Genomic DNA, 57671 nt, shown 5'->3' on the forward strand with positions numbered 1-57671 from the left:
TCCGCCGCTAAGCCAGGTTGGAAGCAAGCTTCCAACAAGACTCCGCTCGACTTGCATGTATTAGGCACGCCGCCAGCGTTCGTCCTGAGCCAGGATCAAACTCTCCAATTAGTATTGAAAAGAGCGATTGCTCATTTTGAAACATCTGACGAGAATTTGCATTCTCTAATTTTGGATCTCACTTGTGTGAAATCCCACTCACTCGTTGTTCAGTTTTCAAAGATCAAGCTCGTTGTTGGCTTATATTATCTCGTCACCAGCAACTCTTATAATATATCACGTTCGGCCGATTAATGCAAGCTCTTTTTTTAACTTCTTATCGAGCTCGGCGTTTAACTTTCATGGCCGGAATAAGAATATACCATGTACAGAGATTCATTGCAAGCATTATTTTTAAAATCATAATTCCTGAGGAAACTGCATCTTCCGGGTTCCCTCAGGATCATGAAGAGAGCCTTGGCAGTTACTCCGTACGATTGCGCATATGCGGGAACAGCAGCACATCACGGATCGATGCAGCGTTGGTAAGCAGCATGATCAGCCGGTCCACACCAATTCCGAGTCCACCTGTAGGCGGCATACCGTATTCAAGAGCACGGATGAAATCATCATCCATTTCATGAGCTTCGTCGTTGCCTTTTTCCTTTTCCTGAATCTGTGCCTCAAAGCGCTGACGCTGGTCGATTGGATCATTCAGCTCGCTAAACGCATTCGCATGCTCACGGGCCACGATAAACAGCTCAAAACGGTCTGTAAAGCGCGGGTCTTGATCATTCTTTTTGGCGAGTGGAGAGATTTCAACCGGATGCCCCGTAACAAAAGTCGGCTGAATTAGTGTTTCTTCTACAAATTGCTCAAAGAAGGCATTCAGAATATGTCCAAAGGTCATATGCTTCTCAACCGGCACACGGTGTTCCTTCGCCAGGCGCTGAGCTTCCTCATTCGTCATATGAACGCCAAAATCGACACCTGTCACCTCTTTGACAGCATCCACCATGGTCACACGGCGCCACTGCGGGGTCAGGTCTACTTCCTGGCCTTGATAATTAATCTTCTGTGTACCCAGAACCTCCTGGGCGATATGAGCAATCATGCTCTCGGTCAGGTGCATAATATCCTTGTAGTCAGCATAAGCTTCGTACAGCTCAATCATTGTAAATTCCGGGTTGTGGCGCGTTGAAATACCTTCATTACGGTATACGCGGCCAATTTCATATACTTTTTCCAAACCGCCGACGATCAGACGCTTCAAATGCAGCTCTATAGCAATACGCATATACAGCTGCATATCAAGTGTATTGTGGTGGGTAATGAACGGGCGGGCTGCAGCTCCACCGGCGATGGCATGAAGGGTTGGCGTCTCCACCTCAAGGTAGCCAAGCGAATCCAGATAACGGCGCATCGATTGGATGATCCGTGAACGGGTAATGAAGGTCTGCTGAACCTCCGGGTTGATAATCAGATCCACATAACGCTGGCGGTAGCGCAGTTCCACATCTTTCAGGCCATGATATTTCTCGGGCAGCGGAAGCAGCGATTTGGATAGAACCTCAAGGTTATGCACCTTAATAGAGGTTTCTCCGGTTCTGGTTTTGAACACTGTGCCTCTAACGCCGATAATATCCCCCAGATCAAGAACGTTAAACGCAGCATATTGTGCTTCGGAAATACTGTCCTGACGGACATAGATTTGGATCTTCCCGCTGAGGTCCTGAATGTGCGCAAAGCTGGCTTTACCCATTACACGCTTAGCCATAATACGGCCGGCAATGCTGACTTCGAGATTAAGCTCATCCAATTCCTCTTTGGTTTGCCCGTCATACTTGTCCATAATATCTCCGGCACCTGCCGTACGCTCATACTTCTTGCCAAATGGATCGATTCCCAGCGCACGAAGCTCGTCCAGTTTGCCGCGGCGGATGGTTAGAAGCTCACTAAGCTCTTGTTCCGTGTTCTCCGCAGTGTTCATTTCCTCGGTCATGTCTTTCATCCTCTCTTACTCACTCTGTCAACTACACAAGAAGAAACGGTTCCGTCCCTATGCAAGAGGACAGCCCGTTCCCGTACAAATAGAAGCTGTATGTGTTTGTGAAAAAAGCTTCCCTAAGGAAGCTTTCTTGACTTATTCCTTATTGGTACCTATTACTTCATTCTAATATCAAGAATTTTATATTGAATGACGCCTGCAGGAACACTAACATCAACAATGGTGCCAATCTTCTTACCAATAATGGCTCGGCCTACCGGACTTTCGTTCGAAATCTTATTATTAAGCGGATCGGATTCGGCGGTACCCACAATCGTATATTCCATCACGTCGCCATATTCCAGATCCTCGACGCTTACGGTAACCCCGATGCTCACCACATCAGTAACGATTTCGTCGCTGTTGATGATACGCGCATTACGGAGCATTTTTTCCAATGTAATAATACGGCCTTCAATGAAAGCCTGCTCGTTCTTCGCGTCTTCGTATTCCGAGTTCTCACTAATATCCCCGTAGCCAATAGCTACTTTGATCCGTTCGGCGACCTCACGGCGTTTTACGGATTTGAGGGTCTCCAGTTCTTCTTCCAGACGCTTAAGTCCGTCCGGTGTAAGAATGACTTCTTTATCGCTCATCTCAACCGATTCTCCTGTCGTATACATTTATTGAAAACACCATACTATATGCGAATCTGGAGGGAACAGAACCCTCCTTCTGCATTGCCACTGCTGTAACGGCGATTTTATACTGTGAAATTATATTGGAACCGCTACAAAATGTCAATGATGCCCCATATAATGTTCGTGTGTTATGCAAAAAGACAGGAGTTTCTGTGTTTAAACCGCAGTCAGCGAGGAATTAAGGCCTTCCTGCTCTTCCTCGTCCTTAAGCTGTGTGACAAATTGGTTCAATATCCGCACCATTTCATCACGCTTGGTTTCTTCCATAATGACATCCTTCACACGGGCAGCGGCCTTCATGCCTTTCAAATACCAGGCCAGATGCTTGCGCATTTCCCGGACAGCCACCGCTTCACCCTTCAGGCTGATCAGACGGTCCATATGAAGAATGGCTACTTTGATCTTTTCCTCCGGATCAGGCTCGGGCATAAGCTCACCTGTGTTCAGGTACTGAATGGTACGGTACAGCATCCATGGGTTGCCCAATGCGCCGCGTCCAATCATGACACCGTCGCAGCCGGTCTGATCCAGCATCGCCCGCGCATCCTCCGGCGTATTTACATCCCCATTGCCGATAACCGGAATGGAAACCGCCTCTTTGGCCATACGGATGTACTTCCACTCGGCATGACCGGTGTAGAGCTGCTCACGGGTCCGGCCATGAACACTCACCGCCTGGCCTCCGGCACGTTCAACAGCACGTGCATTGTCCTCAACAAAAATATGCTCACTGTCCCAGCCAATCCGCATTTTTACGGTTACCGGCTTATCTACGGCGTCAACGACTGCAGACACCATCTCGTAGATTTTGTCGGGATTCAGCAGCCAGCGCGCTCCCGCGTCGCATTTGGTCACTTTGGGTACAGGACAGCCCATATTAATGTCGATAATATCGGCATTCGTTTCTTTATCAACGACTTTAGCCGCTTCAACCAGGGACTTCCGGTCACCGCCAAATATTTGCAGGCTCAGCGGCTTCTCCCGCTCATCTACAAACAGCATCTCCCGCGTACGCGGATTGCCGTGCAAAATCGCTTTATCGCTGACCATTTCGGCGCAGACCAGGCCAGTTCCGAATTCTTTGGCAATTAGACGAAATGCCGGATTGCATACGCCGGCCATAGGTGCCAGCACGACCTGGTTCTTCATCTCAATGCCGCCAATCCTCAGCATGTTGTGTTCACTTCCTTGATTGATGTGTTGGATCTATGATAACGTCCCTCAGGTAGAGGGGTTGGCCAATTCGTCGACAGCAATTCCAAGAACGTCCGCAATTTTATTTAAAATTTGATCTTCCAAACGTCTGTTGCCCCTCTCCACTGCGCCGAGCACAGCCAAGGATATTCCGACAGAATCCGCCAGTTCCTGCTGAGTGTATCCCTTCAGCTTTCGGAATGCTCTGACCCGCCGTCCCATACGTTTGTTGTCCACAAGCGAATTCCTTCCCTTCCGTCAATGTCTTGTAGCGCTGCTGTTATAAACTGCCGGAGTCCGGGAGACTCTTCATTCTGTGGTACGACATCATTCAGCGGAATAAGCACAAATGCCCGCTCCAGCATCCGCGGATGCGGCAGTGTCAGATCGGGCGTATCGAAGCGCTGGTTCTCCACCCACAACAAATCTAGATCAACCGTTCTCGGTCCATAGCGGACATCCCGGACACGGCCCAGTTGGCTTTCGATGTCCAGCATCCCGTGAAGCAGCGCTTCCGGCGCAAGGGTTGTGCGGAGGACGGCCGCCATATTCAAAAACTGCGGCTGGTCCAGATAACCGACAGGCTCCGTTTCGTACACACTTGAACAGCGGACCACTTCAATCCCGGCATGCTGATTCAGTCTGTTCAACGCTTCTTTCAGGGTTCCCTCACGGTCGCCCAAATTAGCCCCTAAAGCAATATAAGCCTCTGATGCCTCAGAGGTAGAATGTATAGTCATTACCGAGTTCTCACTTTCTGGTTCTGTACAGTTCTACGGTCACTCCCTGAAAGTGAATGTCGAACGGCGGATGCGGCTTGGTCACCTTCACCGTTACCGCATTGATAACAGTATAAGTGTCCAGTAACGAGGATGCAATATATTCAGCCAAAGCTTCTAAGAGTTTAAATGATTTTGTTTCGACAATTTTTTTAACGAGGAAGTGCACTTCGGCATAATTTACAGTAAGTGTGAGATCATCGCTGCGGCCAGCGGCCTGCAGGTCAAGCTCAAGCTCCAGGTCAATGTAAAAGCGCTGGCCCAGCTTGCGCTCCTCTTCAAACACTCCATGGTAACCATAGTACTCCATACGGTGCAGTGTCATTTTATCCATGCGGGTCCCCTGCTCTCTGATATCTGATTTTTCGCTCCGGTAATTCATCGTTTATTCAAGCGCCAATGGCGCCGCCGCATAAAGCATGGCATCGCACATCTGCACAGTCCGCTTAATCCTGGCTACATCGTGCACCCGCACAATTTGGCACCCTTGGGCAATTCCGAATGCCACGGTGGCGGCCGTGCCTTCCACCACATCATCCGGCGGGAGATCCAGGACGGTACGAATGAATTTTTTGCGGGAGGTAGCCAGCAGGAGGGGGTATCCAAGCTCTGTCAGCCGGTCCAAATTCATCATGGCCTGGAGATTCTCTGCATAATCCTTGGCAAAACCGATTCCGGGATCAAGAATAATATTCTCCGGCTTCACTCCCGCGGCCAATGCCAGATTCACGCTTTCCCCAAGATCGGCACACATATCACTGACCAGCTCCCGGTAATTCCGTTCAAGGCGGTTGTGCATTAGAATAATCGGACAGCCCGCTTCCGCAGCGACTGCAGCCATATCCGGGTCAGCTTTGGCGCCCCACACATCATTAATAATATGAGCACCTGCTTCGATGGCCTGGCGGGCTACTTCCGCCTTATAGGTGTCGATGGACAAAACCAGTTGGGGAGCCGCACGGTGAATACTTTCAATGACCGGCAGCACGCGGGCCAATTCTTCTTCCAGGCCTACCGGCTGATGGCCGGGCCGTGTCGATTCACCGCCAATATCAATAATATCGGCCCCCTCCGCCGCCATTTGCAGCGCATGTTCTACAGCTTTTTCCGGTTCATCCCACAATCCGCCATCGGAAAAAGAGTCCGGGGTGACGTTCAGGATGCCCATAATCAGTGTTCGTGCACCCAGTGTGAGTTCTGCGCCCCCCAGGCGGTAATTCCGTTTATATATCAAGGGTCTCATTCCGGTAATCCCGTCCTTTCCCTATATGCTTCCAGCAGTAAACCCGTAATTCTTCCGCAGCCTCCGCCGCTGACGGTCTGCCGGTCATTTGCGCGCCATAGTGTTGTAACCGGAACAATCTCCTGCACCGAGTTGGTAAGGAAAATCTCATCTGCCTCTGCAAGCTGTTCCCACCGGTACATGCCTTCTTCAATCCGAATCCCGGCTGCCGTTGCCAGCTCCAGAACCATTTCCCGGGTAATTCCCGGCAGAATGCCTGTTGTGATGTCCGGGGTATAGAGCACGTTATCGGCAATGAAAAAAACATTGCTGACAATGCCCTCGGCAACCATGCCTTGCGCGGTCAGCATTAGTCCTTCTGCACCGTATGCTGCTGAGGCATAACCTGCCAGTTCACGCTTTGCGAGTATATTGTTCATGTAGTGCAGCGACTTCAATCGCACTGGCCCCTCCGGTGTATTACGCGGCAAGTTCAACAATTGCAGGCCTTTCCCCTCATGGTAGAGCGTGTCCGGAAGACGCGGCAGCTCTTTGATGTAGAGCAGATGGTTAGGTTGACTGTACTCAGCCGCCGGCAAACCCAGAATATCTTCACCGGCTGTTACGGTATAACGGATATAGGCATCCTGTAATTCATTTTTGCCCATTACATGCTGAATCCAGTCACGCAGCCGAATCGCATCTCCCTCAAAAGGAATCCCGAGCTGCCTGCAGCCCTCCGCCAGTCTGTCCACGTGCCGCTGCAGCAGAAACGGTTCACCCTTATACGTGCGAAAGGTCTCAAAGAGGCCCATACCGTACAAAAAGCCGTGATCCAGAGCGGAAATCACGGCATCCTTGGCATCAACTACCTGGTGGTTGAATCCAATATATTTCATACCGGTTCTCCGGCTCTCCGTTTCAGGAAATTGCGCAGCATGGTATGCCCATGATTCGTAATAATCGATTCGGGATGGAACTGTACGCCTTCAATCGGATACTCCTTATGGCGCAGCGCCATAATTTCGCCTTCAGCCGTTTCCGCTGTGATCTCCAGGCAGTCAGGCAGACTTTCGCGCTCCACGATCAGTGAATGATAGCGGGTCGCGGTGAACGGAGACTCCAGTCCTTCGAATACGGAGGTGCCGTTGTGGTGGATCGGCGAGGTTTTGCCATGCATCAGGCGCTCTGCCCGGATGATATTGCCGCCAAAAGCCTGTCCAATGGCCTGATGGCCCAGACAGACGCCAAAGATCGGGATGATGCCCTTGAAATGCTGAATCAGCGCAAGGCTTATCCCCGCTTCATTCGGTGTGCAGGGCCCTGGAGAAATCAGAATATGATCCGGTGCAAGCGCCTCAATCTCCTCAATGGTAATCTCATCATTGCGGGATACCTGGACTTCCTCCCCCAGCTCCCCCAGATACTGCACCAGGTTGTACGTAAAGGAATCATAATTATCGATAACTAAGATCATAATGTTGCTCCTCCTTCGGCGCCGCCGGCGGCACGCAATTTCTGCTGGTATTCACTGCAGAGAACCGCCTTCACTACGGCTTTGGCTTTATTGTGGCATTCCCGGTATTCCCGGTACGGGTCAGAATCAATCACAATGCCCGCACCTGTCTGGATATAGCCTATTCCGTCCTTCACTGCCAGTGTCCGTATAATAATATTTAATTCCATATTGCCGTTATAGTCAATCCAGCCCATCGATCCAGTATATGGACCGCGCCGTACGGGCTCCAGCTCCTCGATGATCTCCATGGTGCGCACCTTGGGCGCACCGGTGATGGTGCCGCCGGGGAACAAGGCGGCCATGACATCGTATGCGCCCTTGCCGGGCGCGACGGTGCCCTCCACCTGCGAGACGAGATGCATCACATGCGAGTATCGCTCCACGGTCAGCAGCTCCGGCACGCTGACCGTTCCGTATGCAGCGACACGGCCGATGTCGTTGCGCTCCAGATCGACAAGCATAATATGCTCGGCGATCTCCTTCTCGCTCCCGCGCAGCTCCGCCTCCATGGCGGCGTCCTCCGCGGGAGTCAGGCCCCGGCGCCGGGTGCCGGCAATGGGGCGGGCGCTGACCTTGTCCCCGTGCAGCTTGACGAGCAGCTCGGGCGATGCGCTGGCGAGGGCGAAGCCGGGCGAGCGCAGCAGCCCCATGTACGGGGACGGGTTGAGCTTGCGCAGCCATTCATACACATCCTCCGGCGAGGATTTCAGCCGGGCCTCCTGGCGCAGCGACAGGTTCACCTGGAATACATCCCCTTGACGGATGTACTCCTGGACCTCGCGGACCGCCTGCTGAAATTGCTCTGGCGAGAAGGCGGAAGTCATGCCCGGCCATTGGCCGGAATCATCGCTATGGGCTGCCATTGCGGCGGCCTCGGCAATCTCGACGGCCCTGGCAGCCTCGGCTGTGCCGCCTTCAGAAGTCCCAGGTGCGGCAGAGATCAGGCTCCACTGCTCCAGCATCCGCTCAGCCCGCCGGGAAGCCTTCTGGTACAGGTCTTTCAGTTCGGCGCGACCGGATGACTGCGCAGCAGCAGGCACAGGCACATGGACTGTGCAGTACAACATATCCTCCTGGTGGTCAAAGATCCACAGCTCTTCCAGCCTCATGAAGAGGTAATCGGGAAACCCCGGATCATCCTTGGCCCAAACGGGCAGCTTCTCCAGAGAACGGACCACATCATAGCTGAGAAATCCAAGACAGCCGCCAATAAACGGAGGGAGCACAGAGAGTTGAAGCTTCGGTGAGGCGAAGCCCTTCATCCAGGCTTCCAGCACCTTCAAAGGCTCGCCCGTCTGTACGGATTCCAATATTGGCTCCCCCATACCTGTCCCGTCTGATGGAAAGCTGTATATCTCGGCTGCACCTGCCTGGCCTTGCAGTACGGAAACAGGGTGCAAGCCAATGTATGAGTACCGGCCGCCCTTACCACTCTCCAGCACCACAGAATAGGGAGAGGCCAGCTCCCAGGCCTTCATCCAGGAGGCAGGCAATCCCCCCTTGTCCTGCGGCGTTCGTATAATAAGGGGGAGTAGGCTCCATTCTTCCTGCGCCCATTGCTCCCAGTCCTGCCACGCTGTTATAATCTCCAAAGCCATCCCCCTAAAAGTTTTGTATAGCATAAGCTTCTTAGAATTCACTTCGTACAAAACTTGCTTCGTAAGCATTCGCTTTGTTTTGCGCAGCCTTTGCATTCGTAAAAGCCACATACATATCCTTAGGTTTATTGCCTGTCAGTATACTGTACTTTGGACCGCTTTGAAAAGCCTGAATGATTGTTTTTCCGAAAAAAGAGCCTTCACTAATCCCTGTGACAGCGGATAGGAAGGCTCTATGGGTATGCTTATCAGCAATTACACTTCGAAATTGTAAAGTGGAGTGCTCAGGTAACGTTCACCGTTACTCGGGATAATCACTACGACTTTTTTGCCCGCTCCCAGCTCTTTGGCCACTTTGAGGGCTGCAAATACGGCGGCACCGGAAGAAATACCGGACAGAACGCCCTCTTCCTTCGCTACGCGGCGTGCGGTTTCGAACGCTTCGTCGTTCTCCACGTGGATAATTTCATCATAGACATTCTGATTCAGAATATCCGGAATGAAGTTTGCTCCGATCCCTTGAATCTTGTGAGGACCAGGCTTGCCGCCAGCCAGAATTGGCGATGCCGCAGGTTCTACGGCATAGATCTTCACATTAGGATATTTACTCTTCAGAACCTCACCGGCGCCTGTGATGGTTCCGCCAGTCCCTACTCCGGCAATAAAGGCATCCAAGGGTCCGCCAATGGACTCGATGGCTTCAACGATTTCCGGACCGGTGGTTTCACGGTGGATCTTAACGTTGGCCTTATTCTTGAATTGCTCAGCCAGGAAATAATCAGGGTTTTCGCTCAGGATTTGCTCAGCCTTCTTAACCGCACCGTTCATACCTTCCGATCCCGGAGTAAGCACCAGCTCCGCACCGTAAGCACGCAGCAGATTGCGGCGTTCAAGGCTCATCGTTTCAGGCATAACAATAACCGCCTTGTAGCCTTTGGCCGCAGCAACAAGTGCCAGCCCAATACCGGTGTTCCCGCTGGTAGCTTCTACAATCGTACCGCCCGGCTTCAGCAGCCCTTCCTTCTCAGCTTCTTCCACGATGCTGATCGCGATGCGGTCTTTCACGCTGGAGCCCGGGTTTTGATATTCCAGCTTCAGATAGATTTCAGCAGAACCTTCAGGAACCACCCGGTTTAGACGAACGAGCGGCGTGCCTCCGATCAAATCTGTTACACTGTTGACGACTTTAGCCATGAGTGAAAACCTCCTTGGAATGATAAATGAATGGGTGCATAACTTGTGACAATAGTCTCCAGCATAGATCTCCGGGTGTATGAAAAAACGGCTAGGTCTGCACCAGGACATTCAACACCGCAGCACCAAGTTATAGTGCTGGACAGCGGAATTGGACCCTCCGCCGTTACTTATTTCCGACTAATTCAGTAGGTTTTACATTTAAGATCATATTATCAATCTTGCAGGCTGTTGTCAATATATATCGCTGTATCATATTTAGCGCGCAAATCCTTTTCCACCTGCTGAAGTGGCGGGGCCTTCTCCAGTGCAAGCTCTTCCCGCACCTGCTGCCTGATTTCTGCCTGATTCTGCTCCCGGGGCACGATGGCTTTCTCCAGCCGGATCACTGCATAAGCATCCCCGGCCTGCAGCGGACCTGCAATATCACCCGCCTCCAGGCCGGAAGCAGTCTGCAGGAGCTCCTCCGGCCAGAATGGGTCATCCTCCTCCACCATACCAATACTGCCTCCATGCAGGCGGCTCTCCTCGTCGATAGATACCTCTGCGGCAAGCGCTGCAAAATCTTCATCCTGCTCCAGGCGGTCCATCACCTTCTCTGCTTCTTCGTAGGTGTATACCTTAATCATGGAGAGCTCCATTTTCTTCTTGGGAGTGAACCGCTCGGCATTTTGCGCTAAATAATCATCGATTTCGCTCTCACTAATGGTAATCCCTGCTGTAGCTATTTCTTGAAGAGTGAGACGGTAAACTGCCTCCTCACGCACTTCCTCGCGCGAAAGCCCCAGCTCAGACTCCATCTGTTCGTAGTACTGCTGTTCGGAGCCATAGCCGGCTATACTGCGCTGCAGTTCCTTTTCAATCTCTTTTTCGGTCACGGTAATCCCTAGAGCCTTGGCCTCTTTGCTGACCACAATATGGTTAAGCAACGTGAGCAGTACTTCATCGCCATGCTTTTTTTTGAGTTCACCTATCCATTGCTGATCTGTTACCGGCTGATCTCCCGCCCTGGCAATGTCCGAGGACTCCCCCTCTGCGGCTTCTCCCTTGAGAATAGCCATGGCCCGCAGACTCCAGAACAATAGACCCCCGAGCATTAATGTTGCGATCGCCAAAAGAATAACGGCATTGCGCAGCAGGCGCTCCTGTCTTGTCATCATCTCATAGCCCTACGATTTCGCTTGATCCAGGATAACCTGCAATTCATCTTTATTAAATACATAAGCCTCGTTGCAAAAATGGCATACCACTTCAACCTGATCATCTTCTTCAATTAACCGCTCCAGCTCGTGCTGGCCCAGACTCACCAGTGTTTGTTCTACTCTTTCCCGGGAGCACTGACAGACAAAGCTGATATCCAGTCCATCCATGATGACCACATCGGGAAGCAGCCAGCGGAGCATCTCTTCCGGCTCAAGTCCCTGGTCCAGCACAGCAGTAACAGAAGGCATTGCACCTACGGCCCGTTCGATCTCTGTAATTTCATCATCACTAAGACCCGGAAGAAGCTGTACAATGAACCCTCCAGCCACCTTCACAGAGTTATCCGTATCCACCAATACTCCAAGCCCTACAGCGGCCGGAGTCTGCTCGGATACAGCAAAGTAATACGTAAAATCTTCGCCAAGCTCTCCCGAAACAATCGGCACACTGCCGCGGTAAGGCTCCTTCAAGCCCAAATCCTTGCTGATATCGATGAACCCTTCCGTTCCCACAGCTCCGGCAACATCCAGCTTGCCAAGACTATTGCTGGGGAGATGAACATGCGGATTCTGCACATACCCGCGCACTTCTCCGAGGGCATTCGATTCTGCTGTAATTTGTCCGAGCGGCCCGTTTCCTTTGACCATTATGGCCAGCTTTTCCTCGCCCTTGAGCATTGCGCCCATCATAGCCGCAGCGGTAACGGTCCGCCCCAGTGCTGCCGTAGCTGTTGGGTACGTATCATGCCTGCGCCGCAATTCGTCGACCAGCGCTGTGGTGCGGACTGCAAATGCCCTTACTTTACCGTTCATCGCGGTTCCCCGGATCAGCCGGTCCTTCTTGTTATCCATTGGGTGCGTACTCCTCCTGTCGCCTGCCTTTAAGGCTTCTATATTTTTATTTGTTGCGGTCGTAAATAATACGCAGGCCTTCCAGCGTCAACATCGGATTAACCTCGTCAATACATTCTGTTTCACCGGCAATGAGTGTCGCCAGCCCCCCGGTAGCAATCACCTTCAGCACTGGGGCGTTCATCTCTGCCTTAATGCGTCTTACAATCCCTTCAACCTGTCCCGCATAGCCAAAAATAATCCCTGCCTGCATGGCATGGACCGTATTGCGTCCGATCACTTTCTTGGGCTTCTCCAGTTCGATCCGCGGCAGCTTGGAAGCCCGCTGATACAAGGCTTCTGTAGAAATGCCCAGTCCAGGCACAATCGCTCCGCCAAGATAGTTCGCACCGGCATCAATGCAATCAAATGTAGTCGCCGTTCCGAAATCAACGACAACCAGCGGGCATTGATATTGTTCAATCGCAGCAACCGCATTCACAATCCGGTCAGCACCCACCTCGCGAGGATTCTCATACCGCAGATTAAGCCCGGTCTTAATCCCCGGGCCTACAAGCAGCGGCTCCTTGCCGATGTATTTCACGCACATTTCCACAATGACCTGCACAAGCGGCGGAACAACCGAGGAGATAATGACTCCTTCCACATCTTTGAACGAAATGTTGGACATATGGAACAGATTATGAATCAACACCCCATATTCATCTGCAGTGGATTGACGGGCAGTACTGAGGCGGAAATGGTGAAGCAGCTCACGCCCCCGGTATACCCCAAGGACGATATTAGTATTGCCTATATCTACAGCAAGCATCATGAGAAGGGCTCCTCCTTCTTCGCATTCAGATCCAGGCTGATATCCAGACTGGCGAAGGAATACGTCAACCTGCCGACAGAGATCACATCAACCCCGGTTTCTGCAATGCGGCGCACTGTTTCCAGCGATACGTTGCCGGAGGCTTCCGTTTTGACATGGGGCGCTTTGGTTTTGATGCGTCTCACGGCTTCTGTCATCAGTTCAGGAGACATATTGTCCAGCATAATAATATCGGCTCCTGCCGCAAGTGCTTCCTCTACCTGTTCCAGACTCTCTGTCTCGACTTCAATGGTCATCGTGTGCGGAATATTAGCCCGGGCCCGGGCCACAGCCTGCCGGATCCCTCCCGCCCCCTTAATATGATTGTCCTTAATCATTACGGCATCGTAGAGGCCAAACCGGTGGTTAGCGCCGCCGCCGATACGGACTGCATATTTCTCCAGCATCCGGTGACCCGGGGTCGTTTTGCGTGTATCCACCAGCCGGGAAGGCAGGCCTTCAAGCTTCTGCACAAAGGAATGGGTGCGGGAAGCCACTCCCGATAGTCGCTGCATCAAATTAAGAGCCAACCGTTCTCCGGTAAGAATCGCATGTGTACTGCCTTCCACTTCAGCGATAACAGTTCCTTTGGTAACAGCCTGGCCCTCCTGCACCAAGGCAGTGAATACCAGAGAGGGGTCAACCACTTCAAATACCAGCTCTGCCACAGGAATGCCGCAGATGATCCCGTCTTCTTTGGCATGTATAATACCTTTGGACTCGTGCCCTGCAGGAATCGTTGTGCGGGTTGTGATATCACCAGAGCCTACATCCTCATGCAGCCAGCCTTTAATCGTTTGTACCAGTTCTTCATTGTAGCCATTAAACATCATCACTTAATTCCTCCACTATTCCAAGTTCGCGGATCTGGAGCAGATGCTTCTGCCACCCTGCATCATCCCGCTGCGGGTAATCCTCACGGTAATGCGCACCACGGCTCTCCTGTCGGGTTAAAGCCGCTTCGGTAATCAGCAGACAGCAGGTCAGCATATTGGCGAACTCGTATTCCTCGCGTTTGGTCAGAGCCGAATGGAAAATAGGCAGCTGACGCTTCAATTCATCCAGTCCCTTGGACAGCATTTCCTCATTCCGGCGCAGTCCTGCGTAGCGCACCATTACCTTCTGCAGCTTCAGGCGGCGCTCAACAATGGCCTGGGTTGGAGACTCCACCCGTCCTTCGTCGCAGCCTGCCGCTATGGCGCCGCGTTCACGCGGCGGCAACTCGCGGATGCGTTCGATAATCCGCCGCCCGAAAACAACCGCCTCAGACAGCGAATTACTGGCCAACCGATTTGCTCCCTGCACACCGGTAGAAGATACTTCCCCGCAGGCAAACAGCCGGCCGATATTGCTCTCCCCGTTGAGGTCGGTTTTGATGCCCCCCATCATATAATGCGCAGCCGGAGCTACTGGAATCCAATCACTTGTAATGTCCAGTCCATAGCTCATGCAGGTCTGATAGATCGTCGGAAAGCGGTGTCTGACCATGTCTGCCGATTCGTGAGTAATATCCAGATAGACAAAAGTCGATTTGGTCTGTTCCATTTCGCTAACAATGGCACGGGCAACGATATCGCGCGGAGCCAATTCCAGCAGCTCATGATAACGCTCCATGAAACGTTCGCCATTGATGTTGCGCAGGACAGCCCCCTCGCCGCGTACAGCCTCGGAGATAAGAAAGCGCGGCGCTCCCGGATAACTGAGGGCAGTCGGGTGGAATTGAATGAATTCCATGTCCCGGATATGCGCTCCAGCCCGGTAGGCAATCGCCACGCCATCTCCCGTTGCCACTTCGGGATTTGTGGTATAGCGGTACAATTGCCCCGCTCCTCCGGAGCATAGGATGGTTGCATCCGCCTGAAGGAACAAGCGGCCGCCGCCTGGGCGCTGTACCAGGGCACCTACGCATTCACCACCGTCAGTAATGAGGTCAATCACAAAATGCTCATCCCATACCTCTATGTTTTTATGCTGCGCTACCTGCTCCGCCAAAGCGCGTACAATCTCGTATCCGGTAGCATCCCCATTAGCATGCAGGATGCGGCGGTGGCTGTGCGCACCTTCCTGGGTGAGCGCGATCACGCCGTTTTCCTTATCAAAAAGTGTGCCTAAACGAATTAACTCACGCACCCCTTCAGGCCCTTCATTCACAAGCACATCTACAGCCGCCGAAGAGTTGAGGCCCGCTCCGGCCATCAGGGTATCCTGGCGATGATACGCCGGAGAATCATCTTCAGCAAACACTGCGGCAATGCCGCCCTGGGCATAGCGGGTATTGCTCTCCATCAGCGTTTTTTTGGTTATCATAATGACTTTCCGGTCTTCACTGGCTTTGATGGCCGTGAACAAACCGGCGATGCCTGAGCCGATGACGATGCAATCCGTCTGCACCGTTGGAAGCTCGCTAAGGTCGAAATCAACCAAATATTGTGGAATCATGACCGCTTTTCACCTGTTTCAACGAAAGAGTAGCGCATGCTACCGGACTTGTAGCATGCGCTCTAGGGATGTTCTGGCTTTGTCGGCGACTGCAGGCGGTACATAAATCTGCGGCTTCATCGTCTCCAGGCATTTGACCAGTTTTTTTAGATTATTGACTTTCATATTAGGACAAACGAGGAATTTGGTGGCAAAATGAAATTCCTTATCCGGACTGTCTTTGCGGAGCTGATAACCGGTACCGTCCTCTGTTCCGACAATAAACTGCTTGCGGTCAGATTTCTTGCAATAATCAATAATCGATGTGGTGCTGCCTACATAATCGCCCAAGGCCACTACCTCAGGACGGCATTCGGGATGCACGACAAACTCAGCCTCAGGATATTTCGCTCTCATTTCAACCACATCTTTGACCGTAAGCATATCATGAGTATTGCAATAGCCTTCCCAAATGATCAGTTTCTTGCCGGTCTGATCCTGTACGTATTGGCCCAGGTTCTTATCGGGCACCCAGATAATCTCTTCAGCATCCAGCGACTCAATCACCCTCACCGCATTGGCAGATGTACAGCAGATATCCGTTTCCGCTTTGATTTCGGCTGAAGAGTTGATGTAGGTGACCACTTTGGCATTGGGGTGCTGTGCCTTCAGCTTACGCAGTCCATCCACGTTCACCATGTCTGCCATCGGACAGCCGGCACGTTCATCCGGAATAAGCACGGTTTTGTCCGGTGCCAGAATTTTGGCGCTTTCTCCCATGAAGTGGACGCCGCAGAATACGATGACATCGGCATCTGTCTGCGCAGCCTTTTGAGCGAGCAAAAAAGAGTCCCCCCGAAAATCCGCCACTTCCTGGATTTCATCACGCTGATAATAATGAGCCAAAATGATTGCATTCCGTTCTTTTTTTAGCTGTTCGAGGCGCACACGAAGTTCACGATTCTGTTCCTGCTTGCGCTCAAGCGCCAGAGCTTCCACGGTCTGTTCTCCCCCTTATGTCTTTACGGCCTAGGCCGTCTCATTCTAATCATATTCCCCCGGAGTGTGCGGGTACGCAGCAGCCACCCGGCGCTGCGATTGCTTAGCCATTAGATTATTTAATATTTAATCACTAATGTACACAACGTTACTCCCACTGTCAATGTAACCAAGCCTTCGGCAGAGGGACTCCAGACTGTCTGCGGGACAAAAAAATCCGGAGAACCCTAAGGCATCTCCGGATCATATCTAGAAACATTCAGTTCAGGTGACAATTAGACTAGGTTGCCGCCGCCGTCTTTATTGCCGTTATTAGAATCATTTCCATCCGCTGGGTCCGGGTTGTTCGGAATATCCTTGGACAAGTCCCCGATCGTGGATGAAGTGTCATCTGTTTTGCCTTGAATCCGGACACGCACATCACCGATGGAATCGATGACAGGCTCGCCTTCTTCGTGAGTTACACCTGCAGCATCCTCAGGTTTGCCGTCTTCAGTCAGGTAGCCTTGCTCAATCAGTTCTTTGATCTGATCCAGCTCCAGCGTTTCCTTCTCAAGCAGCGTGTTGGCAATCAGATGCATTTCTTTGGAGTACTTGGTCAGCAGCTCTTTGCAGCGTTCATAACTGCTGCGGATAAAGTTCTGCATTTCCTGGTCGATTTCATAAGCGATGGAGTCACTGTAATTCTGCTCATGTCCGATATCCCGGCCCAGGAACACCTGGCCTTGGGAAGTACCGAACTGCATAGGTCCCAGTTTATCACTCATACCGTATTCCATGATCATGCTCCGTACAATCCGTGTAGCCTGCTGGAAGTCACTGTATGCGCCTGTACCGATCTCGCCGATGAATAGTTCTTCAGCGACACGTCCGCCGAGCAGCCCGGTTACTTTATCAAGCAATTCCTGCTTGGTGACAAGCATCCGGTCTTCCTTTGGAAGCATAATTACATATCCGCCTGCGCGGCCGCGCGGGATGATGGTAACCTTGTGTACCATATCTGCATGTTCCAGGAAATAGCCGACAATCGTATGGCCCGCTTCGTGGTAAGCCACGATGCGCTTCTCGCGTTCGCTGATGACACGGCTGCGTTTCTCGGTACCTACAATCACCCGGTCAATGGCCTCATCCACTTCCGTCATGGAAATATCCTTGCGGTTGCGGCGTGCAGCGAGGAGGGCTGCTTCATTCAGCAGGTTCTCCAAATCAGCACCGGTGAAACCGGTAGTACGCTTGGCGATAACGTCAAGTCTGACGTCCTTCGTCAGCGGTTTATTGCGGGAGTGAACCTTCAGTACAGCTTCACGGCCTTTGACATCCGGACGGTCAACCGTAATTTGACGGTCAAAACGTCCCGGACGAAGCAGCGCCGGATCAAGAATGTCTGCGCGGTTGGTAGCCGCAACGATAATAATACCTTCATTGCCGCCAAAGCCGTCCATTTCAACGAGCAATTGGTTAAGGGTCTGCTCACGTTCGTCATGTCCGCCGCCAAGTCCGGCGCCGCGCTGACGTCCGACAGCATCGATCTCATCGATAAAGATGATACAAGGTGCATTCTTCTTTGCATTCTCGAACAAATCACGCACACGGGATGCACCGACACCGACGAACATTTCCACGAAGTCGGAACCGGAGATGCTGAAGAACGGAACACCGGCTTCGCCGGCTACCGCACGGGCCAGCAGGGTTTTACCTGTACCTGGAGGGCCTACGAGAAGCACACCTTTAGGAATACGGGCGCCTACGGCTGCGAACTTACGCGGATCTTTCAGGAATTCAACAACTTCGACAAGCTCCTGCTTCTCTTCGTCGGCCCCTGCCACATCCTCGAAGCTGATTTTCTTCTTCTCTTCATTATATAACCGTGCCTTGCTCTTGCCGAAATTCATGACCTTGCCGCCGCCACCCTGGGCCTGATTGAACAGGAAGAAGAACAGGATGAACATGATAACCAGCGGAATAATGGAGGAGAGGAACGTCAGCCAAATGCTGTCACCCTCCATTTTCTTCTGCGACAACTCTATGCCGTTAGTATCACTGGCATCTATGAGTTCGTTAAGAGCTTCATCTGTAGGAGGAACAAAAGTGGAGAAGTTTTTCGATTTAGCATCTGCAGGCTGCTGCTTGTATTCGCCGGTTACGGCAAAAGCATTGCCTTCGAACTGAATCGTCATGCTCTTCACATTGTTATTCTTGATCTCCTGTCTTAACTCATCGTATCTAGGGAAATCGGCGGATTCATTTCCATTGCTTACAAACTGGACAATGCCCACCACGACTAAAAATAAAATCAAATAAAAACCAGAATTCCGGATGAACCGATTCATCCCCTACCTCCTCTCACAACGCTCAAGTTATTGTACCATAGCCTGCCCGGGCTCCTCAAATTGTCAGAGGCCAGGGGTCGGATCCGTAGATCTAAGGCTGTCGATTAGCTCATTTGGAATAAATTTCAGGCTTCAGTACACCGACGTAAGGGAGGTTCCGATACTGCTCGGCATAATCGAGTCCATAACCTACGACAAATTCATCCGGAATGACAAATCCGGTATAAGCGGCTTCCAGATTAACCGTGCGTCCTGCTGGTTTGTCGAACAGGGTAACCACAGTAACTGAAGCGGCATTGCGGCCCTGCAGCATTTCAATCAAATAGCTGAGCGTAAGCCCGCTGTCAATGATGTCCTCCACAATCAGAACATCGCGTCCTTCAACGGAAGCGTCCAAATCCTTGATGATTTTGACTACGCCTGAAGATTTGGTGGATGCTCCGTAGCTGGATACAGCCATAAAATCCATTTCCACAGGGACTGTAATCACTTTGACCAGATCCGCCATAAAAATAAATGCGCCTTTCAGCACACAAATGACGAGTGGCGTGCGTCCTGCATATTCTGTACTCAGCTGGGCGCCGAGCTCCCTGATTCTTTGTTGAATTTCCTCTTCGCTGATCAAGATTTCCTGAATATCGTTCTGCAACTTGCGAACCTCCTAAGTTATACTATGAAAGACTTACTTCGGCCATAACGCTTCTTCGCTCTTCTCCATATCCTCCAGAGACAACAGAAGAACCGAGGCCGTGTGCCGCCCTACTGCGGCATGCATCGAGCGCCTTACGCCCGGAATCCAGACGATATTGCCCAAATCATCACAAACGAGGGGAATCGCAGCGCGTTCGGAAGAAGGTATTTTCTCATCAATGTAAATATCTTTTACCTTTTTGCTTCCGTTTAATCCCATAACCCTTATGGTATCTCCAGGCAATCGGGAACGGATGGTAAGTGGCAGAACCAGCTCTCCGCTGTCAAACCACGCCAACATTTTCCCAGAGTCCTCCCCCAGTACAGTAAAATTTTCTCTCTCCAGCACCGACATCGTCAAAACTTTTCCTATCTCCTTAATTTCAATCCGGGGATGAGGCAAAGACAGCCGATATGTATAGCTTAATTGCTGCTGCGGAAGCTTGGACGAGAACACAATGGTATCATATTGCCGCATGCAGATCAGACCTCCTCCCATATTCAAACTCCATACAGTAGGATAATCCTGCAGCGTTCCCCGGCGTACCGCTTCAATCTTGGGGAAATCCAAGCTCGATGAATCCGCCGACAGATAATTTAATATTAGTTTAATCAAACGCCGTTGTAAAGCGGAGGGTATGGCCGTAAATAATGCTCTCTGCATGGTGTATTTTCCAGGTTCGACCAAAACGAGTTCATTAAAGTATTTTTCCGCCGCCGCCTCCATATATTCATCTTCCGCCTGGATAATCTCGGACAATTGCAGAAGCGATTGCCTCACTTGCGGATTATACGCTTCAAGCGCCGGAATCAGCTTCAGCCGGACCGCATTGCGTCTATATTCTGTCATTAAATTACTGGCGTCCTCGGCGTATGGCAAGCCCTCCTGCCGGCACAGGCTGACAAGAGCTGTTTTGTTAATACGCAGGAAGGGCCGGATCAGTTCCACCTTTTTTTCGGTGCGTTTCCAGCGCATTCCCGCCAGGCCCGAAGGGCCGCTCCCTCGGAGCAAGCGCATCAGCACAGTCTCCGCCTGATCGTCTGCATGATGCGCAAGGGCCACCGAACGGGCAGCGTAGCGGTGCGCAGTGTCGATGAGAAACTGGTACCGTTTTTCCCGTGCTGCCCCCTCGGGCCCAAGGCCGCTCTCTTTGACGAGTGAGGGAATATCAAACTCCGCCAGCTCAAAGGGAAGTCCAAGCCTCCCGGCCATTGCACGGACCGATTCGGCTTCCTCCACCGACTCGGGTCTAAACCCATGATTCACATGGGCGCATATTAAAGTCAGCGGCATGCGGTTCAGGGAAATTTCATGCAGGATATGCAAAAGAGCCACAGAGTCCGGCCCCCCGGAAACTGCGACTACAATGGTGTCATGGGGCGACCACAGTCCATGCTCGGCTGCAGACTCCAATACGGATTCCACCAGTTCATTCATTTGCTCCATACGGCTCCCTTTCTACCCGGTCAATAGGCCAGCGCCGGACCAACCGTCCAGTTTCACCTATAGTATGTATGATTTCAAAAACGGAATACGTAATAAATCGTAAAGACCAGCACAAATAAGGATAGCGCAAACGCACTTTTTAGCCAACCCGGTGTCGCCATTGTTTCCTTTCCCGGTTTTCTTGTGCTGTATATATGAGTCTTCCAGGCTTCCGTTGCCGCTGCACTTCCCGGAAATCCGCCTTTCAGGGCCAAACACAGCCAGGAGGAGAGCTTCTTGTCAGGCAGGCTTCTGGCCAACTTCACCAGTTCGTCTGCGCTGCGGGTCTGCGGAAGCTGCGCTGCGGCGGCCTTTAAGCCCTCTTCATTAAGCAGCCGCAGACACAGGACAGCAAAAGCAAAAAGATCGTAATTCTCATCCCCCGTGCGGCTTCCGGCATTCCAGTAACCGCGGTCGTGCCATTCGGTGAATTGCTTCACACTGCGGCCCAGCGGGCTGGCACCGCCGTAATCGATCAGCTCAGCCTCTCCATAATTGGAGACCAGTACATTCTCCGGCTTCAAATCTCCGAACACAAAACCGCACTCATGCAGGTTCCGGAGTTTCTCCAGCAGCTTGAGGCCCACCAGCCCAAGCCAGGAAGCGCCGTTTTTGGCCAAAAAATGATGCAGCGGCCGGCCTTCTACGTAACGCATCACATAAAACGGCACGCTGTCGTCTTCCTTAAAATCATCGGATTCGAGTAAATAGGAGGACAATGCGGATTCACGGTGTGCCCGGTGCTCTCTCCGCTTCCTGCTGGATTGCAGGCTGGTCAGCACATTGATTTCCGATTGCAGCTCAAGGGTATCGTTGCCGATCTTGAGTGCATAGCGCTCCCGTCTGCCTTGACGCTGCACGAGATATACGGTTCCATTCGCTCCTCTTCCCAGCATACGCTCCACGACATAACGGTTCCCCCGCCATTTGCCGCTGATTACCGTGCCGGCAGGATAGGGCGGATTAGACAACATACCCACCAATCATCCCTTCTTTTTCATCGTAACCGTCATCTGTCGGACGTTCACGCTGTTCATCCAGTGTATCATAACGGTAATGCTCAAGCACCTTGAAAATGGCTGGTCCAGTAGGCGTAGCTCCGCGCATCTTCAGCTTGGAGAACAACGAACGGACCTGCGACACATTGTGTGTCCAGTCCAGATCGAGCATGGCCTCCTCACTGCTGGAGCGTCCTGGAAAATGGAAAACAGCAATTTCGCTTTTGCCCTCCCGCGCCTCCAGGCTAAGCGCCAGATCACGGATCGCATCTTCTACAGCGCCCAGCTTCGGCTTCATGCTCGCACTGGCGTCAATGAGCAGTGCGATGCGCAGCGGAGTGGTCTCGGTCAGCTCATCGACAACTGTAACCACCTGCGAACGCTGCAGTGGAGGCAGCTCTTCCAGCGAGCCTTCACCAAGAATTTTTTTTACCTCTTTATTAACCGCCTGCTGAATCGTCTGAACCACCGTCTTGCGGGTCATCATCTGAATCGTCTGTGCCAGCTGCGGCGTTCCGACGATCCGGCTGATTCCTCCGCCGGCTTTGGCAATATCCGCAATCTCCCGGCTGCCCAGCTCTCCGATGGTTCCATAATCGACAACACCGACCACATTGACGGTGATTCCCTCCTGGCGGGCATGCGCCGCGGCCATCACCGGACTCTCCCCTACGTTCGAACACCCATCAGTAATAAGCAGGATTTGCTTCATAACCGACCACTCCCCTTCCTTGTATATGTTTCTAGCATATCCAAGGTAGAGAGATTTCAAACGCCGCTTTGCGGGAATTTCAGAATAAAATAAGCCGTGAATAAGGGGAACTACGAGGATTGTTTGGACTTCCGATCGCTGTTGTCCCCGGATTTATTGAATAGTTTATACGGTGCAAATCCGGGGACAAAGGCGAACGCTGACGCTTCTACAGTTCCAAACCTCCTCTCCGTTCCTTTAATTCACATTATGTTGTCAATCTGAAAGAAGCACCGCTGAATCAGCGGCCTATGAAACAGAAGAGAGACAAAAAAACGCTTAGGGGTTGGTATCGCCTCCTAAATATTGCAGATGCAGAGATTCGTTATTATTGCCTGGGGGAGGCAGAGAAACCCCCGGAGGCTATAGCCGCAGGCAGCAGCGTCAGTTAAATGATAGATTAGCTCACGGTGCGCGGGCGCTCCATCCGGCCAATGCCGGGCAGATGCAGGCTGGACCATTCGGGATGGAAGTGATCCAGACGGCTGACCACGATCGTCATGTCATCATGTATCTCATTGCCCTGATACCGGATAACCTTCTCCAGCAGGTTATCCGCCAGTTCCTGGGGATCATCACCTTCAAGCTCCTGGATTAAACGTTTCATCCATATCTCTTTATTAACGGCATATCCGGGCGCATCGTAAATACCATCTGTCATCATGATTAGAATATCTCCTGGACGCAGCTGCATGCTGACGAGATCAACCTCTATCTCCTTGATGATTCCAATCGGCAGATTGCTGGCCGTGACCGGAATAACCTCACTGCCGCGCCGGATGAAGCTGGGAGCCGAGGCAATTTTCATAAATGTAGTCTGTGCCGAATACTGGTCGATCAGCGCCATGTCCACGGTCGCATAGAATTCGTCCGGAGAACGCAGAAGCAGTATAGAATTGACGGATTTAACAGCCAGTTTCTCGTCCATTCCGGACTGCAGCAGCTTTTCCAGCATTCCCAGCGCCGCGCTGCTCTCCATACGGGCCCGCTCCCCATTGCCCATTCCGTCACTAATGGAAACCGCAAAGGTTCCGTTGCCAAGTTCAACGGTACTGAAGCTGTCTCCCGACAGCATATCCCCGCCTTTGGCTGCCCCGGCGACTCCGGTATTGACCTCATAGGCTTTGGCTGAGCCGAAGGTCACCATCGACAGTCCCTCCCGGGGATGAACTGCCGTTTCGGTCACTACGGCAATATTCTCTTCCAGAATGTCAGAGAGCAGCGGAGCAATCATCTTGCGGCATTCGTCGAAGCCGCGGGTATAGGCATGAACCACTTCAATCTCTACCCGACCAGGGTCCAGACTCAGGATTTCAATACTGTGGATGGACAAGCCCAGCTGCTCCAGCGCCTCACGGATCTGGCCCTCCTGGCGGTACATCGCCTGGCCTTCACGCTTGATTTCATTGGCCAGGTCCTCCATTACCTGGGAAACCCCTGACAGCTGTTCGGCAACAAATTGGCGGCTGTCGTATATTTGTCTCTTCCAGCGCATATCATGCTGGTATAGCTCATATTGGCCTTTCATCACTTCCAGCACTTCCCCGGTTTTGCCGCAGATCCGGCTCCATTCCGGCGGAAGCTGGGCAGCGGTGATATCCGGGCATTCCTCCACGGTTGTCATCATATCGGTCATATAGCGGTAAGTCTGATAGAACTTGGCGTCCCAGCAATGTGTGCGCCGGATGCAGCCCGAGCAGGCTCCTTCCGTCACGGTATTCATAAAATCCTCCATTTCACGGTCCGACTTGCCCGCTTCTCCGGCACGGGGAATCTGGCCGAAGCTGCTCGACAGCTGCCGGAACACCTGGGAAAACTGGGTTACCCGGTCAGCTGTAATATCTCTGACTCTTCTGGCATATTCATGCTGAGAGCGGCTATGGTCAGGCGTGCCCGGCACATATTTGGCAATGGCAGAAATCATCCCTTTAGGTGTAAGAAGAAACAACACTACGGCTGCACAGGTTTCCCAAGTGGAGGCCATCACATCACCCGGACCAAGAAAATAGACGGACAGAATCGTTGACCCCAGCAGCATTCCGATGGATACCGCGCCTTTGCGTCCAGATTGCATCATGCCTGCCAGCATTCCGGAGAACGCAAGGAGGCTCATCTGATAGATGGCCCCGATATCCGCGAGGCTGAGGATCAGTCCGGTCACCACACCGACGGCGGCACCGAGCGGAGCGCCTCCGGCCAGGGCAAAAATCAAAATCAGAAAACGGGATAGGATATGCTCAAGGGACAGCCCATTGACACTCCAGCCGACAAGGCCAGTCATTACTGAAGCCAGCAAAATAATCAGACAAAGCACTTCATCATTGCGCAGCGCCCTGCTTTTCTGCTTATAGGTAAAGATCGGAAGCGCCTGCAAAAATACAAGAGTGAGCACAAATCCGAGCAGAGCATCAAGCGTGACCATCATCAGCGAATACCATGTAATCGAAGGTCCCATCACAGTCTTGAATAAACCTGCCATAAAGGATGAGACAAACACCATCAGCGGTGCGTAGGAAAGCTCTACTTTTTGAAAGCTCTCCAGCCCTTTATAAATCAGGAAAAAGATAATGAGTTCGGCGGCAACCATTGCAGCACCGGGGAATGGAGTGAAAAGGCTTCCGAGAATAATTGCGGCGGCTACAGGCAATATGGAATCTCTGCGCATAAATACAATAACGGCAAAATAAGCTGCTGCAAAGGGGGACAGCTCGTCCAGTATCATCGCACGGCCCAGCAGAAAGCCCATAAGACTTAGCAGCAGCGTCCATTTTTTCACTATGAAAAACTGGATCACCGGCTGCTTCAGACTCCACGCTTTAGCGCGTTCACCCCAGCTATCCTTCTGACCCTTGTCATTGCTTCCAGCTCTTGTCCACTCCGGCAAATTCACCACATTGCTTTTACTCATTTCTCTACACCACCCGTTTTAGAATTTATGGTTCCCATTATATAGCGGGGGTCTTAAGAAAGTTTGTCAGAAACAGAGAGCAGTCTGCAAGAAATTTCCGACAAAAAAGCCTGTCCCGACATTCCGTGGAAAAGCTTGCGCAGCCCTTGCGGGACAGCCGGTTGGCGGCCCGTTGTGGAAACAATTACCACTTCTACAGGTCTTGCGGCTGCAGCTATTCGTCAGCGATTGCTCTGGAGTTATGTGAAAATGGCTAGGATGCTGTCGGCAATTTGTTTTCAGCCGACAAAAAAATCCGCCACAAAGTGAAGGCTGACCGATAAGCACAAGTAGAAACGGTTACGCTGCCCTCCACTGAATAACATCGCTGTATTCGATTTGAATGTAGCGTTGCCTGGAGGACACTTCATGCATCCTGCGGTAATTCCAAGTGGAAAAAAGATCACTAATTTGCTCGGGCACACTGCCCTCCGGGCCTATGTTGGAAAAAGTGAGATCAATGAACCCATCTCTACACATAATTTCCTGTAGTACAAAAAAACCGCAAAGGGCATTCTGCCCCCGGCGGTTATTAATGATGTGCAGGTATTCAAATTATACGCGCTTGGCTCCACGGCCTCCGCGCTTTCCTTCTGTGTTCTTCTTGATCGAAGATATCCGTTCTTCGCTGTCTTTCAGGAAGCGTGACATTTTATCCTCGAATGAAGGTTTACCGGCTGCAGGCTTGAATGGACGCCCTCCCCGTTCACGATTGTAACCACCGCCGCCTCCACCACTGCCGCCACCGCCGCCGAAACGGTCTCCACCGCTTGGACGTTCAGGTCTTGGAGCTCTGGGGGGACGTACTTCCGATGCCGGCTTATCTACGGCCTGCTTGATGGAAAGTCCGATCTTGCCGTCCTTGTCAACATTAATCACTTTGACGGTTACCACATCAGCAATCTTCAAATGATCGTTAACATCCTTGACGTAGTTATCGGCGATTTCCGAGATGTGAACGAGACCTGTGACACCTCCTGACAGATCCACAAATGCTCCGAAATGCGTGATGCCTGTCACCTTGCCCTCTAACTTGGTGCCCACTTCAATTGCCATAGAATAAAATGATCCTCCCTTAAAAATATACAGACGAATATAAAGTCCATCCAGTCTGCGGTGATTTGATTATACAGTAAAGAACAAATCAAGGCAACACAGCGAAAGCCCCTTTTAGCCTGCTTTATTCCCCTGATTGCTCTGTACGAATAGGTGTTTCGCCTGGCGGATACATATTGTACCATTTACGGGCTAATTGTCCGATATACTCATCATCTTTCAGGCGGGAGACTTCATATTTCAGTTGATTCAGGGAAGTCGTAACCGTCTTATGGCTTTCCTGTTTCTGGGCGAGCCGTTCACTCTTATCCGCAATCACCGCACTCTGGGCAAAGAAAATATAACCCGCCCAGCCGAAAAACACCGCGACGACGAGTGTCCATATGACTCTTCTTCTCTTCGCACCTGCGGCCGAAGCTTTGTGGTTATTCTCCTTCTCTTCCGCAGAGAATCTGTTCATGCAGCGTTCCTCCAGTACAAGATCAGTGTTTCCGTTTGGTGTGTATCCATGCCATGAATCTCGTGATCCAGGCGCTATGATAGAGCCGGGAAGCATAAGGTGAGATCCATCTTACAGGAAATACCCAAATCGGCTTCGTTAGACGCAGCAGCAGCTTCAGAATAAATAAAAGGATGCGGCCCAGCAGCCGGAATATGCCTCTCAAGAGGCGCCATAACCAGCGCAGTGGAACACCAATAAGCACTTCTATAACTCTCCATAGCAGTCTGCACGCATACTGAACCGACTGAATTAACATTACCACAAATCGCCGCACCGTAACACTGAAGATTAAAAAATAGATCCATACACCCAGAAACAGCCCTACAAAGACATAAAACCTCAATTGTCCCTGATTTCCGGCATAAAGCATGCGAAAGACCAGCAGCGCTGCCCAGAGCCAGTACAGCAAATCCAGCAGCGCATTCAACCACTTGGGAAAGCTCAATTTCAGCGACAGCACCCGGTAGCTGTCATAGGCCAGTCCCATGGCTGTACCGGCCAGCATCATATAGAACAGGGTCACCCACTGAACTGCTGGATTCATTTGAACAGCTTGCCGAGTATTCCTTTATTTTTGCCTTGCGCTCCGGGATCCAGATAAATCAGGGAATGCACATTGCCTTCCAGGGACAATAAGCCATTCTCCAGACTTAAATTCTTGATATGTAAATGATTCCCGCGAATGGTGAGATGGCCAAGTTCCGTACGGAGCAGAAACTCTTCGCTGTCGAAGCTTTCCACATTCTGCACACCGGTAAGTTCAAGCTGCTTGCGGCTGTGCATGTGCAAATCGTGCTGTTTATTGACCTTTGCTGGCTCGATCATAGCATGTACCCCTCCTTCTTGTTTCTAATCTATGGGGAAGGGAGCGTTTATAGAACAGCCGCAGCAGCAAAAAAAGCGCAGGCTCTACGTGAATGCAGAGCTGCGCTTTTCTCAGTAATCTTACAAATCCGTTTACCAGTCTAGACCGCTGCTTTTGGCAACAGGCTCTTCACGGAGCAGGGTATACATGCCGGCAGCCTCGTCCTTGCGGGTCGTCTCGACCAGCTTTTCCACTTTGACCGTTACAAGCTTCTGACCGAATTGTACGGTAATCTCGTCACCGATCTTTACCGTGCTGCTTGGTTTCGATTCCCGCCCGTTGATCAGTACCCGGCCTTGTTCGGACACATCCTTGGCCACTGTACGGCGCTTGATCAAACGGGAAACTTTCAGGAATTTATCAAGACGCATTAATTAACGGCTTCTTTAAGCTTGTTGCCAGCCTTGAAGGCCGGTACAGTGGATTCAGGAATTTCAATCGGTGTGCCCGTTTGCGGGTTGCGGCCCGAGCGGCCGGAACGTTTGCGGGTTTCAAAAGTGCCGAATCCGATCAGCTGCACTTTGTCGCCTTGTGCCAGTGCATCGGTAATTTCACCCAGCACTCCGTTCAATACGGTTTCCACATCTTTTTTTGCCAATCCGCTTTTTTCGGAAATGTTGTTAACCAAATCTGTCTTGTTCATAATTTGAAGTTCCTCCTAGGATACAAAAAAATAAATGAAACGCGATAGTGCCGCAGGGTTCTGCCGCAATCGTCATTTCGTCTTTATGATATTCTTGATGCCAACCCGAATTCCTGCCATGAATCGCCGATTTTTTCAAAAAAACAGCTCTCACCGGAAAAAAACGGACTTAACAGCACTATAAAACTATAAACTTCTCTTTGCCGTTTAAATCAGAGATTCGCGCGCATTCACAGCATTGCCGCTTTGCAGGCCCGCTATACCAGATGAACAGGAGCTCTATTAAATTTTCTTCCTGCTAGCTTGAACCAGCCACCGGAGGTGCAGCGGACTGCTGCTGCTTCTACAGCTTCCGTTCCTCCAATTTGGCTTCCTGCCAGAGAGCTTCCATCTGTTCCAGACTGCTGTCCTGAATTTTTGTCCCCTGGCTCAGCAGCCTCTGCTCGATATATTGAAACCGGGAAACAAACTTGCGGTTGGTGCGGGCAAGCGCTTCTTCGGGATCTGCGTCGATAAAACGGGCGGCATTGGCTGCTGCAAACAACAGATCTCCCAGCTCCAGCATCTGCTCCTCCGCTGAAGCACCGTTCTCGATCGCTTCCTGCAGCTCGTCTGCCTCCTCACGGATTTTGGCCAGAACGTCGCGCACATTATCCCAATCGAAACCTACCTTGGAGGCCTTCTTCTGGAGCTTGTAAGCTTTCATCAGCGCCGGAAGGTCACGGGGCACGCCGCTGAGCGCAGACTCCGCTTCGGGTTTCAACCCCTTGCGCCGCTTCTCTTCAGCCTTCATTCCCTCCCAGTTCTTCAGCGCCTCCTCGGCATTGCCGGCTTCGGTGTCCCCGAACACATGCGGATGGCGGAAGATCAGCTTGTCATTCAGACCTTCAATGACGTCGTAGACATTAAAGGTCCCAAGCTCCTCTTCCATCTGGGCATGGAGCATAATCTGAAGCAGCAGGTCGCCAAGCTCCTCCTTCATATGATCCGGATCATCCTCATCAATCGTTTCAAGCACTTCATAGGTTTCCTCTATGAGATTCTTGCGGAGGGATTCATGGGTCTGCTCGCGGTCCCAGGGGCAGCCCTCCGGACTGCGCAGAATATCAACAATTTCATGCAGACGGGCAAAGCTGCGCCGTCTTGCCGTCTCCGCTCGGTTCGCCGGAACGTATACCAGTGACAGATTACCATAGCCCGTCAGCCGGTCCAGCTCGAAGAGCGGTACACGGTCAATCTGCTCTTCGCCCTCCACCCCAAGCGCATGGCCTACAATGACTTCATACTCCGGCGGATACAGCTCCATCAGGCAGAGCTTGGTCTCCGATGCAGTAAAGCTGTCATACACCTGGCCGATCAGCGTATGCAGCTCGGGCTGAAGCTGGGAGCTGCGGATGCCGGAAGCATCCAGAAGCTGAAAACCCTCGATCGGATCAAAGCCAAGACGCACAAACGCCTCATCCAGGAAACTCTCACCGCCGAGAATCTCCAGCTTGATTCCCGTTTCGGGGCAGCGCCCCCGCAGCAGGGAAACGGCTGATTCGGCAACCATGGGGTGCCCCGGAACGGCATAAACAATTTCCGTGCCATCCGGCAAACAGGCCGCTTCTTCGATTAATTTCGCTGTGATCGCCTCATATACTTCAGGAAAGGAAGACAGCGATTCATACAGGTAGTCAAAGGACTGTGAAGCAATCTCAAGCTCTTCCAGCGCCTTCATCACCGGATGCTCAGCGGTCCGCACGTAAACGGCAGATGCTGCTTTCAGCTTTTTGATAATCCCCAGCGTCAGCCGGTCGGGATTTCCCGAGCCAAGCCCGACTACGGTTAGTGTTGCACTCATGCGTTTTCTACTCCTTCCAGGCGGCCGCTGCCCTCTTAGCGGGTGACCGCTCTATGTATTGCTTAATAACGGGAATATCCGGAGGCGCTAACCGGAAGCCATGCCTAGGCTGGCGGCTGGTTCTCAGGGTAGCAGCCGCAGCTTTTTGAGTTTGTCCGCCAGCTTAGGGCCAAAGCCCGGCAGCTGGCGCAGTTCGCTCTCGCTGAGCAGGCGCAAGGCTACCGCGCCAATAGCGAAGACGGCGCAGCCTGCGAGCACGCCGAGCAGGCTCTGCGCCAGGGCCGCGGTGCGGCTGCCGCCAAGGCCCGCGGCATCTGCCGCAGCGCCGGTGCCGCAGCTCACGGCGGCGGCGGCCAGGGCCAGGCCCGCCAGCAGCAGCGCGGGCCGCAGCAGGGCATCTGCGAGGCGCAGCCGCAGATGGCCCTGGCGGTGCAGCAGCAGCACGTTCAGCGCTGCTGCGAACCCGTGCGCGGCCACGCTGGCGATGGCCGCGCCGGTAATGCCCTGCTGCGGCACCAGCAGCAGGTTGAGGGCCGCCTTAAGCAGCGCGGCGGCCAGGAGGTGCAGCGCCGGCGCGCGCACGGCGCCGAGGCCCTGCAGCAGCGCAGCCGAGATGATGCTGACCGTGCCGCCGGCGGCGGTGAAGGCCAGCCAGACCATCGTGCTGCTGCCGGAGGCGTCGCCGTAGAGCGCGATGTTGACCGGCTCCGCAAGCACAGCCAGGCCTGCGGAGGCGGCCAGGCCCAGCAGCCAGAACCAGCGCAGCGACAGGCTGCAGCGGGTCTGGATCAGCCCAAGGTCGCCCCGGTACTTGGCTTCGGCGAGTGCCGGGATGAAGACAACAGACAGCGAAGTTGCCAGCATCGTGACGATCTGCACCAGCGGCAGGCCGCGGTTGTAGATCCCGAACTGCGCCATCGCTGCCGCCTCACTCCCGCCGGTGGACAGCAGGCGGGGCACCGTGAACACATCCACCAGTCCGATGAGCGGCACAGCCAAAGCCCCCAGCATGACGGGAAGCCCGTAAGCCAGCAGCTGCCGGATTCGTATACGTTCCCTCCGGTTCTCTGAGTCAAGCCGTCTTTGCTCTGCCGTCCATGACGGTACCCCTGCTGTCTCTGAGGCAGCGGCAAGCTCAAGCTCCGCCTGGCGGCGGTGCCGCTGCAGATACAGCAGCATAATCAGCAGACCTGCCACACCTCCGCCGGCTGACCCCAGCAGTGCGCCGGCGGCAATGCCTGCCGCATCTGCATGGATAGAGGTCAGATAGAGCAGCAGAGCAATCATAACCGCCACACGCACCGTCTGCTCGGCAACCTGGGAAACGGCAGTAGGCACCATGTTATGCAAGCCTTGAAAGTAACCGCGCAGCGCAGCCATAAGCGGAACAACCGCCAGCCCCCACGCACTGCTGCGCAGCGCAGGGGTAACATGCGAATTGCCAACCCATACCGATATCAGGGGTGCGCCCGCATAAACAAGAATTCCGATCAGCACGCCGCTGGAAGCGGTCAGAATAGCGGACAGCTTCAGAACCCGCCGCCCTTCCTGCTCCACTCTTCCCGCAGAGGCCTCCGCCACGAACTTCGATACAGCTGACGGAAGCCCCAGCATCGCCACGGTTACCAGCATCGTATACAGCGGATATACAGTGTTATAGATGCCGAACACGGCATCTCCGCCCAGATTCTGCAGCGGGATTTTTTGCAGGGTGCCAATCAGCTTGGAAAGAATGGCTGCAGCACTAAGAATAAATGCTCCTTGCAGCAGCTTGGAGCCTTGCGACTTAAGTTTCATACACATACCTGCTTCTACAGCTACAACTGCTATGATGGGATGAATTTCTATATTATAACGCATATGGACACCGGACGACAAAAACCCCGCCGTTCCTTTTGTCTGTCTTGCTCAAAAGGTAGGCGGGGCCTTAGTGTCCCGGCGTTACTGCTCCATTTGTTTGCCAAGGAATGCTGCGGCCGTCTCGGCCATTTTCACTTCCATCTGCGCCATTTTTACCGAGTCATCCTTATTCAGCAAGACCACACAGCCGATGGGGTCCCCACCCGAAATAATGGGAGCAGCCACATAGGAGGACACGGTTTCAGGATGGTCTTTACCAATGTCATAGCTGCCTGCATTTGTCTCAAGCACCGTCTTGCGGTTTTCCATGACTTTCTCAAGAAGTGAACCCACCTGCTTCTCCAGATAATCCTTTTTGGAGCCCCCGGCCAGAGCAATGAAGCTGTCTCTGTCGGTGATCATGGTAATATGGCCTGTTCCTTCAAAAAGAGATTCTGCATACTCCTTCGCAAAATCGCCCAGCTCGCCAATCGGAGAGTACTTTTTCAGGATGACTTCACCGTCACGGTCCACGAAGATCTCCAGTGGATCACCTTCACGGATACGCAAAGTGCGCCGGATTTCTTTGGGGATAACCACTCGTCCGAGGTCATCAATACGTCGTACAATTCCAGTAGCTTTCATTTCACATGTTGCCCCGCTTTCATAAGAAGTTTGGTCCAACTACTGTCCATTATGGGAAAGGATAATCCCAGTGATTTATCGTAATATCTGACCATAGTATTCATCTCTTCCCAGTTCCTTATACATCCTCCGGCATGTCTATAAAAGTTTCGGTTCATGCGCAGACACCGCCCCGTAGATATCCAAAAACTCTAAATTTAAGAACGTCAAACAGCCCCGCGCTTATAGCGGGGGGCTGTCCCGGTCTAGAATAAATGCTGTTATTTGGGTGCTGCCGTAGCATCCGGAGCTTCAGCGCTTGGTGCGGTTGTAGGCTCAGTTCCGCCAGTGGATGTTCCTGATTCACCAGCAGCCGCAGAGCTCTTCGGCAGATTGATTTTAACATCAAGCGACCCTAGATCCTTTTCGAGGAACGATTCCAATCCCTGGGACGCGAGTGATCCCTTGATGGTTTCCTTCTGCTCAGCGGTCAGCTTGTCGAAGGTTGTCTCTGTGCGGGATTCCACTTTTATAATGTGATAACCAAAGGTTGTTTTGACCGGATCGCTGACCGTGTTCAGCGGCAGGGTCTGGGCTGCCTGCTTAAATTCCTCCACATAGGTACCCAGCGGCGTATCCTTAATTTCGCCGCCGTTCTCCTTGGAGCCGGTATCATCGGAGTATTTTTTAGCCGTTGCCGCAAAATCCGCCCCGCCATCCAGCTTCGCCTTGACTTCCTTTGCCAGCTTCAAGGCGTCTGCATCGGTGCGTTCCTTGCCTGCAGCATCCTTCAGACCGATCAGCACATGACGAAGCGTAGCTACGGTGAAGTCGCCTTTAGTCTTTTCAAATTCAGTCTTTACCTGGTCGTCTTTTACCTTAAGCAGCATGTCCTGATACACGGTAAGCACACGCAGCATATAGGAACGGATGTCGCCTTCAGTCAAATTGGCTTGCTTAAGGGTACTTTCGTAAGTGTCACCAAGGCCAGTCTTGATGGAGTTCACTTGTTGATCTGCCTGCTTCTCGGCTTCCTTCTTCGCGGCATCTGTCGCTTTGCCGGCAAGATATTCGAAAGCGACCTCCTGCTTCAGAATGGACTCCTTGAAGGCGTCAATTTCCAGGTACGCAGCCTGCTGCGGTGACAGGAGCTTCATCACCCGTGTATCCATATCAAATTCTTTTTCGGTTATGGTGCCGCCCTTGTAGGTGGCTACAGCTTTGCTGTTATCCCCAGCGCCATTGCTGCTGTTGTTGTTGCTGCAGGCTGCCAGCATGGAGAAGGAAACTGCCGCCGCCAGTGAAACGAGCAGCACTTTCCAGGATTTTGTTTTATTTGATGACATTGTGAAGTTCTCCCTTCGATTTTAAAGACTGTTTGGCCGCCGCCAGGAACTGTTCCAGCAAGTCAAGCAGCTCCTTATCCCCCAGGTCCTTCGATTTCACACGGATGGTTGCTTTGGCGTCCCTATCAAATTGTACACGTCTTTCAAAGCTATTTCCAACTTTAGCAAGCTTCGCCGTATCAAAAGCACCGGTGCTGCCTTCATGGAAGTTGAGCGAAACTTCATCGCCCCGCCGGACCATCGATTCCATGCCGTAAAGCTTGCCGTACACCTTCAAGCGGGCAACGGACAGTAGATTGACTACGGCTTCAGGCAGCTCCCCGAAGCGGTCCAGCAGCTCATCTTCCAGCTCAGCTGCATCCTCAAGCGTAGCCACAGCGGCAACCTTCTTATATATCTCAATTTTTTGAATGCTGTCGTAAATATATTCAGATGGCAGATAAGCGTCAATCGACAAATCAATGACCGTATTGCCTTGTTTAAGGGAAGTGTCTTCCTCGCCGAGCACACTGACTTTGCGTTTGCGGATTTCTTCCGCAAGCATCTGCGAATAAAGATCAAAGCCGACAGAGGCAATGAACCCATGCTGTTCGGCGCCAAGCAAATTGCCCGCTCCGCGAATGGACAGGTCGCGCATGGCGATTTTGAAGCCTGAACCCAGCTCCGTGAATTCCTTAATCGACTGCAGGCGCTTCTCGGCTACCTCAGTAAGCACCTTGTCGCGCTGGTACGTAAAGTAGGCATAGGCAATCCGGTTGGAGCGGCCTACCCGCCCGCGCAGCTGGTACAGCTGGGACAACCCCATTTTGTCGGCATCATGGACAATCAGGGTATTGACGTTGGGAATATCCACCCCGGTCTCGATGATGCTCGTGCTGACCAGCACGTCGTACTCCCCGTCCAGAAAGTCAAGAATGGTCTTCTCCAGCTCTGACTCCGACATTTGGCCATGGCCGATGCCGACCCGGGCTTCGGGAACGAGCATGGAGATCTGCGCGGCCATTTCCTGGATTCCTTGGACACGGTTATAGAGATAATAGACCTGTCCACCCCGGGCCAGTTCGCGTTCCACCGCCTCGCGGATAAGCGTCTGGCTGTGTTCCACCACATACGTCTGTACCGGGAAACGGTTCTCCGGCGGCGTCTCAATAACGGACAAGTCCCGCACACCGAGCATTGACATATGCAGGGTACGGGGAATAGGCGTGGCCGTAAGCGTCAGCACATCGACATTTGTCTTCAGTTTCTTAAGCTTCTCCTTATGGGTGACACCAAAACGCTGCTCCTCATCCACGATCAGAAGTCCCAGATCCTTAAAGACCATATCCTGCGACAGCAGCCGGTGTGTGCCGATAACCACATCTACCGTGCCTTGGCGAACCCCTTTAATCGTTTCGTTCTGCTCCTTGCGGCTGCGGAATCTGCTGAGTACCTGGATGTTAAGCGGATAGTTGGCAAAACGCTCGCGGAAGGTCTCATAATGCTGCTGGGCCAGAATTGTCGTTGGTACCAGCACCGCCACCTGTTTGCCTTCAATCGCCGATTTAAAAGCGGCACGGATCGCCACCTCAGTCTTGCCGTAGCCAACGTCACCGCACAGCAGCCGGTCCATTGGCCGGTTCTGCTCCATATCCTTTTTGATTTCCTCAATCGCCCGCAGCTGATCACGTGTCTCTTCATAAGGGAACATCTCTTCGAATTCCCGCTGCTCCTGGGTATCCTTCTCAAAACCATAGCCTAGTGCGCTCTGGCGCTCGGCATAGAGCTTGATCAGATCGTCGGCGATATCCTGCACGGATGAACGCACCTTGCTAGTGACCCTTGTCCATTCATTGCCGCCAAGCTTATAAACCTTCGGCTCCTTGTCTTCTGAGCCTACATATTTTTGAATCAGATCAATTTGATCGATGGGCACGGAGAGCTTATCGCCTCCGGCATACAAAATATGCATATAATCACGGTGAATTCCGCTGACCTCCAGCGTCCCGATCCCCATATATTTGCCGATCCCGTGATTCTGGTGAACGACATAATCACCGATCTTCAGCTCAGTGTAGCTTTTGATCCGTTCAGCATTATCGATGCCTTTGGATACCTTGCGTGCCTTGCGCTGCTTCTGGGAGAACATTTCTCCTTCAGTAATGACTGCAAGATGTATGGAGGGCAGTTCAAATCCGGAGCCCAGATTCCCCTGCAGAATCGTAGGTTCCTCAATCCCGTAATCATACAGAACCCTGCGGACCCGCTCCATCCGTTCTTCGCCATTGGCCAGCATAATGACCTTTACGCCTGATTTGTGCCAGCGCTCCATCTCCGATTTCAGTACATTCATCTGGCCATGGAAGTCCTGCATGCCCCGGCTGATGAATCCCAGAATGTTCTGCGGCTGGATATGCGGAACCTGGCGCAGGAAAATCGACATGAACAGGCTCTGGAACGGCCGCTGATACATAATGGCCTCACTCTCGACAGAAAGCTGCAGGTCTGGCAGTGTTTTTCCGTTTTGCAGCAGATGCAGGTTCCATTCTGACTCATCCCGCTCAAGCTGCTTCGCGGTTTCCAGCAACCGGGCCGGTTCATCCAACACCAGAAGCGTATCCTGGGCCATGTAATCGTACAGATGGGTACGTTCAGGATATAGAAGGCTGATATATTTATAGATTTCCGGAAAATAAGTGCCCTCGCGGAGCATTTCCAGCTCCCGCCCCATTTCCTCGCGCAGGCGCAGCTTCGCCTGGCGGTCGGTCATCTTCTCCAGCTGCCGTTCCAGCATTGCCGCCGCTTCTGTAGAGGCTGAATCCAGGCGCATTTGATCGGCAATAATTTCTTTGGCAGGTGTGATCTTTACACTGCGCACCTTGTCGATGGAGCGCTGGTCCTGCGGGTCAAAGGTACGGATCGAGTCTACCTCATCATCAAACAGCTCCACCCGGTAGGCCAGGGGGGAAGTCATGGGAAAAAAATCAATAATGCCGCCCCGTACGCTGAGTTCGCCGCGGTTCTCTACCCGTTCAACCCGTTCGTAGCCCATTTCAATCATGGACATCAGGAAATCATCTAGCACGAGCGTTCCATCCTGCGAAATGGTCAGCTCAGCGCCAGCCATTACATGAGGGGAAGGAAGCAGGCGGCGTACGCCGGAGTAGGGAACTACGACTACGCCACGGAAGCCTTGGGCGCACTTGGTCAGCACATCAATCCGCTGCGCCAGTGTCTCAGGGCTGGAGACTGCTGCCTCAGCGGCAACCAGCTCGTTGGCGGGATAGAGCAGCACGCGGTCGGGAGAAAGCGCTTCCTGTAAATCCTCAGCCATCTTCTGGGCTGAGAACATATTATGAGTAACTACAAGCAGCGGACGCCCCGTCTCTTCATGAAGCGCCGCCAGCATAATTTGTCTGGCCGAACCGGATAAGCCCGAGATGAGCTGCTCCTTCATGCCTGCAGCAACACCGCGGGTAACGGATTGAAAATCGGGATCTTTGGAAAAAGCTTCTATAATACCTTGTAACAACAGGCGCACCTCTCTTACTAAACAGGCTGGCACTGCTCCAAAGAGCAGCTGCCACCTATTATAATTAGAATCGAAAACAAGCCTTAGCGATAAGGCCAAGGCTTGCGGAAGACAATAGAGACTGCCGCTTCCCACTCTTACTGAAGCGGACTGGCCAGCAGACTGAGCTCAGGGTTATTATCCAAGGCTTCCTTGCAGTAACCGCAAGTCACCTTCACCGTAATCTCGCCGTCTGAATCATACGCTATGATATCTCTGCGCTCCGCAGGGGTCAAGGAATGAAGGCCCAACTGCATTTCTGTGACATCACTTTTCTGAATGCTTCCCAGAAAAGTCCGGCAGTGCCTGCATACGTAGTTTATTGCCATCTATATGCCTCCTGAAGATAGTATATACCTTCAGTATGCCCCGCGTGACTTAGCTTTAGCCTTAAGGGGAGGTTGCGGCATCTTGCAATTATCCGTTGAATTTGGCCATAGTCTGCTCAAACGTATGCTTCAGACTGAACTCTAACGCTGAACCGGTATCCTGAATCATCTTTTCCAGTTTATCTCCATCCTTCTTGGGAAAGGTGGAGAGCACGTAGTCAACGATGGCAAAACCGGGTTCGGGGCGGGATATTCCCATCCGCACACGGTTGAAAGTTTGGGTACCGGTATGCTGTATGATCGATTTGATTCCGTTATGGCCGCCGGCGCTTCCTTGGTAGCGCAGCCGGACTTTACCCAATTCCGTATCCAAATCATCATATACGACAATCATATCTTCAAGCTGTACTTTGTAATAATCCATATAGGCGCGGACAGCTTCCCCGGAAAGATTCATAAATGTCATCGGTTTGATGAGGACGGTCTTAACCCCGTCAATCACACCTTCACCGATAACAGACTTGCATTTGTTCTGATTAAACACTATGCCGTGTCTGGCCGCCAGTTCGTCCAGAGCCATAAAGCCGACATTGTGCTTCGTTTTGGCATACTGCGGTCCGGGATTTCCGAGTCCAACAATCCATTTCATGAGGGGGCTATCCTTTCCACGCTTGTCTCCTCGGCAGAGACGTTCCGTTTTTGGTACAATAACTGTATATTCCGAAGACAGGTGATGAACCATGCTACAACAAGGCGAAATCTTAACACTTCTGCGCCACTTTCAGTACCATATCCAGAATGCTGTGCCTGTTGAGGTATATAGAGGCAGCGTGCATGTTGACATCGGTATGGTGACAGCCGTGGATGAAGGCTTTGTCGAGCTGCAGGGAACCCTGTATAACCGCAGCCTGTTCACCTTCATCTCGCGCCCAGGGTACTAAAAGCGGCGCCGTATTACGCCGACAAGGGTTACATCTTCCTCGCGAAAGGTGTAACCCTTTTTTTCTAAATATAAGGATCTATAGGTTTCAGTCCATCAATCATCCTTATATTTCCCGCCGAACCGGAAGCCGCTTCTTGTAGAGAGCGGCGAAGCCTTTTCCACTTGATAATCCCGCACCCTATTCGATTTCGAATAATTTGCTGATCGACAGCTCTTCATGAACCCGGATAATGGCCTCGCCCATGAGTGGAGCTACGGATAGAACCTTCAACTTGGAAGTCGGATTGTTGCTGCGGATTGGAATGGTATCCGTCACGATAATTTCTTTGATTGGAGAGTTTTCCAGACGTTCATGCGCAGGGCCGGACAATACAGGATGCGTACAGCAGGCGTACACTTCCTTCACGCCGCCTTCCATCAGGGCATTGGCACCAAGCACGATGGTCCCGGCTGTATCGATGATATCATCGATCAGAATCGCTGTTTTGCCCTCAATGTTCCCGATGATGTTCATGACTTCACTGACATTCGGCTCCGGACGGCGTTTGTCGATAATCGCCAACGGTGCATTCAAGAAATCAGCCAGCTTTCTTGCCCGCACAACGCCGCCATGGTCAGGAGACACGACCACCGGGTTCTGAATCTGCTTGGAGCGGAAATATTGGGCCAGAATCGGAACACCCAGCAGATGATCCACCGGAATATCGAAGAAGCCTTGAATCTGCATCGCGTGAAGGTCCATAGTAATGACGCGGTGTGCCCCTGCCTTTTCAATCAGGTTCGCTACCAGCTTGGCCGTAATTGGATCACGGGAACGGGCCTTTCGGTCTTGGCGCGCATACCCGTAATAGGGAATGACCACATTGATGCTCTTTGCGGAGGCGCGCTTGAGCGCGTCGACCATAACCAGAAGCTCCATAAGATTATCATTAACCGGACCACAGGTGGACTGTACAATGTATACATGACAGCCACGGACGCTCTCTGACAGCTTAACCTGAATTTCTCCGTCGCTGAAGCTGGTGGTATGGGATTCCCCCATGGGAATGCCGATATAATCAGCGATTTGACTAGCCAGCTTGGGATTGGAGTTACAGGTAAAAATCTTGAGTTTGGAATCACAATAAGTCATAAAATATAAACCCTCCGTGACGGAATTTAACTTCCAAGATGCGCCGGCGCGGATTTGCGGGTCCGTCCGGCGCTTTGGCTTCTGGCGCTCTACGATGGACTCGACTGGTCTTTCTTTGCTTTGGCCCGGGCACGGATTTTCTCAGCATACCCTGGCTTGTTTTCCTGCCTTACTCTGGCAATGGCCAGATCATTCTCCGAAACCGAACGTGTGATAGTCGAACCTGCAACGACAAAGGCGCCTTTGCCCACGGTAACCGGAGCTACAAGGTTCACATTGCTGCCGATAAAAGCATCATCGCCAATCTCGGTTCTGGATTTATTATAGCCGTCATAATTGACGGTAATTGCACCGCAGCCCACATTAACATTCTTGCCAACTGTTGCATCGCCCACATAACTTAAGTGCGATACTTTGGAGCCATCGCCAATGCTGGCATTTTTGATCTCGACAAAATCGCCGACCTTCACCTCTTCGCCAAGCACAGCGCCTGGACGCAAATAAGCAAAAGGCCCAACTGAGGTGCGGGCACCAACCTGCGCCTGATTCAGCACGGAGTGCTTAACTTCAGCACCGTTCATGATCACACTATCCTCAATCTCGCTGGAAGGCCCGATGAGGCAATCTTCTCCGATTACGGTCTTCCCTTTCAGGACAGTTCCCGGATAGAGTGTAGTGTCTGCTCCAATCACCACATCAGCTGCGATATAGGTGGAAGCAGGGTCGATAATGGTTACACCATTCAGCATATGTCCCCGGTTGATGCGCTGGCGCATCAGGTTCTCCGCTTCCGACAAGGCCAAACGGTCATTAACGCCAATAGACTCCGCAGCATCATGAGCCTGATATCCCAGAACGATATCCCCCTGTGCCCGGAGTATGCCGATAACATCGGTCAAATAATATTCCTGCTGGTTGTTGCTGTTCGTGACCTTGTCCAGAGCTGCGAACAGCTTGGCATTATCAAAACAATAAGTCCCTGTATTGATCTCGTTCACAGCAGCTTCCTCAGGAGTGCAATCCTTCTGTTCCACAATCTTCTGTACGCCGCCGTCTTCGCCGCGGATAATTCTTCCATAGCCTGCAGGCTGCTCCATGACCGCCGTAAGTACGGTTGCAGCCGCGTTCTGGCCCTCATGCAATGCCATAAGCCCTTCCAGCGTTTCTGCGGTTACAAGTGGTGTATCTCCGCAAATCACAACTGTTGTGCCTGACTCACCGCCGAGAAGATCTTTAGCCTGCTTTACGGCGTGGCCTGTACCCAGCTGTGTTTCCTGAAGCACATATTCCGCGTCCTGGCCTACATAAGCCTTCACTTTCTCTGCGCCATGACCGACAACTACAACAGTGCGCTGGCATCCGGTCGCTTTTACGGTATCAAGTACATGCCCAACCATCGGTTTGCCGCAGACGGGGTGCAGCACTTTGTATAATTTAGATTTCATGCGCTTGCCTTGACCTGCAGCAAGTACAACAGCCATTCTTTTCAAGAATGCCAACCTCCTACTTCTTTAGCTCACTACTGAATATATCTCATTCCGGGCAAAAAGAAAAGAGAACCATGAAGGCATGGTTCCCTTTTCTTCGAACCCCAATAAAAAACGGCATGGCCTTAAGCCGCCCGAACGAGGGCAGCCGTCCTTCAGAGTCGGCCCTTAGGCTCCCTCTTCAATGACCTCTTCTTCTTCAGTAGCGGCGCGATCATACTCGGCCAGAACCGCAGATTGAATCTTCTCGCGTGTTCCCGAAGAAATCGGGTGTGCGATATCGCGGAATTCCCCATCCGGTGTACGCTTGCTGGGCATTGCAACGAACATCCCGTTATTACCATCGATCACGCGAATGTCATGAACAACAAACTCGTTATCGATTGTAATGGATGCGATTGCTTTCATTCTCCCCTCAGAGTTGACGCGGCGGAGTCTGACATCCGTAATTTGCATGTGTGTGTTCACCACCTTTTTCCATCAGAGACTTGGTGTATAATTCCACACAGCAAAGCGAATTCCTTCTTTTGGATTCCAAAAAATGGCTGATTAAGAAGATTATTTTTGCGATACCATCGTTTTCGACACATTTCGTGAAGTTCTCTGTGTTTTCCTCACAGATTCGACATTTTAGCCTATCCCGTAAATCGGGGTTGTCTGCGGGCTAAAAAACGAAATAATTCCCCGGATGTGCTGTTATCCGCCGTCCTTTGGAATCGACTTCACTTAGCTTTACGAGTGAGACATAGTCATGCAGCAGACGTTCCTCATTTTCAACTGCGCCAGATTCTACCAGCACCCCGACACCGGCGACCTCGGCATTGAATTCGCCCAGCAGATCCACCATGCCGCGTACAGTGCCGCCAGCTTTCATGAAATCATCGACAATCAACACCCTGGACTTCTCCCGGAGGGCCCGTCTGGACAATGACATGGTATGAATGCTCTTATGCGATCCCGAGACATAGTTGATGCTTACCGCCGAGCCTTCCGTAACCTGATGGTCGCGGCGCACCAGCACTACCGGTAGACCGAGCTGCGCAGCTGTGGCATAAGCCAGAGGAATCCCCTTGGTCTCCACTGTCATTACCACATCAATCTCTACACCATAGAAGGCTGTTGCAATAATCTTGCCAGCCTGCTCCATTAAGGATGGAAGACCGAGCAAATCAGACATATACAAATAACCGCCAGGCAGGATCCGGTCACTTTGTTCAAGCTGCCCGCACAGGCCGTCCACGAAGGCAAGCGCCATGTCAGTAGGCATCCGCGGGATATAGCGCACACCCCCGGCCGCACCGGCCAGTGTCTGCAGTTCTCCCATGCCTTCGCCTTCAAATACCTCTTTTATAATAGCCAAATCTTCACTGATGGATGACTTTGCTGCTCCGTACCGGTCTGCAAATGTAGACAGCGGCAAAAGATCATGCGGTTTCTCAAGTAAAAATTGGGTCATATCTACCAAACGTTGGCTTCTTTTAAGTTTTTTCACGGAATGCTCCTCGCCAAAAACCGAATATTATTAAAAATAATATCACTTTTGTACGGATTTATACAAGCACGGTAATCTTTCCAAGCACTTTCAGGACAGCGCCCGCTTAGCTCAGTGAACGTACAGCGTATACTTCTTTGCAAAAACCGCGCAGTCCGTTATAGATTCTGGCTACCTTGGATTGCTTCGACACCAGGCCGAACACCGTTGGCCCGCTGCCGGACATCAGCACCCCGTCGGCGCCCAGCTTCACCATGGCTTCCTTGAGCTGCTGCACCTCCGGGTGCAGCTTCAGGGTCACATCCTCCAGCACGTTGCCCAGACCTGCGCAGACGGCCGCGAAGTCGCCTGCTTCGATGGCAGCCTGCATCCGGGACGCAGACGGATGCACCGCTATGCTGTTCGCGCGTACGCGTCCGTACACCTCAGCCGTCGATACATTGATCGGCGGCTTGGCCAGGACGACCCAGCACTGCGGCGGACTCTGGATCGGAGTCAGCCGTTCGCCTCTGCCCGTGGCCAGGGCAGTGCCGCCCGTGACGCAGAACGGGACGTCCGAGCCCAGCTCGGCGCCCAGTTCCTGCAGCTCCTGCGCCGGGATGTCCAGGCGCCAGAGCCGGTTCAGGCCGCGCAGCGTAGCCGCGGCATCACTGCTGCCGCCGGCGAGGCCGGCAGCGACCGGGATTCTTTTGTCCAGATGGATATGTACACCACTCTTCACATTGTAACGGTCTTTAATAAGCCTGGCCGCCTGGAAAGCCAGGTTCTTCTCGTCCAGTGGAATATAACCGGCCTGGCTTGAGATAATAATGGAATCCCGCTTCAGCTCGGACAGCTCCAAACGGTCCGCCAGATCGACCATCGTCATGATCATTTCCACCTCATGAAAACCATCTGCGCGCTTGCTGAGCACATCCAGCATCAGATTAATTTTGGCTGGCGCTTTTTCATACATTTTCAAGGCGTTCACCCACCTTCACTTTTCCCGTAAAAACAACTTAACATATTATATGAGAAACTCGTAACGAAGTCCATTAAGATATATAAATCCTCATATTTTAACAAAAGTTCGGAGAATGCCGAAAAGGGTGCTGCCGTCCTGGCAACACCCCTCGACCAACTGTTTACTGCAAAAGCTATTACGACCTCCGCGCCTCTTCGGCGAGCTGGATCGCCCTTTTTACCATATTGCCGGCATCCTTCGCCCGGATTCCGCCCCAGCCGTCGCGTTCTACGGTCTCATAAAAACCCAGTTCCTTGGCCAGCTCCGTCTTCAGCTCTTCCGACATCATGCCCCGTTTCCTGCGGCTCATTTAACGGATTCCTCCTTAAAAAGATGGATGACGAGATTGTTGCTGCTTTAGTATGCTGCCAAGACGCGGCGGTCATTCAGGCAAGATCAAACAAAAAACAGCCTCCCTTACGGGAGACTGCCCAAAAACCATTAAGCTTTAATATACATAATCCGCATCTGCCCATCATCTTCACACACTGTGATTTCCACAGATTCAGTAAGGATGTCAGCGTAGCTGTAGGAGACTCGCTTGAAGGTTTGCTGCTCCTGATCCAGTTTGACAATAAATACAGAAGGGTACGTTTCTTCCAGGACACCGGTGCGTTCAACGGTCTTCCGACGGCCACCATTTGCACGCAACGTGATCTTATGACCGACGTGAGCTTCGAGACTGCGTTTAATTTCCAACAGCGCGTTATTAGCCATTGCCTGACGACCACCTCTTTCCTTGTCCATTATACAACTTTCTATAACCATTGTCAAATTAAATAAATAATTATAGATGATGACAAAAACGTTGTCAACGGAATTTTTTTAGCGGGGCCCAATGCTGGCTTTAATCCCTTGTTAGCGGTAACAGCCAAGCACAGTAGAGTGACCCCATAGACCGTCAACGAACTGCCCTTAAACAAAAAAGCCCCACTAAAGTGGGACTTTCCTGGATGTTTATATTACGTTGACCGGCCGCTACAGCATTACCGAAGGGGCTACCTTCAGGGTAGACAGGTTCTGCAGGCGGGGCATCCCAATGCGGAAGCTGCCGCGGGTCTCGATTCCGCCCATGCCCTGGCTGCCGCTGATGGTATTGTTCAACACATCCCCCAGGCTGACAGATTCCCGTATAGAGGTAAAAGATGCTTTGGCCGCTATATATACCGGGTCCAAGGCGTGGATTAATATTCTTCCGGGGGAGCTGGCAAAGTTAGCCCCTGCACCCAGCAGTGCTTCGAAATGCGACTGGCAGGCTCCCGCCACAATCGTCAGCGTATCAAAATTGCGCTCATACTCCCTTGCAACCTGAATCGCGGTGACGAAGTTCTGTGAATTTTTATAGCTGTTCAGGCTGTAGAGATCGTAAGTATGCTGCTGCTTAAGCACCCCGTCATGTCCGGTAATGACGACAATATCCGGACGCACACGCGGCAGCAGCCGGTATAGCGTTTCGGCCATCTTCGACTCATGGACATGATGACCCTCTGCGGGGATCCGCAGCTGCTCGTATAGACTAAGGCTCTTCTTCAAGTAAAGAGCATCCCCATCGAGGTGCAGCACTTTTCCCGGCACCTCAAAGTATGCCGCTTCCCTGGGGGACTGAGGCCATACCCCGGTGAGGCTCTCTCCGCTGCGCTGGCTCTGCTCCTGCCGGTCTTTACGCAGTTTGGTCAATGATTCCGTTGCTTTAATCTGCGCCTGTTGTCCCCGCTCCGTAATACGGGAGGGAGGCACCTGAACCAAGTCGTCCAGGGGGGCATCCGCTAACAGGCGGAATTCAGTGCCTTTGATGACGGCCCCGTTCTGCACAATATTCTCCACCCGGAACGTTACATCGCCACCGTAAGATTTACGAACGACCAAATCTCCTAAATTCATTTCTAACACCACCTCTATCCCATCGTATGGGCAAAGGCCCCGGTTGGTTCTTAATCGGCGGTGATTTGGTTACACGATCCCGGCAGCAAGAAGCACAGCGCTTAACCGGGCGTACTCTTCAAGGCTTAGTGTTTCCCCGCGGCGGCTTGGCTCAATTTCAGCTTCAGCAAGCAGGGACTCCAGCCGCTCCCGTCCTTCTTCCGGAAAGAACCGGGCCTTGAGGTTATTCGCAATCGTCTTGCGCCGCTGGGTGAAGGAAGCCTGCACGACCTCAAAGAAATGCTTTTCATCCGCAACCTCTACCGGCGGACGCTCCCTGACCTTAAGGCGGATAACGGCCGACTCCACGTTAGGCTGTGGAATGAATACCGTACGCGGTACGATACAGACCAGTTCAGGCTCACTGTAGTACTGCACGGCGATGCTCAGACTGCCATATTCCTTGCCGCCCGGGGAAGCTGCCATTCGTTCAGCAACCTCCTTCTGGATCATTACAACGATGTTATCCAGGGGCAGCTTCTCTTCCAGCAGCTTCATGAGTATGGGTGTGGTCACATAATAAGGCAAATTGGCCACTACACTGACTCTCTCCACTTCGGCAAAATCCTCAGCAAACAGTTCCCGCAAGTTCACCTTCAGCACATCATCGTTACGGATGTTCACATGAGGATAAGAGGCCAGAACATCCCGCAGAATCGGAATCAGCCTCCGGTCGATCTCCACTGCCGTTACCGCTCCGGCTGCGCTAGCCAGCCTTTCGGTCAAGGCGCCAATGCCGGGTCCAATCTCCAATGCACCGGCAGCTTGATCCAAGCCCGCAGCGTCCACAATCTTGTCCAGAATATTCTGGTCAATCAGAAAATTCTGACCCAGGCTTTTCTTGAATGAGAACCCGTACCGCTGTATGATTTCCTTGGTGCGTGCCGGGGATGAGATATTGTTGTTGCCGCTCATGAGGTAATGCCTCCCTGATCAATTTGCGCGAGAGCAATCGTAAATTCCTCCCGTGTAATGCCGAACATCGCCAGCCGCTTGTATAATTGCTTGCCGTTGCAGTAGCCGATCCCGAGCAGATTGCCAAGCGCCATTCTCCGCTCCGCTGCCCGGGGATGCACCATCATCCCCGCAGCCATCAGGTCTTCCAGCCCGATCAGAGCCGGAGCACCCTCAAAGGAGGTATGCACATGCTCAAGCGCGTGGCGGATTGCCTCCGGGGAGGCATTTTCCACTCCAATGTCCCCTTTCCGGGTAGCATCTTTCTCGGGAATGAACGCATGCTTACAGCCCGGCACCTTGGAAGAGACAATCTTCCGGATCCGTTCACCGGCATGATCAGGATCAGTAAGTATAATGACCCCTCTGCGCTCCATAGCGAGCGCAATCTTGGCGATGACTTTGCGGTCGACTGCCGATCCGCCGGTCTCGATAGTATCGGCCTCTACAGCCCGCTTTATGGCAACGGTGTCGCTTTTGCCTTCCACAACGATTAATTCCTTGATCATTTTTTGTACTCCTTACTCTGCAACGCAAAAAGAAGAGGATTCGCTCCCCTTCTTTTTGGCTAAAGAATGTATAAGTGATGAGCGGCAGCTCTATAATTCCACGATCAGATTTCTGAGAATTCCTTAAGTGCTACCCTCACTATATCTTATAAACCGCTAATTTGCAAAGCATCTGCCACTTAGTTCAGTTCTGGCTTCACAGGCCCGATCACATAGATCGTGCGTGATTTCCGGCCAAAGTTACGGGCATGGCTCAATGAATCATAATACACATCCACCTTGTTGCCTTTAATGGCACCGCCGGTATCCTCTGCACGGCGAAACCCAAGTCCCTCAATGTACACCCACCAGCCGATAGGAATGACGCTCGGATCTACAGCAATGGTACGGCCTTCTGTTACGCGTGTGCCGGAAGCCGTTCGGGTACCAATACCCGGCTCTTCTGATGAATAGGCCGTCATGGATACATTTCTGATAATTTTTTTGTACTCGAAGTCTACGCCTGCTTTACTGGCAACATTGTTGCTTTTTGCGCTCACTTTGGATGATTTAGGAGTAGTTGTTGATTTAGAAGTTACGGTAGTGGCTACAGCAGCTTTTGGAAGCGGTTTGGTACCAATGGCAATGATTTTGTCTTTGGTGACTGTCTGCACTTCCTTGCCAACCATACGCATGGATGCCAGCTCGCCATCTTGGTAGATTTTTTCGATATGCTGGATCATTACGCCCGGTTTGCCCGCTTGTGCAACTCTTACGGTTCCCTTGGTCAGGGAGGGGTCTGCGGTTTTAATGACTCGGAAAGGCAAATCTGTTGTCCGCTGTACCACTTGCTTGTTGATCCGGACAATTTTGACTTCCATGTCTGCAGAAACTGCGGTGCCTAGCGAAGGGTAAATCTTGTCATAGCTTTCCAGGCCAATGCCCAGTTTGTCAATCGCCTGACCGATTGTATCTTCGGTCGTGTACAACGTTTTGGTGGTCCCATCCGTAGTGATCTTAATCGCCTGCGCACGGTTAATGACGACACGGTCTCCGTCCTTTATTTCATCACTAAGGCCAATAGATAAAGCATCATGCGGCTGCAGCGAAATTTGTTCCTTTGCCAGCACATCGCTGAGCAGCGCGTCCCGCGTCTCCAGCGTTTGTGCCTTCCCGTCTATTACTAAAGTTATTTCTTTAATGCTTTGACCGTGTACGTACAGCAGAATTACCAGCGCGATAACAATTGAGGCTGCGCCTGCAAGCGAAAGTACGCGCGGATTCACTTGCTTCCACCGAAATGCGAAAGACCTGCTGGATGATTGCGAATCATGGGATACTTCTGGTTGGAATACGCCCACTCTCTCCATCCTCCTTACATAGCCCCGTCGTCCAAGTTGTATAACAAAGGTGACTTCATCACTTCTGACGAAACTAGGTTTGAGATTGCACAGGATACGCCCGCATTGCTTTAGCGTTTCCTGCTCATGGATCGCCTGCTCGGCATAGTTACTCCCGATACCTGTTATATAACAGTATGCCGGGAACATTCGCATTATTCAAAAACAAAAAAAGCCCGAAAAGAGTTCACAGAGGACTCTTTCGTGGCTCTCCGGTGTCAGAATACGCGGGAATGTTTATGCACGAGGTTTCCTCTCTTACTTGCGCTTACGGGGTTAGCTGTCGGGTTCGGGCATAAGAGAGACGCCCTATCTCAGGTCACCCGCTCACGGCGGTTGCCCTCAAATTCACCCCAAAGACCACGTAAAGAAATCAAATAACGTCTGCGGCATTTCTATGTTGTATTTTATATACGGACATGCGGCAGGGCATTATTGGTTCCCCCGTTCTCCATACGGAGACTCAGCGAGACGATCCATGAATTTGGTGACTGTCACAATAACAACAGCTCACTTCACTGAAAAGATGATATCCTGTTTTGATGCATGTTGTAAAGGAGCATTCAACCACGTTTACGCAAAAAAATGATTAAAATATTGTAATAATCAGCTGTTTTTATGTTAAAAAAGTTTAATATATCGGCTATACTTCTTTTTTCACCGCTTTTACTCCCGTTTTCAGACAATCCCAAATCGTTCCAGGGCGTTCGCATACGTAATTTCAGCCAATTCCTGTAAATCAATCCCTTTTATTTCCGCGGCAGCCTCAGCTACCAGCTTCACATAAGCACTCTCGTTTCGCTTCCCCCGGAAGGGGTGCGGCGTCAGATAAGGTGAGTCCGTTTCGATCAAAAGCCGGTCCATTGGAGTCTGGGCCAGCACCTCTTTTGGCACCCTCGCATTCTTAAAGGTTACAGGTCCCCCGAAGGACAAATGAAAGCCCAAATCAAGGCACATTTTGGCCGTTTCCCAGCTCCCGGAGAAGGAATGCATAACCCCGCCGATCTCATTCGCCTTCTCCTCACGCAAAATCCTCACCACATCCTCGTGGGCATCCCGGTTATGAATACAGATAGGCATTTTTAGTTCCCGGGCCAAGCCGATCTGTTTGCGGAATACCTCGTGCTGTACCTCTTTTGGGGAAGTATCCCAATAATAATCCAGTCCGATTTCTCCGATGGCCACCACCTTGTTATGGCTGCACAGGGAAGCGATCCAGTCCATGTCCCCCTCCTTCATGTCAATAGCGTCTACGGGATGCCAGCCAACAGCTGCATAAATATAATCATAAGTTTCTGCCAATTTCATTGTCGTTGGAATCGTTTCCCGGTTAAACCCTATGTTAATCATCTTGCTGACTCCAGCCTCTAACGCGCGGGCAATGGCCTCCTCACGATCCTCGTCGAACTGTGGTGCATCCAGATGAGTATGTGTGTCGAATAAGCGCATGCAACAACATCCTTTCAAACTTGATTTCTATGATGAATTCCAGAATTTTTTGTATTATTTTGCAAAGATCCTGCCAATGGAAACAGGCAGCTGGGTAAGTGCCTCCTGCAGCTTATCCTGTGGAAAATACAGGTGGTACCTGCCGCGGTGGATACCGCTGATCGAACGTACAATATCAGATACCTCAGAGATTTCGCGCAGCTTGTCATGGCGGTCAAGCAGCAAAATCTGCTTACTGTCAAAGCCCTCTCCCGGGCGGAAAACATCGTAAGGCAGATCTGTCGGATAATCGATTTCCAGGTCGTAATCCGGATGCAGTCCGGCACCGGCAAAACTGCGGCGGATTTCGTCAATGGTCTCTGAATCGAGATGGTCCATCTCCACATATTTATACAGTTTACGATGAATAAAACGGCTGCACAAGTTAGCCAGTATTTCATCGTCTTCCAGTGTCCACTGCATAAAGGCAGTTTGGACCAGGGCCTCGTCCAGGAGTAAATATTGTTCTACATTGATCTCTCCACCAAACAAATCGCTAAGCGGATTGATCATAAAACGGAAAGAGTAGCCTTCCTGGAAAAGCTCTTTCGCCCTCCGGAAAATCTGCCTTAAAATAATTTCTGAGCTGCGTGTAACCGGATGGAAATAAACCTGCCAATACATCTGGTAACGTGACATCAGGTAATCCTCAATGGCATGCATACCTGATTCTTTAACGACAACACGGCCATTATAAGGCCGCAGCATTCTCAGAATACGGTCAATATCGATCGTCCCATAGTTCACCCCGGTATAATACGCATCCCGCAGCAAATAATCCATACGATCCGCATCCAGAGGGCCTGACACCAGATTGACAACAATCTCATGTTCATACGTTTTAGCAATCACAGATGCAACCTTTTGCGGGAAATCCTCGCCTACTTCGCGCAAGATCGCAGTAATTTCCGTGTTCTCCTGTATAATTCTGCAGGTCCAGTCTTCATGATTCATTTCAAAAGCTTCTTCTATAGAATGGGAGAAGGGGCCATGTCCCAAATCATGCAGCAGCGCTGCACATAAAGTCAGCAGACTTTCCTCCGGCATCCAATCCTTATAACCGCTTCGCTCAAATTGGGAGATAATCCTCCGCGTAATTTCGTAGACACCTAATGAATGGGAAAAACGGCTGTGCTCCGCTCCATGAAAAGTCAGATAAGAGGTGCCGAGCTGGCGGATCCGCCGCAGACGCTGAAATTCCCTGGTATTGATTAACCGCCAGATTATCGTGTCCTGGACATGAATATAATTGTGAACCGGGTCTTTAAAGACCTTTTCTTCCGTCAGCAGCTGCTTCATAAGATCAACTCCTTCAAATAATAGGATTAGGAATCGGTTGAAAAAACGGTTATAATAGTATATGTTGTCGTACTTTGTCGAATAATGGCGTTTTAACGATTTACAAATCGACAAATTCCTTTTGAGGTATTTATCTTGTCATTTGAGTTGATTATAAGCGCTACAAAAGTTTTTTTTCAAAATCCCCTTAAAATTAACCATAAAAAAGGTTGACTGTTTTGGGAATGGTTGGTATTATAAGTATCATAAAACGGTGAACAATGTCGAATAATGACGCTTTTGAACTTTGAGAGGAGCAACGATTGAAATGATGAAATCAACAGGAATTGTAAGAAAAGTCGACGAGCTAGGACGGGTTGTTATTCCAATCGAATTGCGCCGCACACTGGGCATTGGAGAAAAAGATGCGCTCGAAATTTACGTGGACGGTGAGCGGATCATGCTGAAAAAATACGAGCCTGCTTGCATCTTCTGCGGCAATGCTGAGAATGTAACCTACTTCAAAGGAAAAATTGTTTGTCACGATTGTATTTCTGCCATCCCTACCCCTGTGACAAATTAAAGCAAATCGGTTATAATAAGAACTAATCCAATTGTTAATTCTAACCTTTTTATATCTCCTTGGCCTCCCGTGTTTGCGGGGGGTATTTTTTACTGTATTTTACCCTCCCAAGGTTTTACCCTCCCAAACCCTCCCTACAGGGAGGGCCCCAAGGGCTCCCGCCCTCTGGACACCCGGAAGCTTGTCTAACTGTGGGGGTGAGCGTAAGGAAGCAGCGGTTGGCGGCGGACCAGCCCTCTTTCGGGCAAGCCCTCGGGGCCTTGTCATGCGAAGGGTTCCGCCATAGGCTTCGCTTCTATGGCGGCTGCGCAAGGCGCTCCCGGGCAAGGGACGGTGCAGCAAGCCGCTCTCCCTGCGGGAATCGCTCTACGGCGGCACTTTTCTGTGACGACAGTGCTCGATGGTTACTGGCGGGCGAGCGACTTTGCGTGCATTAGAGCGCTCTCCCTCCGGGAATCGCTTGACGACGGCGCTTGCTGGTTACTGGCGGGTGAGCCACTTTAGGTGCATTGGAACGCTCTCCCTCCGGGAATCGCTTGACTACGCGCAACAAGTAACTCTGAAGACAACCCTCTATACTTAGCTTTGGCAAATATGGATAACTTCAATCTATACAGTTATTTCGTACCAAATCGCAGCATTATTTATTTAATTGTACTTCATACATTTATACCCAGGAATATAACCAAACTTTTCCCTTTACTATATATGTAAATGTACAAGCTACATCTACAACCAATATAAGGGAAAAACACACCTGCATAAATGTACAAAATACAATTATTTCTTGTGAATAATTCCTATTCCCTCTCCAGGAGAGCATTATAAATATCACGTTTGGCCAAGCCGCGGTCTGATGCTGCCTTTTTCATCGCATCTTTACGTGTCTGTCCGGAAGTTTCATAGTGGGTTACATGCTCCTCGATACTCAGTTCACGCCACCAGGAGGATTCGGCAAGCTCGGCCTCCTCCTTGCTCTCACCCTCCAGCACGATCACATACTCTCCTAGCGGTGGATGCTCGGACAGCCAGACCAGGCACTCCTCAATAGTGCCGCGAAGGAATTCCTCATAACGCTTGGTCAGCTCACGGGCCAGCACAATCCGGCGGTTGCCGAAGGCCTCCTGCAGGTGAGCCAATGTTTTCGACACGCGGTGCGGCGATTCGTAGAACAACAAAGTCCCTTGTGCAGAACGGAGACCTGACAGCACATTGCGGATATCTTTGCGCTCCCTAGGCAGGAAACCGATGAAAGTGAAGCTGGTTGTAGGCAAACCGGAAGCGATCAGAGCAGACAGCGCTGCATTGGCTCCAGGGATCGGAATCACGGGAATGCCGTGACTGACCGCAAGCGCCACGAGGTCCGCTCCAGGGTCGGATATGGCTGGCAGGCCGGCATCGCTGACGAGTGCCAGATTTTTACCTTCTATTATATAGCGTATCAGCTCGGGTCCACTGGCAGCCTTATTATGCTCATGATAGCTGAACAGCATCGATGGTGTGATTTCAAAGTGGCTGAGCAATTTGCGGGTCATCCGCGTATCCTCGGCGGCAATAATCTCGCATTCCTGCAAGGTACGGACAGCGCGGTAGGTCATATCCTCCAAATTGCCAATGGGTGTCCCCACCAGATACAATGAGCCAGTTCCTGCTTGCTGATTCTTATTTTGAAAGCTGCTTTGACACGAGATTGTCATGATTTACCCTCTTTAGATCCATAGTAGATATCCAGAATTTCCGGACAATATTGATTGTCCTCATTATATACGATCAGCGGGGGTTGTAAACGCACCTCAGGCTTGCCGTCCCGCGCGGCTTCAATCAATACCATATTGGCCTCCAAATGGGCACGCGGATGAACAAAACGGATCAGCTTCGGTTCCAGCCTGTATTGCCTCATCAGACTGATGATATCCACCAGACGCTGTGGTTTGTGAACCATGCTTACCTTGCCCCCGGTACGGACCAGCCGGACACAGGCCTGAATGACTTCCTCCAGAGTACAGCCCAGCTCATGGCGGGCCATAGCCTGATGGTTATTTAGCTTAAGATCGCTTCCGTTCAGCGGCATATAAGGAGGATTGACGGTTATGGCATCGTATACACCGTATCCTGCTGTAAGGTGCAGCTCACGCAAATCCCCCTCATGGATGGTTACCCGTTCCGCAAGGTTATTCATTACTACGCTTCGGCGGGCCATATCTGCCAGACGAGGCTGGATTTCAATACCCTCTATAGAAGCCTTGGTCCGTGTGGTCAGCAGCATTGGAATTACCCCGTTACCTGTACATAAATCAAGCACTCTGCCCCGAGGCGGGACACTGGCAAAGCGTGCAAGCAATACAGCATCCATTGAAAAGCTGAATACCTCGTCGCTTTGGATAATCCGCAAATCATGCGTCAATAAATCGTCCACCCGCTCGGCAGGATGCAGCGGAACTGGCCCATTGTTATAAAAATTCGTCATTATATTCTCCTTCTTGAATCACTCATGCTTCAGAGCATAAACTTCTCTAAATTCAAAAAAAACCGTAGGCGTAAATCTCCTACGGCTGGATTTCCTCATTTATTAAGAAACGAAAGACAGAACAGGCAGTCACCCTCTGTACGCAAATGCCCAAAATAGACATTGCAGATGTGAAAACCTTCATGATAGAGCCGCGCCAGATTGTCATAACCTTCCCCGACAACCTCCTCTGCCCCCTCACTGGCGGCCAAAAGAGCCTCCGCTTCTGCAGAATGGGCTGCAGGGTCCAATGGCGCTTCCCGCTTCAGAATTTTGCGGAGCTGTTCATTCTCCAGACTCAGCCTTTGGTTGGCTTCCATTAATTCTTTAACCGTCAACTTCCATTCTCCGAGACTGGCGCGCATACTTTCCATCTGCGCTTCCATCTCCTGCATGTGTGCAAAAATATTCATCTTCTCCAAGTTTCCACCCCGAAAGTAACCTTATATGGTTTACTTGACGACAACATCATCCATTGGAAGTTCCTTAACTTTGCCCACTTCGAACAACTGCACATGAACCGTGCGGCTTCCGGCATTGATGCCTACAACCTTACCATCACCTAATGAGGTTACGACAAGCTTGCCTACCGCCGGCATTTCTTCCTTCGTACTTTCGTAATTATCATGCTCAAATTTCAAGCAACACATGAGTCTTCCGCAAAGACCGGAAATTTTTGTGGGATTCAGCGAAAGATTCTGATCCTTGGCCATCTTAATCGATACCGGCTCGAAGTCGCCAAGCCAGGAAGAACAGCAGAGCACCCGTCCGCAGGGCCCCAGTCCGCCGAGCATCTTGGCTTCATCACGCACCCCTATCTGCCGGAGCTCAATCCGGGTACGGAAAATGCTTGCCAGATCCTTAACCAGCTCGCGGAAATCGACCCTTCCTTCAGCGGTGAAGTAAAAGATGATCTTATTGCGGTCAAATGTAAATTCCACATCCACGAGCTTCATTTTGAGGCCATGATCGCGGATTTTATTTAAACAGGTGGTAAAAGCATCCTTTGCAGCGCCTTTGTTCTCTTCCACCACACGTGCATCCGTTTCACCGGCAATCCGCATGACTTTTTTGAGAGGCAATACCACATCAGCTTCCTCAACCTCTTTTTTCCCTACGACAACTTTACCGTATTCGACCCCTCTTGCTGTCTCCACAATTACGCACTGGTCGCGTTCAATCGGAAAATCAAGCGGATCAAAATAATATATTTTACCCGCTTTTTTGAAGCGGACACCTACTACGCTGTACAAAAATTAACCCCCTTGTTTGCCGGTAAAAGGAACCCCTAAGCAAGTCCGCTCCCTGGTGATCCATGCTTGTCCTTCCTTATCCGTTAAACCCGTACTTCCAGGCTGAAGCGTTGATCCGGAGGATATATCAAAACTAACCCTTAACTTTCCAGTCGGATTAGGAATTGCTCCAGACACAATTGGGCATTGGCGTTGGAACGCAGCTTCCCCTTGCTCTCTGCAGCGAATTCCATATAAGCCACCCATTGCTCCGTGCTTCGTTGACGGGCATGTCTGGAAATGAAGTCTAACTGATCTATGAAAACGATACTTTCGTGCTTTCGGTACAGGAAGTAAAGCATATCTTTGAACCATAAGTGGAACATGCTGAACAGGATATCCAAATGTTCACCGAGCCCGGTCTTGAACAGCTTCTGCCCGGCGGTTGCTACCGCGGAGCTGCCCTTGCCCAAAGACTCCTTCGCTAATTGTAACACTAGATTTCTCATTTCTGCAAACCAATTCTGTGCCAAAAGTTCCCTGCAGCCATCAAGTCCCGAAGTCAGTGATACCGCACACCGTGCCAGTGGCACCGGGACCCCCTCGCTGGACAGTGCCTGGAGCATAATATCCGGATGCAGCGGGCTGAAAGGGATGCGCTGAGTTCTTGACTGGATTGTCGGCAGCAGGGAACTGCTGTTATCGGAAATAAGAATGCCCACCGCAGGTGCCGGGGGCTCCTCCAGAAACTTAAGCAGGCTGTTCGCGGCCTGCACCGTCATTCTGTCCGCTCCTTCTATAATATACACCTTCGGATTCACACCCTCTGAGCGGTATGAGAACATACGCTGCAGCTCACGGATCTGATCAATTTTGATGCTTGCCCCGTCAGGCTTCAGCAGCGATAAATCCGGATGATTTCCATGCTCCACCTTGCGGCATTCCAGACATTCTCCGCAGGCATCATCTTCACAGGCAGTACAGAATATAGCTTGCGCGAACATCAGCGCCGTTTTCATCTGACCACTACCGGATGGACCTGTGAACAGATAGGCATGGCTCACGGCATCCTTGCGCAGCGCGTTTTGAAGCAGCCGTTTGGCATCCTCCTGGCCTAATATATCATGAAAAGACATACATTCCTCCAAGTCTTTTAGAAAGAAAGGTTAATCAGCAGACCGCGGATTTCCCCTACACGCCCCAGCAGATCAATACGGCCCTGCTCGCTTTCCAGCAAATCATCAGCCAAATTGAGCAGCGCTGCATCAATCTCTTCCAGCAGCTTGTAGCGTTTACCGCGTCCACGGCGGTCCCAGCCCTTGGTTTCCTTCAGAGTAACACCGCGACGTGCGGTTTCCTCCAGAAACTTCTTGATCATATTGCGGTAAATCGCCAGCTCACGGACTGTCATGGATTTGGCCAAACGATCCCCTTGCTGCTGAATATCCTTGATCTTCTGGTTCAGTTCA

At 51.6% G+C, this 57671-nt stretch carries 57 protein-coding genes, 1 rRNA gene and 1 riboswitch (1 of these 59 running past the window's edge); of the genes, 2 read left to right on the forward strand and 56 right to left on the reverse strand.

Annotated elements, in window-relative coordinates; all coding sequences use genetic code 11:
* The 37 genes from BLQ82_RS29320 to pth all read right to left on the reverse strand — a co-directional run.
* Window positions 1-111, reverse strand: a 16S ribosomal RNA gene (locus tag BLQ82_RS29320); the annotation flags it as partial.
* 352 nt (window positions 112-463) lie between these two features.
* Window positions 464-1981 carry a lysine--tRNA ligase gene (gene lysS / locus BLQ82_RS29325; protein WP_143013591.1) on the reverse strand — a complete coding sequence of 506 codons (1518 nt, stop codon included), beginning with the start codon at window positions 1979-1981 and terminating at the stop codon, window positions 464-466.
* Between the two features lie 161 nt (window positions 1982-2142).
* Complete coding sequence (gene greA, locus BLQ82_RS29330; RefSeq protein ID WP_025706947.1) at window positions 2143-2622, reverse strand: transcription elongation factor GreA; 480 nt, start codon at window positions 2620-2622, stop codon at window positions 2143-2145.
* A 201-nt stretch (window positions 2623-2823) separates the two neighbouring features.
* Complete coding sequence (dusB, locus tag BLQ82_RS29335) at window positions 2824-3840, reverse strand: tRNA dihydrouridine synthase DusB (RefSeq protein ID WP_062520183.1); 1017 nt, start codon at window positions 3838-3840, stop codon at window positions 2824-2826.
* Between the two features lie 48 nt (window positions 3841-3888).
* Window positions 3889-4098, reverse strand: a complete 210-nt coding sequence (locus BLQ82_RS29340) for a helix-turn-helix domain-containing protein (RefSeq protein ID WP_039785042.1) — start codon at window positions 4096-4098, stop codon at window positions 3889-3891.
* A complete protein-coding gene (gene folK / locus BLQ82_RS29345) occupies window positions 4050-4601 on the reverse strand; it encodes a 2-amino-4-hydroxy-6-hydroxymethyldihydropteridine diphosphokinase (RefSeq protein WP_062520181.1) in 552 nt (183 codons plus the stop codon). Before folK ends, BLQ82_RS29340 begins: the two co-directional genes overlap by 49 nt.
* Before the next feature lie 10 nt (window positions 4602-4611).
* Complete coding sequence (gene folB / locus BLQ82_RS29350; RefSeq protein WP_062520178.1) at window positions 4612-4974, reverse strand: dihydroneopterin aldolase; 363 nt, start codon at window positions 4972-4974, stop codon at window positions 4612-4614.
* A gap of 51 nt (window positions 4975-5025) precedes the next feature.
* Window positions 5026-5883 carry a dihydropteroate synthase gene (gene folP / locus BLQ82_RS29355; RefSeq protein ID WP_062520176.1) on the reverse strand — a complete coding sequence of 286 codons (858 nt, stop codon included), beginning with the start codon at window positions 5881-5883 and terminating at the stop codon, window positions 5026-5028.
* Window positions 5880-6761 carry an aminotransferase class IV gene (locus BLQ82_RS29360; RefSeq protein ID WP_062520174.1) on the reverse strand — a complete coding sequence of 294 codons (882 nt, stop codon included), beginning with the start codon at window positions 6759-6761 and terminating at the stop codon, window positions 5880-5882. Before BLQ82_RS29360 ends, folP begins: the two co-directional genes overlap by 4 nt.
* Complete coding sequence (pabA, locus tag BLQ82_RS29365; protein ID WP_062520171.1) at window positions 6758-7339, reverse strand: aminodeoxychorismate/anthranilate synthase component II; 582 nt, start codon at window positions 7337-7339, stop codon at window positions 6758-6760. Before pabA ends, BLQ82_RS29360 begins: the two co-directional genes overlap by 4 nt.
* Window positions 7336-8979 carry an anthranilate synthase component I family protein gene (locus BLQ82_RS29370; RefSeq protein WP_074648806.1) on the reverse strand — a complete coding sequence of 548 codons (1644 nt, stop codon included), beginning with the start codon at window positions 8977-8979 and terminating at the stop codon, window positions 7336-7338. Before BLQ82_RS29370 ends, pabA begins: the two co-directional genes overlap by 4 nt.
* A 255-nt stretch (window positions 8980-9234) precedes the next feature.
* On the reverse strand, window positions 9235-10173 hold the full coding sequence (cysK, locus tag BLQ82_RS29375; protein WP_020426064.1) for a cysteine synthase A: 939 nt from the start codon (window positions 10171-10173) through the stop codon (window positions 9235-9237).
* 215 nt (window positions 10174-10388) lie between these two features.
* A complete protein-coding gene (locus tag BLQ82_RS29380; protein WP_062520166.1) occupies window positions 10389-11333 on the reverse strand; it encodes a peptidylprolyl isomerase in 945 nt (314 codons plus the stop codon).
* A 9-nt stretch (window positions 11334-11342) separates the two neighbouring features.
* Entirely contained in the window at window positions 11343-12227 is an 885-nt protein-coding gene (gene hslO, locus BLQ82_RS29385; protein ID WP_062520163.1) for an Hsp33 family molecular chaperone HslO, read from the reverse strand.
* A gap of 46 nt (window positions 12228-12273) precedes the next feature.
* On the reverse strand, window positions 12274-13041 hold the full coding sequence (locus BLQ82_RS29390) for a type III pantothenate kinase (RefSeq protein WP_062520160.1): 768 nt from the start codon (window positions 13039-13041) through the stop codon (window positions 12274-12276).
* Window positions 13038-13913, reverse strand: a complete 876-nt coding sequence (gene nadC, locus BLQ82_RS29395) for a carboxylating nicotinate-nucleotide diphosphorylase (RefSeq protein ID WP_062520157.1) — start codon at window positions 13911-13913, stop codon at window positions 13038-13040. The genes BLQ82_RS29390 and nadC overlap by 4 nt, the downstream gene beginning before the upstream one ends.
* Window positions 13903-15519, reverse strand: coding sequence for an L-aspartate oxidase (gene nadB, locus BLQ82_RS29400; RefSeq protein ID WP_062520155.1), 1617 nt, complete (start codon window positions 15517-15519; stop codon window positions 13903-13905). Before nadB ends, nadC begins: the two co-directional genes overlap by 11 nt.
* Window positions 15520-15558: 39 nt before the next feature.
* The gene (gene nadA, locus BLQ82_RS29405) at window positions 15559-16497 is read right to left on the reverse strand and encodes a quinolinate synthase NadA (RefSeq protein WP_062520152.1); all 939 of its coding nucleotides are present in this window, start codon (window positions 16495-16497) and stop codon (window positions 15559-15561) included.
* A 275-nt stretch (window positions 16498-16772) separates the two neighbouring features.
* Entirely contained in the window at window positions 16773-18827 is a 2055-nt protein-coding gene (ftsH, locus tag BLQ82_RS29410; RefSeq protein WP_062520149.1) for an ATP-dependent zinc metalloprotease FtsH, read from the reverse strand.
* A 109-nt stretch (window positions 18828-18936) separates the two neighbouring features.
* On the reverse strand, window positions 18937-19476 hold the full coding sequence (gene hpt / locus BLQ82_RS29415) for a hypoxanthine phosphoribosyltransferase (RefSeq protein ID WP_020426056.1): 540 nt from the start codon (window positions 19474-19476) through the stop codon (window positions 18937-18939).
* Between the two features lie 33 nt (window positions 19477-19509).
* Window positions 19510-20964, reverse strand: coding sequence for a tRNA lysidine(34) synthetase TilS (gene tilS / locus BLQ82_RS29420; RefSeq protein WP_062520146.1), 1455 nt, complete (start codon window positions 20962-20964; stop codon window positions 19510-19512).
* Window positions 20965-21038: 74 nt separating this feature from the next.
* Window positions 21039-21977: a serine/threonine protein kinase gene (locus BLQ82_RS29425; protein WP_062520188.1), complete on the reverse strand. Its 939-nt coding sequence runs from the start codon at window positions 21975-21977 to the stop codon at window positions 21039-21041.
* Window positions 21967-22713, reverse strand: a complete 747-nt coding sequence (locus tag BLQ82_RS29430) for a vWA domain-containing protein (RefSeq protein WP_062520144.1) — start codon at window positions 22711-22713, stop codon at window positions 21967-21969. Before BLQ82_RS29430 ends, BLQ82_RS29425 begins: the two co-directional genes overlap by 11 nt.
* 439 nt (window positions 22714-23152) lie before the next feature.
* Window positions 23153-25660, reverse strand: a complete 2508-nt coding sequence (gene spoIIE / locus BLQ82_RS29435) for a stage II sporulation protein E (protein ID WP_062520141.1) — start codon at window positions 25658-25660, stop codon at window positions 23153-23155.
* Between the two features lie 594 nt (window positions 25661-26254).
* Window positions 26255-26755, reverse strand: coding sequence for a S1 domain-containing RNA-binding protein (locus BLQ82_RS29440; RefSeq protein ID WP_020425553.1), 501 nt, complete (start codon window positions 26753-26755; stop codon window positions 26255-26257).
* A gap of 124 nt (window positions 26756-26879) precedes the next feature.
* Window positions 26880-27215, reverse strand: coding sequence for an FtsB family cell division protein (locus BLQ82_RS29445; RefSeq protein WP_062520138.1), 336 nt, complete (start codon window positions 27213-27215; stop codon window positions 26880-26882).
* Window positions 27216-27237: 22 nt separating this feature from the next.
* Window positions 27238-27801, reverse strand: a complete 564-nt coding sequence (yabQ, locus tag BLQ82_RS29450; protein WP_062520134.1) for a spore cortex biosynthesis protein YabQ — start codon at window positions 27799-27801, stop codon at window positions 27238-27240.
* On the reverse strand, window positions 27798-28082 hold the full coding sequence (gene yabP / locus BLQ82_RS29455) for a sporulation protein YabP (RefSeq protein WP_020425550.1): 285 nt from the start codon (window positions 28080-28082) through the stop codon (window positions 27798-27800). Before yabP ends, yabQ begins: the two co-directional genes overlap by 4 nt.
* 132 nt (window positions 28083-28214) lie before the next feature.
* Complete coding sequence (locus BLQ82_RS29460) at window positions 28215-28493, reverse strand: RNA-binding S4 domain-containing protein (protein WP_019914474.1); 279 nt, start codon at window positions 28491-28493, stop codon at window positions 28215-28217.
* Window positions 28493-28765: an HU family DNA-binding protein gene (locus BLQ82_RS29465; protein WP_020425548.1), complete on the reverse strand. Its 273-nt coding sequence runs from the start codon at window positions 28763-28765 to the stop codon at window positions 28493-28495. The genes BLQ82_RS29460 and BLQ82_RS29465 overlap by 1 nt, the downstream gene beginning before the upstream one ends.
* Before the next feature lie 343 nt (window positions 28766-29108).
* The gene (gene yabN / locus BLQ82_RS29470; RefSeq protein WP_062520131.1) at window positions 29109-30608 is read right to left on the reverse strand and encodes a bifunctional methyltransferase/pyrophosphohydrolase YabN; all 1500 of its coding nucleotides are present in this window, start codon (window positions 30606-30608) and stop codon (window positions 29109-29111) included.
* 123 nt (window positions 30609-30731) lie between these two features.
* Window positions 30732-32405: a putative polysaccharide biosynthesis protein gene (locus BLQ82_RS29475; protein ID WP_074648809.1), complete on the reverse strand. Its 1674-nt coding sequence runs from the start codon at window positions 32403-32405 to the stop codon at window positions 30732-30734.
* A 144-nt stretch (window positions 32406-32549) separates the two neighbouring features.
* Window positions 32550-33092 carry a stage V sporulation protein T gene (gene spoVT / locus BLQ82_RS29480; protein ID WP_062520126.1) on the reverse strand — a complete coding sequence of 181 codons (543 nt, stop codon included), beginning with the start codon at window positions 33090-33092 and terminating at the stop codon, window positions 32550-32552.
* A gap of 260 nt (window positions 33093-33352) precedes the next feature.
* Window positions 33353-34417, reverse strand: a complete 1065-nt coding sequence (locus BLQ82_RS29485) for a peptidylprolyl isomerase (RefSeq protein ID WP_062520123.1) — start codon at window positions 34415-34417, stop codon at window positions 33353-33355.
* Window positions 34404-37928: a transcription-repair coupling factor gene (gene mfd, locus BLQ82_RS29490; RefSeq protein ID WP_062520121.1), complete on the reverse strand. Its 3525-nt coding sequence runs from the start codon at window positions 37926-37928 to the stop codon at window positions 34404-34406. Before mfd ends, BLQ82_RS29485 begins: the two co-directional genes overlap by 14 nt.
* Before the next feature lie 137 nt (window positions 37929-38065).
* Window positions 38066-38296 (reverse strand): anti-sigma-F factor Fin family protein, encoded by a 231-nt coding sequence (locus tag BLQ82_RS29495; protein ID WP_025705060.1) that lies wholly within the window; start codon window positions 38294-38296, stop codon window positions 38066-38068.
* An 88-nt stretch (window positions 38297-38384) separates the two neighbouring features.
* On the reverse strand, window positions 38385-38945 hold the full coding sequence (pth, locus tag BLQ82_RS29500) for an aminoacyl-tRNA hydrolase (RefSeq protein ID WP_062520118.1): 561 nt from the start codon (window positions 38943-38945) through the stop codon (window positions 38385-38387).
* 91 nt (window positions 38946-39036) lie between these two features.
* Between pth and BLQ82_RS29505 the strand changes: the two genes are divergently transcribed.
* Complete coding sequence (locus tag BLQ82_RS29505; RefSeq protein ID WP_025705058.1) at window positions 39037-39237, forward strand: hypothetical protein; 201 nt, start codon at window positions 39037-39039, stop codon at window positions 39235-39237.
* A 180-nt stretch (window positions 39238-39417) separates the two neighbouring features.
* Here the strand turns inward: BLQ82_RS29505 and BLQ82_RS29510 are convergent, their stop codons facing one another.
* From BLQ82_RS29510 to BLQ82_RS29570, 13 genes are all read right to left on the reverse strand, one after another.
* Window positions 39418-40371: a ribose-phosphate diphosphokinase gene (locus BLQ82_RS29510; RefSeq protein ID WP_020425824.1), complete on the reverse strand. Its 954-nt coding sequence runs from the start codon at window positions 40369-40371 to the stop codon at window positions 39418-39420.
* Window positions 40372-40460: 89 nt separating this feature from the next.
* On the reverse strand, window positions 40461-41861 hold the full coding sequence (glmU, locus tag BLQ82_RS29515; RefSeq protein WP_062520116.1) for a bifunctional UDP-N-acetylglucosamine diphosphorylase/glucosamine-1-phosphate N-acetyltransferase GlmU: 1401 nt from the start codon (window positions 41859-41861) through the stop codon (window positions 40461-40463).
* A gap of 165 nt (window positions 41862-42026) precedes the next feature.
* Entirely contained in the window at window positions 42027-42314 is a 288-nt protein-coding gene (gene spoVG / locus BLQ82_RS29520; protein ID WP_020425826.1) for a septation regulator SpoVG, read from the reverse strand.
* Between the two features lie 208 nt (window positions 42315-42522).
* Complete coding sequence (gene purR, locus BLQ82_RS29525; RefSeq protein ID WP_025705056.1) at window positions 42523-43350, reverse strand: pur operon repressor; 828 nt, start codon at window positions 43348-43350, stop codon at window positions 42523-42525.
* Window positions 43351-43456: 106 nt separating this feature from the next.
* Window positions 43457-44311 (reverse strand): 4-(cytidine 5'-diphospho)-2-C-methyl-D-erythritol kinase, encoded by an 855-nt coding sequence (gene ispE / locus BLQ82_RS29530; RefSeq protein WP_062520113.1) that lies wholly within the window; start codon window positions 44309-44311, stop codon window positions 43457-43459.
* Between the two features lie 178 nt (window positions 44312-44489).
* Window positions 44490-44663 carry a small, acid-soluble spore protein, alpha/beta type gene (locus tag BLQ82_RS29535; RefSeq protein WP_062520109.1) on the reverse strand — a complete coding sequence of 58 codons (174 nt, stop codon included), beginning with the start codon at window positions 44661-44663 and terminating at the stop codon, window positions 44490-44492.
* A gap of 131 nt (window positions 44664-44794) precedes the next feature.
* Entirely contained in the window at window positions 44795-45070 is a 276-nt protein-coding gene (gene veg / locus BLQ82_RS29540) for a biofilm formation stimulator Veg (RefSeq protein ID WP_019914493.1), read from the reverse strand.
* 261 nt (window positions 45071-45331) lie between these two features.
* A complete protein-coding gene (gene yabG, locus BLQ82_RS29545; protein ID WP_062520105.1) occupies window positions 45332-46234 on the reverse strand; it encodes a sporulation peptidase YabG in 903 nt (300 codons plus the stop codon).
* A 69-nt stretch (window positions 46235-46303) separates the two neighbouring features.
* The gene (gene rsmA / locus BLQ82_RS29550) at window positions 46304-47188 is read right to left on the reverse strand and encodes a 16S rRNA (adenine(1518)-N(6)/adenine(1519)-N(6))-dimethyltransferase RsmA (RefSeq protein ID WP_062520102.1); all 885 of its coding nucleotides are present in this window, start codon (window positions 47186-47188) and stop codon (window positions 46304-46306) included.
* On the reverse strand, window positions 47185-47736 hold the full coding sequence (gene rnmV / locus BLQ82_RS29555; protein ID WP_062520098.1) for a ribonuclease M5: 552 nt from the start codon (window positions 47734-47736) through the stop codon (window positions 47185-47187). The genes rsmA and rnmV overlap by 4 nt, the downstream gene beginning before the upstream one ends.
* 179 nt (window positions 47737-47915) lie before the next feature.
* A complete protein-coding gene (locus BLQ82_RS29560; RefSeq protein WP_062520096.1) occupies window positions 47916-49076 on the reverse strand; it encodes a resuscitation-promoting factor in 1161 nt (386 codons plus the stop codon).
* Between the two features lie 289 nt (window positions 49077-49365).
* Window positions 49366-49594, reverse strand: a riboswitch (cyclic di-AMP (ydaO/yuaA leader).
* 199 nt (window positions 49595-49793) lie between these two features.
* Complete coding sequence (locus BLQ82_RS29565) at window positions 49794-50564, reverse strand: TatD family hydrolase (RefSeq protein WP_062520094.1); 771 nt, start codon at window positions 50562-50564, stop codon at window positions 49794-49796.
* 54 nt (window positions 50565-50618) lie between these two features.
* Window positions 50619-51902 carry an HD domain-containing protein gene (locus tag BLQ82_RS29570; RefSeq protein WP_062520091.1) on the reverse strand — a complete coding sequence of 428 codons (1284 nt, stop codon included), beginning with the start codon at window positions 51900-51902 and terminating at the stop codon, window positions 50619-50621.
* Between the two features lie 307 nt (window positions 51903-52209).
* Between BLQ82_RS29570 and BLQ82_RS29575 the strand changes: the two genes are divergently transcribed.
* Window positions 52210-52464, forward strand: a complete 255-nt coding sequence (locus BLQ82_RS29575) for an AbrB/MazE/SpoVT family DNA-binding domain-containing protein (protein ID WP_020427913.1) — start codon at window positions 52210-52212, stop codon at window positions 52462-52464.
* Between the two features lie 800 nt (window positions 52465-53264).
* Here the strand turns inward: BLQ82_RS29575 and rsmI are convergent.
* The 6 genes from rsmI to BLQ82_RS29605 form a co-directional block, all read right to left on the reverse strand.
* The gene (rsmI, locus tag BLQ82_RS29580) at window positions 53265-54161 is read right to left on the reverse strand and encodes a 16S rRNA (cytidine(1402)-2'-O)-methyltransferase (RefSeq protein ID WP_062520088.1); all 897 of its coding nucleotides are present in this window, start codon (window positions 54159-54161) and stop codon (window positions 53265-53267) included.
* Window positions 54158-54931, reverse strand: a complete 774-nt coding sequence (locus BLQ82_RS29585) for a tRNA1(Val) (adenine(37)-N6)-methyltransferase (protein ID WP_062520086.1) — start codon at window positions 54929-54931, stop codon at window positions 54158-54160. Before BLQ82_RS29585 ends, rsmI begins: the two co-directional genes overlap by 4 nt.
* Before the next feature lie 95 nt (window positions 54932-55026).
* Window positions 55027-55392 (reverse strand): initiation-control protein YabA, encoded by a 366-nt coding sequence (locus BLQ82_RS29590; protein ID WP_039833496.1) that lies wholly within the window; start codon window positions 55390-55392, stop codon window positions 55027-55029.
* A 30-nt stretch (window positions 55393-55422) separates the two neighbouring features.
* A complete protein-coding gene (locus BLQ82_RS29595) occupies window positions 55423-56223 on the reverse strand; it encodes a PSP1 domain-containing protein (protein WP_062520084.1) in 801 nt (266 codons plus the stop codon).
* Window positions 56224-56363: 140 nt separating this feature from the next.
* Window positions 56364-57338, reverse strand: a complete 975-nt coding sequence (gene holB / locus BLQ82_RS29600) for a DNA polymerase III subunit delta' (protein ID WP_062520081.1) — start codon at window positions 57336-57338, stop codon at window positions 56364-56366.
* Window positions 57339-57355: 17 nt separating this feature from the next.
* Window positions 57356-57671: the 3' portion of a YaaR family protein gene (locus tag BLQ82_RS29605; protein WP_025706632.1), read on the reverse strand. The gene runs 128 nt beyond the window's last position; 316 of the gene's 444 nt are visible here — the last part of the coding sequence; the start codon falls outside the window, past its right edge; its stop codon occupies window positions 57356-57358.

The sequence above is a fragment of the Paenibacillus jilunlii genome (assembly GCF_900102965.1).
GTDB classification, from domain to species: Bacteria; Bacillota; Bacilli; order Paenibacillales; family Paenibacillaceae; genus Paenibacillus_AQ; species Paenibacillus_AQ jilunlii.

What these genes read in the sequence shown, in the direction of transcription:
- lysS (WP_143013591.1), bottom strand. Translation starts at nt 1,981, where the DNA reads ATGACCGAGGAAATGAACACTGCGGAGAACACGGAACAAGAGCTTAGT.
- greA (WP_025706947.1), bottom strand. Translation starts at nt 2,622, where the DNA reads ATGAGCGATAAAGAAGTCATTCTTACACCGGACGGACTTAAGCGTCTG.
- dusB (WP_062520183.1), bottom strand. Translation starts at nt 3,840, where the DNA reads ATGCTGAGGATTGGCGGCATTGAGATGAAGAACCAGGTCGTGCTGGCA.
- folK (WP_062520181.1), bottom strand. Translation starts at nt 4,601, where the DNA reads ATGACTATACATTCTACCTCTGAGGCATCAGAGGCTTATATTGCTTTA.
- folB (WP_062520178.1), bottom strand. Translation starts at nt 4,974, where the DNA reads ATGGATAAAATGACACTGCACCGTATGGAGTACTATGGTTACCATGGA.
- folP (WP_062520176.1), bottom strand. Translation starts at nt 5,883, where the DNA reads ATGAGACCCTTGATATATAAACGGAATTACCGCCTGGGGGGCGCAGAA.
- BLQ82_RS29360 (WP_062520174.1), bottom strand. Translation starts at nt 6,761, where the DNA reads ATGAAATATATTGGATTCAACCACCAGGTAGTTGATGCCAAGGATGCC.
- pabA (WP_062520171.1), bottom strand. Translation starts at nt 7,339, where the DNA reads ATGATCTTAGTTATCGATAATTATGATTCCTTTACGTACAACCTGGTG.
- BLQ82_RS29370 (WP_074648806.1), bottom strand. Translation starts at nt 8,979, where the DNA reads ATGGCTTTGGAGATTATAACAGCGTGGCAGGACTGGGAGCAATGGGCG.
- cysK (WP_020426064.1), bottom strand. Translation starts at nt 10,173, where the DNA reads ATGGCTAAAGTCGTCAACAGTGTAACAGATTTGATCGGAGGCACGCCG.
- BLQ82_RS29380 (WP_062520166.1), bottom strand. Translation starts at nt 11,333, where the DNA reads ATGATGACAAGACAGGAGCGCCTGCTGCGCAATGCCGTTATTCTTTTG.
- hslO (WP_062520163.1), bottom strand. Translation starts at nt 12,227, where the DNA reads ATGGATAACAAGAAGGACCGGCTGATCCGGGGAACCGCGATGAACGGT.
- BLQ82_RS29390 (WP_062520160.1), bottom strand. Translation starts at nt 13,041, where the DNA reads ATGATGCTTGCTGTAGATATAGGCAATACTAATATCGTCCTTGGGGTA.
- nadC (WP_062520157.1), bottom strand. Translation starts at nt 13,913, where the DNA reads ATGATGTTTAATGGCTACAATGAAGAACTGGTACAAACGATTAAAGGC.
- nadB (WP_062520155.1), bottom strand. Translation starts at nt 15,519, where the DNA reads ATGATTCCACAATATTTGGTTGATTTCGACCTTAGCGAGCTTCCAACG.
- ftsH (WP_062520149.1), bottom strand. Translation starts at nt 18,827, where the DNA reads ATGAATCGGTTCATCCGGAATTCTGGTTTTTATTTGATTTTATTTTTA.
- tilS (WP_062520146.1), bottom strand. Translation starts at nt 20,964, where the DNA reads ATGGAGCAAATGAATGAACTGGTGGAATCCGTATTGGAGTCTGCAGCC.
- BLQ82_RS29425 (WP_062520188.1), bottom strand. Translation starts at nt 21,977, where the DNA reads ATGTTGTCTAATCCGCCCTATCCTGCCGGCACGGTAATCAGCGGCAAA.
- BLQ82_RS29430 (WP_062520144.1), bottom strand. Translation starts at nt 22,713, where the DNA reads ATGAAGCAAATCCTGCTTATTACTGATGGGTGTTCGAACGTAGGGGAG.
- spoIIE (WP_062520141.1), bottom strand. Translation starts at nt 25,660, where the DNA reads ATGAGTAAAAGCAATGTGGTGAATTTGCCGGAGTGGACAAGAGCTGGA.
- BLQ82_RS29440 (WP_020425553.1), bottom strand. Translation starts at nt 26,755, where the DNA reads ATGGCAATTGAAGTGGGCACCAAGTTAGAGGGCAAGGTGACAGGCATC.
- BLQ82_RS29445 (WP_062520138.1), bottom strand. Translation starts at nt 27,215, where the DNA reads ATGAACAGATTCTCTGCGGAAGAGAAGGAGAATAACCACAAAGCTTCG.
- yabQ (WP_062520134.1), bottom strand. Translation starts at nt 27,801, where the DNA reads ATGAATCCAGCAGTTCAGTGGGTGACCCTGTTCTATATGATGCTGGCC.
- yabP (WP_020425550.1), bottom strand. Translation starts at nt 28,082, where the DNA reads ATGATCGAGCCAGCAAAGGTCAATAAACAGCACGATTTGCACATGCAC.
- BLQ82_RS29460 (WP_019914474.1), bottom strand. Translation starts at nt 28,493, where the DNA reads ATGCGTCTTGATAAATTCCTGAAAGTTTCCCGTTTGATCAAGCGCCGT.
- BLQ82_RS29465 (WP_020425548.1), bottom strand. Translation starts at nt 28,765, where the DNA reads ATGAACAAGACAGATTTGGTTAACAACATTTCCGAAAAAAGCGGATTG.
- yabN (WP_062520131.1), bottom strand. Translation starts at nt 30,608, where the DNA reads ATGAGTGCAACACTAACCGTAGTCGGGCTTGGCTCGGGAAATCCCGAC.
- BLQ82_RS29475 (WP_074648809.1), bottom strand. Translation starts at nt 32,405, where the DNA reads ATGAAACTTAAGTCGCAAGGCTCCAAGCTGCTGCAAGGAGCATTTATT.
- spoVT (WP_062520126.1), bottom strand. Translation starts at nt 33,092, where the DNA reads ATGAAAGCTACTGGAATTGTACGACGTATTGATGACCTCGGACGAGTG.
- BLQ82_RS29485 (WP_062520123.1), bottom strand. Translation starts at nt 34,417, where the DNA reads ATGTCATCAAATAAAACAAAATCCTGGAAAGTGCTGCTCGTTTCACTG.
- BLQ82_RS29495 (WP_025705060.1), bottom strand. Translation starts at nt 38,296, where the DNA reads ATGGCAATAAACTACGTATGCAGGCACTGCCGGACTTTTCTGGGAAGC.
- pth (WP_062520118.1), bottom strand. Translation starts at nt 38,945, where the DNA reads ATGAAATGGATTGTTGGACTCGGAAATCCCGGACCGCAGTATGCCAAA.
- BLQ82_RS29505 (WP_025705058.1), top strand. Translation starts at nt 39,037, where the DNA reads ATGCTACAACAAGGCGAAATCTTAACACTTCTGCGCCACTTTCAGTAC.
- BLQ82_RS29510 (WP_020425824.1), bottom strand. Translation starts at nt 40,371, where the DNA reads ATGACTTATTGTGATTCCAAACTCAAGATTTTTACCTGTAACTCCAAT.
- spoVG (WP_020425826.1), bottom strand. Translation starts at nt 42,314, where the DNA reads ATGCAAATTACGGATGTCAGACTCCGCCGCGTCAACTCTGAGGGGAGA.
- BLQ82_RS29535 (WP_062520109.1), bottom strand. Translation starts at nt 44,663, where the DNA reads ATGAGCCGCAGGAAACGGGGCATGATGTCGGAAGAGCTGAAGACGGAG.
- veg (WP_019914493.1), bottom strand. Translation starts at nt 45,070, where the DNA reads ATGGCTAATAACGCGCTGTTGGAAATTAAACGCAGTCTCGAAGCTCAC.
- yabG (WP_062520105.1), bottom strand. Translation starts at nt 46,234, where the DNA reads ATGAATTTAGGAGATTTGGTCGTTCGTAAATCTTACGGTGGCGATGTA.
- rsmA (WP_062520102.1), bottom strand. Translation starts at nt 47,188, where the DNA reads ATGAGCGGCAACAACAATATCTCATCCCCGGCACGCACCAAGGAAATC.
- rnmV (WP_062520098.1), bottom strand. Translation starts at nt 47,736, where the DNA reads ATGATCAAGGAATTAATCGTTGTGGAAGGCAAAAGCGACACCGTTGCC.
- BLQ82_RS29565 (WP_062520094.1), bottom strand. Translation starts at nt 50,564, where the DNA reads ATGCGCTTATTCGACACACATACTCATCTGGATGCACCACAGTTCGAC.
- BLQ82_RS29570 (WP_062520091.1), bottom strand. Translation starts at nt 51,902, where the DNA reads ATGAAGCAGCTGCTGACGGAAGAAAAGGTCTTTAAAGACCCGGTTCAC.
- BLQ82_RS29575 (WP_020427913.1), top strand. Translation starts at nt 52,210, where the DNA reads ATGATGAAATCAACAGGAATTGTAAGAAAAGTCGACGAGCTAGGACGG.
- rsmI (WP_062520088.1), bottom strand. Translation starts at nt 54,161, where the DNA reads ATGACAATCTCGTGTCAAAGCAGCTTTCAAAATAAGAATCAGCAAGCA.
- BLQ82_RS29585 (WP_062520086.1), bottom strand. Translation starts at nt 54,931, where the DNA reads ATGACGAATTTTTATAACAATGGGCCAGTTCCGCTGCATCCTGCCGAG.
- holB (WP_062520081.1), bottom strand. Translation starts at nt 57,338, where the DNA reads ATGTCTTTTCATGATATATTAGGCCAGGAGGATGCCAAACGGCTGCTT.